The 55,756-nt window shown below is 61.6% G+C and carries 44 protein-coding genes and 1 tRNA gene; 24 read left to right on the forward strand and 21 right to left on the reverse strand.

The genetic code is table 11. The annotated features are described in order from the left end of the window. Positions 1–171 precede the first annotated feature (171 nt). A complete protein-coding gene (locus BLU35_RS30210; RefSeq protein ID WP_093235840.1) occupies positions 172–1,593 on the forward strand; it encodes an ISNCY family transposase in 1,422 nt (473 codons plus the stop codon). A gap of 339 nt (positions 1,594–1,932) precedes the next feature. On the opposite strand, the gene BLU35_RS30215 is transcribed toward BLU35_RS30210, so the two are convergent. After that, complete coding sequence (locus BLU35_RS30215) at positions 1,933–2,439, reverse strand: hypothetical protein (protein ID WP_286161672.1); 507 nt, start codon at positions 2,437–2,439, stop codon at positions 1,933–1,935. A gap of 418 nt (positions 2,440–2,857) precedes the next feature. Here BLU35_RS30215 and BLU35_RS30220 point away from each other — a divergent pair, with 418 nt between their 5' ends. After that, positions 2,858–3,280, forward strand: a complete 423-nt coding sequence (locus BLU35_RS30220) for a DUF4864 domain-containing protein (protein ID WP_057250316.1) — start codon at positions 2,858–2,860, stop codon at positions 3,278–3,280. A 33-nt stretch (positions 3,281–3,313) separates the two neighbouring features. Here BLU35_RS30220 and tgt read toward each other — a convergent pair whose 3' ends face one another. From tgt to coaD, 5 genes are all read right to left on the reverse strand, one after another. Then, entirely contained in the window at positions 3,314–4,444 is a 1,131-nt protein-coding gene (tgt, locus tag BLU35_RS30225) for a tRNA guanosine(34) transglycosylase Tgt (protein ID WP_093235841.1), read from the reverse strand. Continuing rightward, positions 4,445–5,527, reverse strand: coding sequence for a tRNA preQ1(34) S-adenosylmethionine ribosyltransferase-isomerase QueA (gene queA, locus BLU35_RS30230; RefSeq protein WP_093235842.1), 1,083 nt, complete (start codon positions 5,525–5,527; stop codon positions 4,445–4,447). 73 nt (positions 5,528–5,600) lie between these two features. Beyond that, positions 5,601–6,110, reverse strand: coding sequence for a peptidylprolyl isomerase (locus BLU35_RS30235; RefSeq protein WP_093235843.1), 510 nt, complete (start codon positions 6,108–6,110; stop codon positions 5,601–5,603). Positions 6,111–6,132: 22 nt separating this feature from the next. Further along, positions 6,133–6,705: a peptidylprolyl isomerase gene (locus tag BLU35_RS30240; RefSeq protein WP_065373673.1), complete on the reverse strand. Its 573-nt coding sequence runs from the start codon at positions 6,703–6,705 to the stop codon at positions 6,133–6,135. Between the two features lie 34 nt (positions 6,706–6,739). Further along, positions 6,740–7,234, reverse strand: coding sequence for a pantetheine-phosphate adenylyltransferase (gene coaD / locus BLU35_RS30245; RefSeq protein WP_093235845.1), 495 nt, complete (start codon positions 7,232–7,234; stop codon positions 6,740–6,742). A gap of 359 nt (positions 7,235–7,593) precedes the next feature. Here coaD and BLU35_RS36450 point away from each other — a divergent pair, with 359 nt between their 5' ends. Further along, the gene (locus tag BLU35_RS36450) at positions 7,594–7,722 is read left to right on the forward strand and encodes a hypothetical protein (protein ID WP_255571450.1); all 129 of its coding nucleotides are present in this window, start codon (positions 7,594–7,596) and stop codon (positions 7,720–7,722) included. A gap of 133 nt (positions 7,723–7,855) precedes the next feature. On the opposite strand, the gene BLU35_RS30250 is transcribed toward BLU35_RS36450, so the two are convergent. From BLU35_RS30250 to BLU35_RS30260, 3 genes are all read right to left on the reverse strand, one after another. Further along, positions 7,856–9,268: an MATE family efflux transporter gene (locus tag BLU35_RS30250; protein WP_058324185.1), complete on the reverse strand. Its 1,413-nt coding sequence runs from the start codon at positions 9,266–9,268 to the stop codon at positions 7,856–7,858. 142 nt (positions 9,269–9,410) lie between these two features. Next, a complete protein-coding gene (locus BLU35_RS30255; RefSeq protein WP_093235846.1) occupies positions 9,411–10,733 on the reverse strand; it encodes a TCR/Tet family MFS transporter in 1,323 nt (440 codons plus the stop codon). 165 nt (positions 10,734–10,898) lie between these two features. After that, the gene (locus BLU35_RS30260; RefSeq protein ID WP_093235848.1) at positions 10,899–11,807 is read right to left on the reverse strand and encodes a LysR family transcriptional regulator; all 909 of its coding nucleotides are present in this window, start codon (positions 11,805–11,807) and stop codon (positions 10,899–10,901) included. A 119-nt stretch (positions 11,808–11,926) separates the two neighbouring features. Between BLU35_RS30260 and BLU35_RS30265 the strand changes: the two genes are divergently transcribed. Then, positions 11,927–12,919, forward strand: a complete 993-nt coding sequence (locus tag BLU35_RS30265; protein WP_093235849.1) for an aldo/keto reductase — start codon at positions 11,927–11,929, stop codon at positions 12,917–12,919. Between the two features lie 61 nt (positions 12,920–12,980). Here the strand turns inward: BLU35_RS30265 and ypfJ are convergent, their stop codons facing one another. After that, positions 12,981–13,919, reverse strand: a complete 939-nt coding sequence (gene ypfJ / locus BLU35_RS30270; RefSeq protein WP_093235850.1) for a KPN_02809 family neutral zinc metallopeptidase — start codon at positions 13,917–13,919, stop codon at positions 12,981–12,983. A 592-nt stretch (positions 13,920–14,511) separates the two neighbouring features. Here ypfJ and carB point away from each other — a divergent pair. Then, a complete protein-coding gene (carB, locus tag BLU35_RS30275) occupies positions 14,512–18,003 on the forward strand; it encodes a carbamoyl-phosphate synthase large subunit (protein WP_093235852.1) in 3,492 nt (1,163 codons plus the stop codon). A 219-nt stretch (positions 18,004–18,222) separates the two neighbouring features. Continuing rightward, positions 18,223–18,498 (forward strand): DUF6894 family protein, encoded by a 276-nt coding sequence (locus BLU35_RS30280; protein ID WP_093235853.1) that lies wholly within the window; start codon positions 18,223–18,225, stop codon positions 18,496–18,498. A 9-nt stretch (positions 18,499–18,507) separates the two neighbouring features. Here the strand turns inward: BLU35_RS30280 and BLU35_RS30285 are convergent, their stop codons facing one another. Beyond that, the gene (locus BLU35_RS30285) at positions 18,508–20,007 is read right to left on the reverse strand and encodes an MFS transporter (protein ID WP_093235854.1); all 1,500 of its coding nucleotides are present in this window, start codon (positions 20,005–20,007) and stop codon (positions 18,508–18,510) included. A gap of 293 nt (positions 20,008–20,300) precedes the next feature. On the opposite strand from BLU35_RS30285, the gene greA reads away from it, so the two are divergent. Further along, positions 20,301–20,777, forward strand: coding sequence for a transcription elongation factor GreA (gene greA / locus BLU35_RS30290; RefSeq protein ID WP_058324180.1), 477 nt, complete (start codon positions 20,301–20,303; stop codon positions 20,775–20,777). A gap of 86 nt (positions 20,778–20,863) precedes the next feature. After that, on the forward strand, positions 20,864–21,922 hold the full coding sequence (locus BLU35_RS30295; protein WP_093235855.1) for a glycosyltransferase family 4 protein: 1,059 nt from the start codon (positions 20,864–20,866) through the stop codon (positions 21,920–21,922). A gap of 41 nt (positions 21,923–21,963) precedes the next feature. Here BLU35_RS30295 and BLU35_RS30300 read toward each other — a convergent pair whose 3' ends face one another. The 3 genes from BLU35_RS30300 to BLU35_RS30310 are packed head-to-tail and all read right to left on the reverse strand — an operon-like array spanning position 21,964 to position 24,295. Further along, positions 21,964–22,986 (reverse strand): glycosyltransferase, encoded by a 1,023-nt coding sequence (locus tag BLU35_RS30300; RefSeq protein ID WP_093235857.1) that lies wholly within the window; start codon positions 22,984–22,986, stop codon positions 21,964–21,966. A gap of 7 nt (positions 22,987–22,993) precedes the next feature. Next, a complete protein-coding gene (locus BLU35_RS30305; protein ID WP_057250288.1) occupies positions 22,994–23,815 on the reverse strand; it encodes a glycosyltransferase family 2 protein in 822 nt (273 codons plus the stop codon). 9 nt (positions 23,816–23,824) lie between these two features. After that, the gene (locus BLU35_RS30310; protein WP_093235858.1) at positions 23,825–24,295 is read right to left on the reverse strand and encodes an Lrp/AsnC family transcriptional regulator; all 471 of its coding nucleotides are present in this window, start codon (positions 24,293–24,295) and stop codon (positions 23,825–23,827) included. A gap of 656 nt (positions 24,296–24,951) precedes the next feature. Here BLU35_RS30310 and trxB point away from each other — a divergent pair. From trxB to BLU35_RS30335, 5 genes are all read left to right on the forward strand, one after another. After that, the gene (gene trxB / locus BLU35_RS30315) at positions 24,952–25,926 is read left to right on the forward strand and encodes a thioredoxin-disulfide reductase (RefSeq protein WP_093235859.1); all 975 of its coding nucleotides are present in this window, start codon (positions 24,952–24,954) and stop codon (positions 25,924–25,926) included. 117 nt (positions 25,927–26,043) lie between these two features. Beyond that, positions 26,044–26,940: a LysR family transcriptional regulator VtlR gene (locus tag BLU35_RS30320; RefSeq protein ID WP_034791460.1), complete on the forward strand. Its 897-nt coding sequence runs from the start codon at positions 26,044–26,046 to the stop codon at positions 26,938–26,940. Positions 26,941–27,557: 617 nt separating this feature from the next. Beyond that, positions 27,558–27,848: an ArsR/SmtB family transcription factor gene (locus BLU35_RS30325; RefSeq protein WP_058324177.1), complete on the forward strand. Its 291-nt coding sequence runs from the start codon at positions 27,558–27,560 to the stop codon at positions 27,846–27,848. A gap of 45 nt (positions 27,849–27,893) precedes the next feature. After that, complete coding sequence (locus tag BLU35_RS30330; protein WP_093235860.1) at positions 27,894–29,015, forward strand: alkene reductase; 1,122 nt, start codon at positions 27,894–27,896, stop codon at positions 29,013–29,015. Positions 29,016–29,080: 65 nt separating this feature from the next. Beyond that, positions 29,081–29,884, forward strand: a complete 804-nt coding sequence (locus BLU35_RS30335) for an aminoglycoside phosphotransferase family protein (RefSeq protein WP_093235861.1) — start codon at positions 29,081–29,083, stop codon at positions 29,882–29,884. A 2-nt stretch (positions 29,885–29,886) separates the two neighbouring features. Here BLU35_RS30335 and BLU35_RS30340 read toward each other — a convergent pair whose 3' ends face one another. Next, positions 29,887–30,456: a helix-turn-helix domain-containing protein gene (locus BLU35_RS30340; RefSeq protein ID WP_058328306.1), complete on the reverse strand. Its 570-nt coding sequence runs from the start codon at positions 30,454–30,456 to the stop codon at positions 29,887–29,889. Positions 30,457–30,493: 37 nt separating this feature from the next. On the opposite strand from BLU35_RS30340, the gene BLU35_RS30345 reads away from it, so the two are divergent. Next, positions 30,494–31,003: a GNAT family N-acetyltransferase gene (locus BLU35_RS30345; protein WP_093235862.1), complete on the forward strand. Its 510-nt coding sequence runs from the start codon at positions 30,494–30,496 to the stop codon at positions 31,001–31,003. An 80-nt stretch (positions 31,004–31,083) separates the two neighbouring features. Then, on the forward strand, positions 31,084–32,046 hold the full coding sequence (locus BLU35_RS30350; RefSeq protein WP_058324173.1) for a lytic transglycosylase domain-containing protein: 963 nt from the start codon (positions 31,084–31,086) through the stop codon (positions 32,044–32,046). A 55-nt stretch (positions 32,047–32,101) separates the two neighbouring features. Here the strand turns inward: BLU35_RS30350 and BLU35_RS30355 are convergent, their stop codons facing one another. Continuing rightward, positions 32,102–33,118 carry an NAD(P)H-binding protein gene (locus BLU35_RS30355; RefSeq protein ID WP_082615815.1) on the reverse strand — a complete coding sequence of 339 codons (1,017 nt, stop codon included), beginning with the start codon at positions 33,116–33,118 and terminating at the stop codon, positions 32,102–32,104. Between the two features lie 92 nt (positions 33,119–33,210). Between BLU35_RS30355 and BLU35_RS30360 the strand changes: the two genes are divergently transcribed. Next, positions 33,211–34,140 carry a LysR family transcriptional regulator gene (locus BLU35_RS30360; protein WP_093235863.1) on the forward strand — a complete coding sequence of 310 codons (930 nt, stop codon included), beginning with the start codon at positions 33,211–33,213 and terminating at the stop codon, positions 34,138–34,140. A 110-nt stretch (positions 34,141–34,250) separates the two neighbouring features. Here the strand turns inward: BLU35_RS30360 and BLU35_RS30365 are convergent, their stop codons facing one another. Both BLU35_RS30365 and gyrA read right to left on the reverse strand, forming a co-directional pair. Then, positions 34,251–34,646 carry a YybH family protein gene (locus BLU35_RS30365; protein ID WP_057250272.1) on the reverse strand — a complete coding sequence of 132 codons (396 nt, stop codon included), beginning with the start codon at positions 34,644–34,646 and terminating at the stop codon, positions 34,251–34,253. A 270-nt stretch (positions 34,647–34,916) separates the two neighbouring features. Then, positions 34,917–37,694 carry a DNA gyrase subunit A gene (gene gyrA / locus BLU35_RS30370; RefSeq protein WP_093235864.1) on the reverse strand — a complete coding sequence of 926 codons (2,778 nt, stop codon included), beginning with the start codon at positions 37,692–37,694 and terminating at the stop codon, positions 34,917–34,919. A 422-nt stretch (positions 37,695–38,116) separates the two neighbouring features. Between gyrA and BLU35_RS30375 the strand changes: the two genes are divergently transcribed. Further along, complete coding sequence (locus tag BLU35_RS30375; protein WP_057250268.1) at positions 38,117–38,746, forward strand: MarC family protein; 630 nt, start codon at positions 38,117–38,119, stop codon at positions 38,744–38,746. A 121-nt stretch (positions 38,747–38,867) separates the two neighbouring features. On the opposite strand, the gene BLU35_RS30380 is transcribed toward BLU35_RS30375, so the two are convergent. Further along, a complete protein-coding gene (locus tag BLU35_RS30380; RefSeq protein ID WP_093235865.1) occupies positions 38,868–39,413 on the reverse strand; it encodes a single-stranded DNA-binding protein in 546 nt (181 codons plus the stop codon). A gap of 279 nt (positions 39,414–39,692) precedes the next feature. Between BLU35_RS30380 and uvrA the strand changes: the two genes are divergently transcribed. The 4 genes from uvrA to BLU35_RS30400 all read left to right on the forward strand — a co-directional run bounded on the left by uvrA (position 39,693) and on the right by BLU35_RS30400 (position 48,542). Next, positions 39,693–42,614: an excinuclease ABC subunit UvrA gene (uvrA, locus tag BLU35_RS30385; RefSeq protein WP_057250264.1), complete on the forward strand. Its 2,922-nt coding sequence runs from the start codon at positions 39,693–39,695 to the stop codon at positions 42,612–42,614. Between the two features lie 45 nt (positions 42,615–42,659). Continuing rightward, on the forward strand, positions 42,660–43,112 hold the full coding sequence (locus BLU35_RS30390; RefSeq protein ID WP_057250263.1) for a GNAT family N-acetyltransferase: 453 nt from the start codon (positions 42,660–42,662) through the stop codon (positions 43,110–43,112). 41 nt (positions 43,113–43,153) lie between these two features. Then, positions 43,154–43,957 carry a DUF72 domain-containing protein gene (locus BLU35_RS30395; protein ID WP_057250261.1) on the forward strand — a complete coding sequence of 268 codons (804 nt, stop codon included), beginning with the start codon at positions 43,154–43,156 and terminating at the stop codon, positions 43,955–43,957. A gap of 781 nt (positions 43,958–44,738) precedes the next feature. Then, positions 44,739–48,542, forward strand: coding sequence for a vitamin B12-dependent ribonucleotide reductase (locus BLU35_RS30400; protein ID WP_093235866.1), 3,804 nt, complete (start codon positions 44,739–44,741; stop codon positions 48,540–48,542). A gap of 245 nt (positions 48,543–48,787) precedes the next feature. Here the strand turns inward: BLU35_RS30400 and BLU35_RS30405 are convergent, their stop codons facing one another. Beyond that, entirely contained in the window at positions 48,788–51,136 is a 2,349-nt protein-coding gene (locus BLU35_RS30405; protein ID WP_057250258.1) for an ethanolamine ammonia-lyase, read from the reverse strand. A 205-nt stretch (positions 51,137–51,341) separates the two neighbouring features. After that, on the reverse strand, positions 51,342–52,367 hold the full coding sequence (adhP, locus tag BLU35_RS30410; protein ID WP_057250256.1) for an alcohol dehydrogenase AdhP: 1,026 nt from the start codon (positions 52,365–52,367) through the stop codon (positions 51,342–51,344). Positions 52,368–52,831: 464 nt separating this feature from the next. Between adhP and BLU35_RS30415 the strand changes: the two genes are divergently transcribed. The 3 genes from BLU35_RS30415 to BLU35_RS30425 all read left to right on the forward strand — a co-directional run. Next, positions 52,832–52,907, forward strand: a tRNA-Ala gene (locus tag BLU35_RS30415). 209 nt (positions 52,908–53,116) lie between these two features. Next, positions 53,117–53,782 carry a CBS domain-containing protein gene (locus BLU35_RS30420; protein WP_093235868.1) on the forward strand — a complete coding sequence of 222 codons (666 nt, stop codon included), beginning with the start codon at positions 53,117–53,119 and terminating at the stop codon, positions 53,780–53,782. A gap of 211 nt (positions 53,783–53,993) precedes the next feature. Beyond that, a partial coding sequence (locus BLU35_RS30425) for a phosphoketolase family protein (protein ID WP_093235869.1) occupies positions 53,994–55,756 on the forward strand: 1,763 nt, incomplete at its 3' end.

A 55,756-nucleotide genomic window follows, 5' to 3' on the forward strand; every position in this document is an offset into this window, starting at 1 on the left:
CAGTTCAACTTGGCTGCCACATTGTGTGTAGCGGCATTTTAGAAATGCGACATATAGGCCAGTTAGAGATGCGACAGTCGTCGCCTCTTGGGATGCTGGTCGAACGTCAGCGTTGGGAAGCAAGATCAGCGACTTGCATCGTGGCCAAGGCCATCTGTGTTCGGAGTCGTCATGTCTTGTTTGATTGTCATGTCGCAGAAAGAATTGCATCGCCTTGAACTCATCCAGCGGATTCGCGGCAGCCTGAGCGTCGTCGAGGCGGCCGAGTTGCTTCGTCTCAGCCGCAGTCAGGTCCATCGGCTGTTGCAGGCCTATGATCTGGCCGGCGCCGACGGCCTGGTATCGAAGAAGCGCGGCCGTCCGAGCAATCGGCGTCACAGCGAGGATTTCCGCAATCTGGTGCTCGACCTGGTGCGTGAGCATTACGTGGATTTTGGACCAACGTTGGCGGCCGAGAAGCTGATCGAGCGCCATCGGATTGCCGTCAGCAAGGAGACGTTGCGTCAGTGGATGATGGAGGCCGGCCTCTGGCTGTCGCGACGCGAGCGCAAGAAGCGGGTTTTCCAGCCGCGCGGCCGGCGCGATTGTTTCGGCGAACTGGTTCAGATCGACGGTTCGCTTCACTGGTGGTTCGAGAACCGCGGTCCCAAATGCGCCCTGCTCGTCTATATTGACGATGCCACCGGCAAGCTGTTGCACTTACGCTTTGCGGCTTCAGAGAACACCTTCGACTATCTGCACGCGACAAAGGCGTATTTGCAGCAATGGGGCAAGCCGATCGCGTTCTACAGCGACAAGCATGGCGTCTTCCGCACCACGCATGCGTCGCAGAAGGACAGAACCAGTGGCCTGACGCAGTTCGGTCGAGCCCTTTACGAGCTCAACATCGACATCTGCGCCAACACCCCGCAGGCCAAAGGGCGCGTTGAACGCGCCAATCAGACGCTGCAGGACCGTCTGGTCAAGGAATTGCGGCTGCGTGGCATCGACACGATCGCGGCGGCGAATGCCTATGCGCCGGAGTTCATGGCCGACTTCAATCGTCGCTTTGGCAAGGCACCGCGTAATCCAAAGGACATGCATCGGCCGTTTGCCGCGCATGAGAACCTCGATGGCGCGATGTGCCGCAAGGAGATCCGCAAGCTGTCGCAGTCGCTGACGCTGCGCTATGACAAGGTGATGTTCATTCTCGATCCGACAGATCGCGCAGCTGCGCTGGCGGGTACGAAGGTTGTCGTTTGCGACTATCCCGACGGACGCCTGGAGATCACAGACGGGGAAGCCACCCTGCCCTACAGAACCTTTGACACGTTGCGCTCGGTGCACCGCTCCGAGGTGGTTGAGAACAAGCGGCTTGATGACATGCTGGCGCTGGTGGCGGAGATGCAGGCCGGCCGCGAGCAGCAGCGCAGCAAGGGCGGACCGCGCCGCACCGGACAGACGGTTCATATGTTCGGCATTCGCGATGGCAGCCTGGGCAATGGCTACCAGAAGCGCGGCACCAAACCTGGCCGGAAGACGGACTTTACGAAGGATCCCGTGGTTCTCGCAAAGCGGCAGCAAGCGCTTGCACGGCTGAAGGCGGCGGAGTGATCGGATTGTCAAAGCTAAAGTCTATTTTGTGGCAGGAGTCATCCGCCGCCGACCGGGCTGCGCAACCCTCACCAGCTCCACCCGGACGGCGGCTCACATCTGCGTATTGGTCAAATATGTTCGCTTGCAACTGCAGTAACAAACGATAGTATTGGTGTCGCGTTTCTAAATTTATTACTTTGTCTCATCTTTAAATAGCTGTGACATTGTGTGTGTGTGGGTACATTCTAATTTGAAGTGCAACATGCCAATCGATTCCACCCTCACCACTTTGTCGAACGCAATGAGCCGATGCAAATGAAGCAGTCTGGTGCGGGTCTCACCTTCGCCCCGTTCAGCTTATGCCGTTTCGACCTCGGCGCGATTCGCCATATAGGCCGACGGACTGGGCGCGCTTTTCATCATCGTTTTTCGCCAGGCTTCCTGCTCGGCATTGATCAGAGCCAGTTCCCAAACACAGGCAACAACAGGTCTCCGTACGGTGTCCAAGGGTTCAGCAGCCGAATAAAGCTTCCGATAGATATGCTGGCAAAGAACCGAACCCTGTATCCACCAATGGGCCGAGATGGAGATACCAAGGGTGCCGGCATGAACGATCACAAAGCCCATGCCGTTGCTATCACCTTCATCCGTGACACGCGGCAAGACGTCATGTCGGATGAAGGACTGCGCCAACGCCACCATCGGCCCATCGATTTCCTTGCCATCGGCAACGAGGCCATAGGCCTTGAGCTTGAGACCGCCGATGTCCCATTCACCCAAATTCAAAACAGGACGCGGCTGGTAGATTTCGATTGTCTTCGCGCTCATCGCAATCGCTCCATACGGGCATTTCGAGGCAATCATCACTGCAGGTTACAGGATCACCATATGTTCAGGTCGCCGCGCCCCACAACAGGCTCGCCCCCGAGCCAAGCAAGAGCGCGAGCCAAGGCGACGGCCGCGATGTGGCGGCAGGGTCCAACTCGGTCTTTGTGCTCGCCACACACCATGCCGCCGATACATGCGATCACAGTCGCGTTGAAGGCAATCCCGCGCCAACTCTCCCCGAAAACGTCGCTTGCCAGCAGGAGCGCCCCCGGCCAAATATCACCAATTTATGATATTTAAAGTAATATACATAAACTGTGATATAAGTGATTGAATTTGAACACATGTATTGTCTTGCGTGCGTTGCGAAGACGCCTAAAGAGACTGGCGCCTCCGTTTCCAAAGCGCACCGCTGTCCTATGCTCTTTGGAAGCTGGCTGCATGGAGATCGGCGATGTTCAGGACCTTTGCCATTGCCCTCGGACTGACGACCCAACTTTTCACTGCAAGTGCGGTCCGCGCCGATGAACCTGTCGATACCGCGCGCGCGATCATTCAGGAGCAGATCGCAGCCTTTCTGCATGATGATGCAGAAACCGCCTATTTCTTCGCCTCACCGGCGGTCCGCGGCAAGTTTCCCGACAAGACCACATTCTTCGACATGGTCAAACGCGGCTACCAGCCCGTCTACCGGCCCGGCAACTTCGCCTTTGGCCGGTCGAAGGTCGTCGGCGATCAGGTCCTGCAGGAGGTGTTGATCTCGGCCCCTGATGGCAAGGACTGGACGGCAATCTACCAACTGGTGAAGCAACCGGACGGGAGCTACAAGATCAACGGCGTCATGATGCTGCAGGCAGCACCGGGGCCGGCGATCTAGGCCCTGCACAAAGCGCCAAGCGTCCTCCAACCGTCAGACCGGCGGAAGGTCCCCTCGCCGCCAGGTTTCCTGGGTTTCCGCCATGAAGTCGGCGAAGCGACCTTCGTCGATCGCCAGACGGATGCCGGCCATGAGCTCCTGGTAATAGGCCAGGTTATTCCAGCTCAAGAGCATGCCGCCGAGCGACTCGTTCGAACGGATCAAGTGATGCAGATAGGCGCGCGAATAGTCGCGCGCCGCCGGGCACGAGGATTCTTCGTCGAGTGGGCGCATGTCTTCGGCGTGCCGCGCATTGCGCAGGTTGATGCGGCCATGACGCGTGAACGCGAGGCCATGGCGCCCCGAGCGGGTCGGCATCACGCAGTCGAACATGTCGATGCCCTCGGCCACCGACCGCAGGATATCATCGGGCGTGCCGACCCCCATGAGGTAACGCGGCTTGTCCACCGGCATGATCGGGCAGGTAATGTCGAGCATGCGCAGCATCACTTCCTGCGGCTCGCCGACGGCCAGACCGCCGACAGCGTAGCCCTTGAGATCGAGCCCCTTCAGCGCCTCGGCCGAGCGTCCGCGCAGCTTTGGAATGTCGCCGCCCTGCACGATACCGAACATCGCCTTGCCTGGCTGGTCGCCGAAGGCCACCTTGCAACGCTCTGCCCAGCGCAGCGACATTTCCATCGCGCGCTCGATTTCCTTGGGCTCGGCCGGCAGCGCCACGCATTCGTCGAGCTGCATCTGGATATCGCTGTCGAGCAGGCCCTGGATCTCGATCGAGCGTTCCGGCGACATGTGGAAGAGCGCGCCGTCGACATGGCTCTTGAAAGTGACGCCCTGCTCGTCGAGCTTGCGAAGGCCCGCAAGCGACATGACCTGGAAGCCGCCGCTGTCTGTGAGGATCGGTCCCTGCCAACGGATCAGGCCGTGCAGACCGCCGAGCCGTGCGACGCGCTCGGCGCCGGGGCGTAGCATCAGGTGGTAGGTATTGCCGAGAATGATGTCGGCGCCGAGATCCTTCACCTGGTCGAGATACATCGCCTTGACCGTGCCGACCGTGCCAACCGGCATGAAGGCCGGCGTGCGGATCGTGCCGCGCGGCATGGACACTTCGCCGCGACGGGCCTTGCCGTCGGTCTTGTGAAGCTTGAACTGGAAGGTCTCGGTCATCTAGTCTTTCCGGAAAAGCAGGCTGGCGTCGCCATAGGAATAGAAGCGGTAGCCGGTTTCGATCGCATGTGCGTAAGCCGCGCGCATAGTTTCCAGGCCTGAGAAGGCCGAAACCAGCATGAACAGCGTCGATTTCGGCAGATGGAAATTGGTCATCAGCATGTCGACGGCGCGAAAGCGGTAGCCGGGCGTGATGAAGATGCCGGTCGGCCCGGACCACGGCTTGACGATACCCTCTGCCGAGGTCGCGCTTTCGATCAGCCGGAGCGAAGTCGTGCCGACGCAGACGATGCGGCCACCCCTCGCCTTCACGGCGTTCAGCCGCTCGGCGGTGCGGGCGTCGACGTGGCCGATCTCCTGGTGCATCACATGGTCGTCGGTGTCGTCGGCCTTGACCGGCAGGAACGTGCCTGCCCCGACGTGCAAGGTCACGAAGTGCCGCTCGATGCCGGCCTCGTCGAGCTTGGTGAACAGACGGTCGGTGAAGTGCAGTCCGGCGGTGGGTGCGGCAACGGCGCCTTCCTCGCGGGCATACATCGTCTGGTAATCGGCGCGATCCTGTGCGTCTTCGGCGCGCTTCGAGGCGATGTAAGGTGGCAAGGGAATGTGGCCGACCGCCATGATCGCCTCGTCGAGCGACGGGCCCGAGAGGTCGAAGCGCAGCGTCACCTCGCCGGCATCGCCCTTCTCCTCGACCGTCGCGTCGAGCGCTCCGAGCAGGCAGCTCGTGCTGTCATGGCCGAAGGCGATGCGATCGCCGACCTTGAGGCGCCGCGCCGGGCGGGCAAAAGCCTTCCAGCAATCGGGTGCCGTGCGCATGTGCAGCGTGAGCGAAACCGGTGTGGTGATCTCCTCGCCGCGGCGGCGGATGCCTTCCAGTTGCGCCGGGATCACCTTGGTGTCGTTGAAGACCAGTGCGTCGCCTTCCCTCAGGAACGACGGCAGATCGAGCACACCCTTGTCGGACAGAACTTCCGCGCCATCAGGGCGAACGACAAGCATGCGGGCGCTGTCGCGCGGGCTTGCGGGCCGAAGCGCAATCGAGGTTTCCGGAAGGTCGAAGTCGAACAGGTCTACGCGCATTGTTATCTTCAGACAAAAGCAAACCCGCCCCGGCGCAGTTGGCGACCGGGGCGGGTCCGTGCATTAGCGCAAATCAGGCGTCTGCGGCAACCCGCATCGTGACGATCGAGTCGGGATCGCGCACCGGCTCGCCGCGCTTGATCTTGTCGACATTGTCCATGCCTTCGATGACCTGGCCCCAAACGGAGTACTGCTTGTTGAGCCAGGGGGCATCGGTGAAGCAGATGAAGAACTGCGAGTTTGCCGAGTTCGGCATCTGGCTGCGGGCCATCGAGCAGGTGCCGCGAACGTGGCTGACGTTCGAGAATTCGGCCTGAAGATCCGGCTTGGAGGAGCCGCCCATGCCGGCACGCGCCGGGTTGAAGTGCTCGCCGCCGGTCTTGCCGTACTGAACGTCGCCGGTCTGCGCCATGAAGTCCTCGATCACGCGGTGGAATACCACGCCGTCATAGGCACCTTCGCGAGCCAGTTCCTTGATGCGGGCGACATGACCCGGAGCGACGTCAGGCAGAAGCTCGATGACGATCTTGCCCTTGGTGGTCTCCATGATGATCGTGTTTTCCGGATCCTTGATCTCGGCCATGGGTTTTCTCCTTCTGTTGACTTTACTTGCCGACCTTGACGCTGATCATGCGGTCGGGATCGGTGACGGAGCCATTGTTGGCATCGTCGCCGAGCTTGATCTTGTCGACGTTCTCCATACCCGAAACGACCTTGCCGACGACCGTGTACTGGCCGTTCAGGAAGTCGCCCGGTGCGAACATGATGAAGAACTGCGAGTTGGCGCTGTTCGGATCCTGCGAGCGCGCCATGCCGACCGTGCCACGTTCGAACGGAACGTCGGAGAACTCGGCCGGCAGATCCGGCTTCGACGAGCCGCCGGTGCCGGCAGCCTGTGGCTGGTAGCCGTTTTCCATATCGCCATACTGCACGTCGCCGGTCTGGGCCATGAAGCCCTTGATCACGCGGTGGAAGGCAACGTTGTCATACTCGCCGGCGGCGGCAAGCGCCTTGATCTGCTCGACATGCTTCGGGGCAATGTCCGGACGCAGTTCAACGACGACTGGCCCATCCTTGAGCGTGATCGTGATGACGTTGTCGGCCGATTGTGCGATCGCCGTTCCCGTCCAGGAGGCAAGCGCAAGGGCGCCGGCAAAAGCGAGGTGGAGGATTTTCATGGTTTCTCCCTGCGTGGTGAAAGAGGGCCGCGCCTCAAGCGCGGCGTTTGGCCTGCAGTGCTTGATAAACTGCCGCGGGCACGAAGGCGCTGACGTCACCGCCCATGGCCGCGATCTGGCGGACCAATGTGGCCGTAATGGGCCGCGATGCCGTGCCTGCGGGCAAGAATAGCGTCTGGATGTCGGGGGCCATCTGCCGGTTCATGCCGGCCATCTGCATTTCGTAGTCGAGGTCCGTGCCGTCGCGAAGCCCGCGCACCAGCAGTTTCGCGCCGCGCTCGCGCGCCGCATCGACGACCAGATTGTCGAAGGCGACGACGTCGATGTCGCCGGCCCGGTCGGGCAGGAATTCCTGAAGCGACCGACGGATGAGCTCGGCGCGTTCGTCGAAGGTAAACAGCGGCGCCTTCCCCGGGTGGATGCCGATTGCGACGATGACCGTCGCCGCCACGTTCAGCGCCTGCACGAGTACGTCGAGGTGGCCGTTCGTCATCGGATCGAAGGAGCCGGGATAAAATGCCGTGGTCATCGCACCTGTTTCCGTTTGGTGAAGCCTTTTGTCACGGACGGCGACGGATCGCAAGAGTTGTGCCGATGGCTAGAGCTGTTCCCTGGGAAACAGCGGGACAGAAAGAATGAATGCTAAATGAATGCCATGTTCAACAGTGCTTCACACGCAGAACGCTAGTGTAGCGCAGTAAACAACGGAACTTTTCGAACGTACTGCCGTTTAGGATGCGAAAGGATTACGGCTATGGGACTTGCTCTGTTTTCGATGGCGATGTTTTTCGCGATGCTGTTTGCGACGATACATGGACTTCGCAATGAGTCCCGTGCCCGGCGCGAGCAATTCGTGACCCAGAAGATCTTCCGTTGATGGAGGGCGTCATGGCCACCCTGTTCATGATCGCGGCAGCGGTCATCAGTTTCGTTTTTTTGATCGATTTTGCCCGGACGATACGCGACCTCCAGCGCGATCGCCAGGGTTCGGAGCGGCTTGACGGTTTCAACGTCTAGCGGTTTGGCTTCGTAATCGAAGCTTGGTAGTAGGCGACGCCGTTCCCTTCCCCTGAGGCGGTCGCCATTGTAAGCCGGACGGCATCCCCCTGCCCGTCCGGCTTTTTCTTTGCCCGCAGCCTGGAGCCTATCGCTAAATCGCGGTGTGCCTCGGGGGCGTGGTCGAAATCGCGCCGATCATCCGGAAGAAGCGCCAGTTCAAAAGCACGGCGGCTGCCGCGAGCCCGAGGACGAAGCCGAACCAGACGCCCATGCCACCGAAGTTGAACGGAAAGGCGAAGGCCCAGGCGCAGACGAAGCCGATCGGCCAATAGGAGATCAACGCCAGCAGCATCGGCACCTTGGTGTCCTTCAGCCCGCGCAGCATGCCGGCGGCGATCGCCTGCATGCCGTCGACGAGCTGGAAGGCGCCGGCAATGACGATGAGCGGCGCGGCGAAGGCCAGTACTGCCGCGGCATCCGGGCGGTTTGTGTCGAGATAAAGGGCGGCGAGATGGCTCGGGAACAGGGCAAAGATCGCGCTCCCGACGACGGCAAAGCCCGCACCGAGCACCAGTGATGCAACCGCCGCACGCCGGACACCCAGCATGTCGTTTCGGCCGTAGGCAAGGCCGACACGCACTGTGGCGGCTTGCGCAAGCCCGAGCGGGATCATGAAGGCGAGCGAGGCGAACTGCAGGGCGATGCCGTGCGCGGCAAGTTCAATCGTCCCGATCGTGCCCATCAGCAGCGAAGCGACGGTGAAGAGGCTCACTTCGGCAAGGATCGTCAGCGAGATCGGAATGCCGAGAGACACGACCTCCCAGAACGCCGTCCAGTCAGGCCGCCAGAATCGGACGAACAGTTCGTACTGGTTGAGCTCAGGCTTGCTCTTGATGTAGCCGATCGTCAGCGCCGCGCCGAGCAACGCAACGCCGAGCGCCGCTACCGCTGCACCGAAGATGCCGAGCTGCGGGAAGCCGAAATGGCCGAAGATCAGCACGTAACAAAGAGCGGCATTGAGTACGAGAGTCGCCAGCGTCACGTAGAGAATGATTCCTGCCCGCTCGAGGCCGCTCAAGAAGGCTCTGAGCACCATGAAAATCAGGCCAGGAAAGATCGCCCACTGGGCGATGCGGATGTATTCCCCTGCAAGGGCTGCGACCTCGGGTTGCTGACCGGCGAAAAGCAGGATCGGTTCGGCCATCCAGAGCACCGGCGCCGTCAGCACCCCGTAGAGCAGCACGACCCACATGCCCATGCGCACGGAGCGGCGCACCGAAACCTTGTCGCCTCGACCAACGGCTTGGGCTGCCATCGGAACCACCGCGTTGGCAAAGCCGTTCCCGAAAACATAGACGGTGAAATACATCTGCGTCGCAAGAATGATCGCCGCGAGTTCGGTGGCGCCGAGCTTGCCCACCATCAGGACGTCCGTCGTGTTGATCGCGAGCTGGGCGAGCTGGGCGCCGATAAAGGGCACGCCGAGATAGAAGCTCGCGCGATAATGCATCCGCCAGGAGTTGTCGGTCGTCAACGGCTTCGGGCTCGCATTCGCGGTCAGCATGGCAGATTCCTGGCGGTCGATGCGGCCTCGGCCGCAACTAAAGGTCGGAGGGAGGAAAACCGGAGATAGAATACCCCCGGGCAAAGAGCCAGCCGCAAGGGCGAGGTTGCTCAAACTTTCATCGATAGATCACGAAAATTGATCAATTTCCATGCATTCTTGGCTGTTCGATCCCTTCAGCCTCTTCCGCTGCTGCAACCGCAGCCGCAGCCGGCTCGATAGCCTCCTCCAGCCCTTGCGGTCCTACCGCCCTGCTTCTGGGTATCTTCAACAGGAACACGACGAGCGCGCCGACGAGGAAGCAACTCGCGAGCGCATAGGGCGCACCGGCGAAGGCGACGGGAGCGCTAGGGCTGGTGAAATAGCCGAAAGCCTGGGTGAAGACCAGCGGGCCGATGATCGTGGTGATGCTGCCGATGCTGGTCAGCGCGCCCTGAAGTTCTCCCTGTGCCGATGGCGGCACGTGGGCGGCAGCGATACTGCGCAATGGCGGATCTACGAGGCTTTCGAGCGCGGTTGCGATGATCACCGCATAGATCATCCACCCCTGCCAGGCACCCGCATAGCCGATGGCGCCAAGGGTGGTGAAGGTCAGTCCCAGCACCGCCGTCCGCCACTCGCCAAGCCGTGGCACGACGCGCGGCAGTATGACGGCCATGACGAACGCGCCGCCGATGCCGAAGATACCGAGAGATAGCCCGATCTGCCCCTCGCTCCAGCCATAGCGGTAGTTGGATACGAAGGACCAGACCGCCGGATAGACGGAGTGGGCGAGCCAGAAGAGAAAGAAGACGAGCCCAACCCAGCCGATGCCTGGGTAGTTGCGCATCTGCTTGAGGGCGCCGAGCGGATTGGCGCGCTTCCACTCGAAGCGACGGCGATTGGCGCGATCCAGCGTCTCGGGCAGCAGAAATACGCCGAGAATGAAATTGACGAAGGAGAGCGCCGCGGCACCGTAGAACGGCACGCGTGGCCCCAATTCGCCGAGCAGACCGCCAAGCACCGGGCCGAGGGCGAAGCCGGTCCCGAAGGCGATGCCGATCAGCCCAAAATTCTTGGCGCGGTTTCCGTCATGGCTGATGTCGGCGATATAGGCCGATGCGGTGCCGAAACTTGCACCGCTGATGCCGGCGAGCACACGGCCGATGAACAGCATCCAATAGCTGGTGGCGAGCGCACAGATCAGATTGTCGAGTGCGAAGGTGAAGACCGATGCGAGCAGCACCGGACGGCGGCCGAATCGGTCGCTGAGGTTGCCGATCAGCGGCGCGAAGAGAAACTGCATCGCCGCATAAACGAGCAGCAGCCAACCACCGTCGATTGCCGCTTCGCTGATATCGGAGCCGGTCAGTTCCTCCAGATAGGTCGGCAGCACTGGAACGATGATCGCAATGCCGATGATATCCAGGAACAGGATGAGGAAGACGAGGAACAGGCCGCGTCGCACAAACTTCTCGTCGCGCATGCGACCCTCCCCCGAGCGGCCTGCCCCGGGATGCGGGACAGAACGTGAACAACGCTACCAATTTAGGTGTAACGGATCATTTCGCGCGAAACAATCCGTGAACGTCTCAAATTATCTGATGGGACTATCGCAATGGTTGATGTGACGGGTGACGTGCATCTGCCTTCACCCGTTGTCGCGCCGCTGTTCAAGCTTCAAGAAATCCACGAAGGCGCGCAGCGGCGTCGGCATATGCCTGCGGCTCGCATAGTAGAGAAACGGTCCGGAAAAACTCGTCGTCCAGTCTTCAAGAATGGGCCGGAGCCGTCCTGCCGCGATGGCCGGGGCGACGAACTCCTCGAAGGTCCGGATGATGCCAAGCCCGTCAAGGGCAGCGCCGAGTTCGAGGTCGATCGTATTGGCGGTCACGACGGCAGGAGGCGCGATCGTCAGCGCCGCCTCCCCTTCACCGAACTCCCAGGGAAGAGAAATGCCGCTGGCGAAACGGTGGCGAATACAGCCATGGTCAAGCAGATCGCGTGGATGTTGGGGCACGCCGTGCCTGGCGAGATAATCCGGTGCCGCCGCGGTGACGTAGCGTTGCCGGCTCGGCCCGATCGGTATGGCGATCATGTCGCGCTCGACCCGTTCCTCATAGCGAACGCCAGCGTCGAAACCCGCCGCCAGAACGTCGACGAACCCATCTTCCGCCGTCACTTCCAAGGAGATTGCCGGATGCTTGCTGAGGAAGCGGCCGACGATCGGTGGTAGGATTTCGCGGGCAACGATGGTCGGGACATTCAGTTTCAGCGTTCCCGCCGGACTGTCGCGCATCTCGTTGACCTGATCGAGCGCGCCGGCAATCTCGCCGAGCGCCGGCGTCAGCCGATCCAGCAACCGCATGCCCGCCTCCGTCAGTGTCACGCTGCGGGTCGTGCGGTTGAGCAGGCGCACTTGCAGCTTGGCTTCGAGCCGTCGCAGCGCCTCGCTCAACGAGGACGCGGAAACCCCGCGCTTCTTGGCAGCGGCGCGGAAGCTACGCGCGGCGGCAACGGCGGTAAAGGCATCGAGATCGGCAAGCGGCAGGTCGTTCATTGTGCGGAATTTCGTACAAGTTGTTCGATTGAGGTCGGATTATCGCACGACGTCAAAGGAAGTAAACAAGAGACCGATCAACGGCCGGCGGATTTCGGCCTTGTCGAAGGAGAACGACAATGGATTACGTTTCACTCGGAAAGACCGGCCCCTCGGTGTCGGCTCTCGGCCTCGGCTGCATGGGCATGTCCGGCATGTACGGCCCGGCCGACCGTGCCGAAAGCATCGCCACGATCCACGCCGCGCTAGAGGCCGGCATCACGCTGCTCGATACCGGCGACTTCTATGGCATGGGCCACAACGAGATGCTGATCGGCGAGGCGCTGAAGGGCGGTAGGCGCGACAAGGCGCTGTTGAGTGTGAAGTTCGGCGCATTGCGTGATGCTGCCGGCAACTGGGCTGGCTATGATTGCCGGCCGAAGGCGGTTCGCAACTTTCTCGCCTATACGCTGCAGCGGCTTGGCGTCGATCATGTCGACATCTATCGGCCCTCCAGGCTCGATCCCGACGTTCCGATCGAAGATACCGTTGGTGCGATCTCCGACATGGTGAAGGCTGGATATGTTCGCCATATCGGCCTCTCCGAAGTTGGGCCCGAGACCATCCGCCGCGCCGCCGCCGTCCATCCGATCTCGGATCTGCAGATCGAGTATTCGCTGATTTCACGCGGCATAGAGACCAAGATCCTGCCGACCTGCCGCGCTCTCGGTATCGGCGTCACCGCCTATGGCGTGCTGTCGCGCGGCCTGATCAGCGGCCACTGGCAGAAGGGCGCGGCCGGCAAGGGCGATTTCCGTGCCATGAGCCCGCGGTTCCAGGAGGGCAATATCGACAAGAACCTTGCCCTCGTCGAAGCGCTGAGGCAGGTCGCTGAAGAGAAGGGCGTTTCGGTGGCGCAGATCGCGATTGCCTGGGTGGCCGCCCAGGGCAAGGACATCGTGCCGTTGATCGGTGCACGCCGGCGCGACCGCTTGGCGGAAGCCCTTGCGTCGCGCGATGTCCATCTCAGTGCCGGCGATCTGGCGGTGATCGAACAGGCGGTTCCGAAAGACGCCGCCGCGGGCGCCCGCTATCCCGAGGCCCAACTCGCCCATATGGACAGCGAACGCTGACCCGACAAACGAAAGGGCCGGCAATCGTGTCGGCCCTGACAGTTTTCTTGTGTAGAAGCGGTTAGACGGCGCCCGAGAAAGTATCGCAGGCCGACATCTTGCCGCTGTCGAAGCCCCGCTTGAACCAACGCATGCGCTGCTCGGAGGTGCCGTGGTTGAAGCTCTCCGGAACGACGTAGCCCTGCATCCGCTTCTGCAGCGTGTCGTCGCCGATCTGGGTGGCGGCGTTCAGCGCCTCTTCGAGGTCGCCTTGCGAGAGCAGGCCCTTCTGCTCGGTAAATTTGCCCCAGACGCCGGCGAAACAATCGGCCTGCAGTTCGACACGCACCGACATCTGATTGGCTTCGGTTTCGCTCATCGACTGGCGCATCTGGTTGAATTTCGGCAAGACGCCGATCAGGTTCTGGACGTGGTGGCCGACCTCGTGCGCAACCACATAGGCCTGGGCGAAGTCGCCGGATGCATCGAACTTCTGGGCGAGTTCATCGAAGAAGCTCATGTCGAGATAGACCTTGTGGTCTCCCGGGCAATAGAACGGTCCGGAGGCGGCAGACGCGAAGCCGCAGGCGGAGCGCACCTGGCCGCGGAAGAGCACCATCTTGGGCTCTTCGTACTGTTTGCCGCTCGCCTGGAAAATGCCGTTCCAGGTATCCTCGGTCTCGGCGAGCACGGTCGCCATGAAAGACTTCATTTCCTCTTCCTGGGCCGAACCGCGCGGTGCCGGCGAGCCGTCACTCTGCTCGAAACCGGGCAACTGTACCTGACCGCCGCCACCTTCCAGCACCTGCAGCATGTCGATGCCCATGGCCTTGAGGATAAAGTAGAGGATGACGAGGAAGATGATCGTTCCGAAGCTCATGCCGCCGCCAGCGCGCCGCATACCGCCTCCGCCGCCCGGCATGCGGAAACCACCGCCGCGCCCGAACGGATTGCCGCCACCCGGGCTCGCGCCGCGCTGGTCTTCGATGTTTTCGGATTGGCGGCGGCCTTTCCATTCCATGATCTGTCCTCCCAGCCTCTGTAAAAAGGGCGTTGTCGGTTTGCTCTTTTATAAGATGCGCCCAACGTCGTTGTAAAACGCAATCGCCGCCCGTAAGTTCGCGATCTGGCCAAACTTTTTGCTGCGGCTGCTAGCTCCCGCTACGGATATCGGCAGCGAAAACTCCGCCGGCTGAAGTCTGCTCCGCTCTCCTTGACGTAAAGCCGCTTTGCCGCTCCTAAGCCACCCGCAGAGAGGGACGAGGCGGAGCCTTCGTGAAGGCGTTGCGGCTTGAAGGAATCGGTCGCCTCGGCGTGGAAGAAGTGCACAAGCCCCTGCCCGATCCGCACGACCGCTCGTCCGGGTCGAAGCCGCCGGCGCGCGCCGGCGGCGCCTGACGCCTTGGCGCGGTTTTAGTGCCGCCGAGCGAGCGATAAAGCAGAGGACGCGCAAATATGCCGGCTTCTTGTCGATTCCGGTATTTTCGGGGTTTCGCTTGCAGATACATTTGCCTATAAGCCGCTTCTAGCCTGAAAAGACCATCAATGCGTACCCGGCCGGTGACCTCCCACTTTGGCCGGTTTTTCGCGCAGCTAGAAACGGATGACCGACCATGCCGAAGCGCCAAGATATCAAGTCCATTCTTATCATCGGCGCGGGGCCGATCGTCATCGGTCAGGCATGCGAATTCGACTATTCCGGCACCCAGGCCTGTAAGGCGCTGAAGGAGGAAGGCTACCGCGTCATCCTCGTCAACTCCAACCCGGCGACGATCATGACCGATCCGGGCCTCGCCGATGCGACCTATGTCGAGCCGATCACCCCGGAAGTCGTCGCCAAGATCATCGCCAAGGAGCGCCCGGACGCGCTGCTCCCGACCATGGGCGGCCAGACCGCGCTCAACACCGCACTGTCGCTGCGCCGTATGGGCGTTCTCGACCGCTACAATGTCGAGATGATCGGTGCCAAGCCCGACGCGATCGACAAGGCCGAAGACCGTGCCCTCTTCCGCGAGGCGATGGCGAAGATCGGCCTGGAGACGCCGAAGTCGCGGCTGGCGAACGCCACCGACATCAAGGACCATGACCGCAAGGTGCATGAGGCCGAGCGTGCCGAACTGAAGAGCCGCCTGTCTGGCCCGGACCTCGACAAGGCGCTCGACGAGCTGGAGAACCAGTGGAACCTCGGCGAAGGCGACCGCAAGCAGCGCTATCTGAACCATGCCATGGCGATCGCCGCGCAGGCGCTCGACGATGTTGGCCTGCCCGCGATCATCCGCCCGTCCTTCACGCTCGGCGGCACCGGTGGCGGCATCGCCTATAACCGCACGGAATTCTTCGACATCGTCGGCAGTGGCCTCGACGCGTCGCCAACCACCGAAGTGCTGATCGAAGAATCGGTGCTCGGCTGGAAGGAGTACGAGATGGAAGTGGTCCGCGACACCGCGGACAACTGCATCATCATCTGCTCGATCGAAAACATCGATCCGATGGGCGTGCATACAGGTGATTCGATCACCGTCGCGCCGGCGCTGACGCTGACCGACAAGGAATACCAGATCATGCGCAACGCCTCGATCGCGGTTCTGCGCGAGATCGGCGTCGAGACCGGCGGCTCGAACGTGCAGTTTGCCGTCAACCCGAAGGACGGCCGTCTCGTCGTCATCGAAATGAACCCGCGCGTATCGCGCTCCTCGGCGCTCGCCTCCAAGGCGACCGGCTTCCCGATCGCAAAGATCGCGGCGAAGCTCGCCATCGGCTACACGCTGGACGAACTCGACAACGACATCACCGGCGGCGCGACGCCGGCCTCCTTCGAGCCCTCGATCGACTACGTCGTCACAAAAATCCCGCGCTTCGCCTTCGAGAAGTTCCCGGGTGCCTCGCCGGTCCTGACCACCGCGATGAAGTCGGTCGGCGAAGTCATGGCGATCGGCCGCACCTTTGCCGAATCGCTGCAGAAGGCGCTGCGTGGCCTTGAGACCGGCCTCACCGGCCTCGACGAAATCGAAATCCCCGACATGGACGACAACGGCGATGGCCGCAACGCCATCCGCGCCGCGATCGGCACGCCGACGCCGGACCGGCTGCGTATGGTCGCCCAGGCGCTCCGCCTCGGCATGAGCGAGGCGGATGTTCACGAGGCGAGCAAGATCGATCCGTGGTTCATCGCCCAGTTCAAGGCGATCGTCGACATGGAGGCACGCATCCGCGAGCACGGCCTGCCCCAGGATGCCGAGAACCTGCGCATGCTGAAGGCCATGGGCTTCTCCGATGCCCGCCTCGCCACGCTCGGCGGCAAGCGCCCGAAGGAAGTGGCCGAACTGCGCAACGCGCTGAATGTTCGCCCGGTCTACAAGCGCATCGATACCTGCGCCGCCGAGTTCGCCTCGCCGACCGCGTACATGTACTCGACCTACGAAACGCCCTTCGTCGGTGCCGCCCGGTCGGAAGCCGGCGTTTCCGACCGCAAGAAGGTCGTCATCCTTGGTGGTGGTCCGAACCGTATCGGCCAGGGCATCGAGTTCGACTACTGCTGCTGCCACGCGGCCTTCGCGCTGAAGGATGCCGGCTACGAAGCGATCATGATCAACTGCAACCCGGAGACGGTTTCGACCGACTACGACACCTCCGATCGCCTCTATTTCGAGCCGCTGACGGCCGAAGACGTGATCGAGATCATGCGCGCCGAACAGGAAAAGGGCGAACTTGTCGGCGTCATCGTGCAGTTCGGCGGCCAGACGCCGCTGAAGCTGGCCGAAGCGCTGGAAAAGAACGGCATCCCGATCCTCGGCACGGCACCCGACATGATCGACCTTGCCGAGGACCGCGACCGCTTCCAGAAGCTGCTGATGAAGCTCGACCTCAACCAGCCGCGCAACGGCATCGCCTACTCGGTCGAGCAGGCCCGCCTGGTCGCTGCCGAGATCGGCTTCCCGCTGGTCGTGCGCCCGTCCTACGTTCTTGGCGGCCGCGCCATGCAGATCATTCATTCGGAAAGCATGCTGCAGACCTATCTGCTCGACACGGTTCCGGGCCTGGTTCCGGAAGACATCAAGCAGCGCTACCCGAACGACAAGACCGGCCAGATCAACACGCTGCTCGGCAAGAACCCGCTGCTCTTCGACAGCTACCTGACGAATGCCACGGAAGTGGACGTCGACTGCCTCTGCGACGGCAAGGACGTCTTCGTCTCGGGCATCATGGAACACATCGAGGAAGCCGGTATCCACTCGGGCGACAGCGCCTGCTCGCTGCCGGTGCATACGCTCGACACGGCCATGGTCGACGAACTCGAACGCCAGACGGCAGCGCTTGCCAAGGCGCTCAATGTCGGCGGCCTGATGAACGTGCAGTTCGCCATCAAGGACGGCACGATCTACGTGCTTGAAGTCAACCCGCGCGCATCGCGTACCGTGCCCTTCGTCGCGAAGACGATCGGCGCGCCGATCGCCAAGATCGCAGCCCGCGTGATGGCCGGCGAAACGCTCGACGTCGCGATCGCCGCCTATGGCGAGAAGCCGGATCCGCGCAACCTGAAGCACATTGCGGTGAAGGAAGCGGTCTTCCCCTTCGCCCGCTTCCCCGGCGTCGACACGCTGCTCGGTCCGGAAATGCGCTCGACCGGCGAAGTCATCGGTCTCGACACCGACTATGCGCTGGCCTTCGCCAAGTCGCAGCTCGGCGCCGGCGTCGACCTGCCGCGCGATGGAACGGTGTTCGTTTCGGTGCGCGACGAGGACAAGACCCGGGTTCTTCCGGCGATCCGCATTCTCGTCGATATCGGCTTCAAGGTCATGGCCACGGCCGGCACCGCGCGTTTCCTCGGTGAAAACGGCATTGCCGCCACCAAGGTCAACAAGGTCCAGGAAGGCCGGCCGCACGTCGAAGACGCGATCCGCAACCGTCACGTCCAGCTCGTCATCAACACGACCGACGGCAACAAGGCGATCTCGGACTCCAAGTCGCTTCGCCGCGCGACGCTGATGCAGAAGGTGCCCTACTACACCACCATGGCCGGCGCGGAAGCGGCAGCCCATGCGATCAAGGCGCTGAAGGCCGGCAGCCTCGAAGTGCGTCCGCTGCAGAGCTATTTCAAGGCCTGATACGACGAGCGGCGCGCGACAATCTCGCGCGCCGTTTTCGCTCCCCGCGAAACGATCGTCCGTGTGGGATGCCGTATGGCGCGACCTTTGTCCGGCACCTCCGGCTGAATGCCCGATGAACGAGCGGTTCAGCCTGCATTCTTCCGCACCATGCTCTTATACGCCTGCGCACTTCGGGATCGGAGAAACCTCCGGCATGGCGCGATATGGGGCAAGATCGTGCAACTCTATTTCTTCGATCTGCATTGCGGCGACGAGCACTTCGTCGACGAGGACGGCATCATCCATTTCGACGAGGGTTCGGCCCTCTATTATGGTCAGCGCATCGCCGACAAGATCGGCCGCGGCGCGGACTATGGATCGCTGAAGGTCGAAGTTTTCTCCAGCAATCGCAGGCCGCTGGCGACGATCGTTCCGTCGATCGGGCGCGGCGGCGAGCAACGGGCGCTGCTTGGGCGCCGCCACGTCGGTACGCCACTCCACGCGGCTGCCTAGGCTAGAACGTCATCTGTCTGAACGCACGGCGAGCGCCCCGAGCGCTGCTCCTCCTTGAGCGTGCCGCGATCGTTTGGCTGCAAGCCGCACGGTTCTGACGCCGAAATAGAGCGATGCCGTCGATATCACGGATGCGACCACGAAGACGGTGAACAGCGCCCCATGCATCGTCGCGACGCTTGCCTTCTCGTCAAAGCCGCGGAGATTTGCGGTAAGCCCGCAGATTGCAGCACCGATGGCGTAGCCGGCCGATTGCAGCGTCGGCAAAAAGGCTGACGTCTTGTCGCGTTCCTTATGCGGCGACACATCCATCATCAACTGGCTGAGCGTGCCCCAGGAGATGCCGAAGCCGGCGCCAATCGCGATCTGGCTCGGAAAGACCAGGCGGAATTCGTCGATGGCGACCGCGATCGTCAGGCCGGCCAGTCCGAGGCTGAGAAGTGCCGGCCCGGCCTGGATCAGCTTCACGCGCACATCATGTGAGCGCAGGCTCGCAACGAGAATTGCGGTCAGGCTCCAGGAGATCGCCATAAGCGCGCCGGAAAAGCCGGCAGCCGTCGGGCTGAAGTTCCATACATGCTGCAGGCCATAGATGAGGTAGATCGAGCCGGATGCCTGCGCTAGCGGCATCAGCAGCACCACCCAAAGGCCGGTGCCGAGCGGCTTCGCGAGCGCGAAAGCGCCGGCAGGCAGGATCGCATGTTCTGCGCGCCGGTCGGTCTGGACCACCGCCCAGAGGATCGTCAGCGCTGTCGCCAGCGCCGCGACCATCAAGGGGACGCTTCTGGCCGTGGTCGATACCGATATCAGCAGGATGCCGGTTCCGACGATGACCAACCGCAGGAGCGGAATCGGACGTGATTTCGTGGCTGGTATCTTCTGTGCAGGGACGATGGCGAGGACGAGCACCACGAAGATTGCTGCTGCCGGTATATTGACGCCGAAGGCCGCCCGCCAGGACCAATGTTCCGTCAGGAATCCGGAGACGAGCGGACCGCCGAAGGCAGCCATTGCCCAGACGATGGCTTCGGCTCCGAAGACCTTCGGCACCAGCCGCGGCGGGAAGAGTTCCGGGATCAGTGCGTAGCAGACCGCGGCGATGATACCTTCGCCGAATCCCTGGAACACCCGTCCGGCAAGCACCTGCGGCATGCTGCTCGCGGTCGTCGCGATCATGGTTCCGGCGACAAATACGACGGCGGCAGCAATCAGCGTGCCACGTGCGCCGAACCTCGCCTTCAGATTGGCAGCAAGCGCGCCGCCGAGAATCGCAAAGACGAGATAGAGCGTAACCGCCCAGGAAAGCAGCGTGGCGCCGCCGATCTGCGCGACAGCCGTCGGTAGCGCCGTCGAAATGAAAAATTCATTGAACGCAAAGAGTGCGACCCCAAGGCAAAGTGTGACCGTTGCCGCCAGATAGTCGGGCCGGAGCAGTTCGCTCCAGCGGCCATCCGCTTGCGGCTCCGCGTTCGGGCCTGTCTTGATGTGGTGATCCTTGGCAAGATCCATGCGCCATGCTTCCTCGTGATATTCTGCAGGAGCAGTTCTGATACGACCTCAACCGCAGTTGAGGTAAAGCTGTTTCTGCAAAACTTGCCACCGGTTTCCTTCGTCTACAAGTTGCGGATGGTTTGTTGGCTTCGGTGGATGGTGGCGAAATATCTGGCTTTCGCGCTTCCGTTTCTGCTATAACGAAGGTTCGAAGTTTCGGACGGTTCCGGTGTTTACGCGCCGGAGACCGTTTTCTTTTGCGTTGGCGCCGCCCAAAGGGCGGCGCCTCGTGCTTGATGAAGGACAATGAAATGGTCGAAAAAGTGCCGATGACACAGGGTGGATTCGTCAACCTGCAGGAGGAGCTGCGCTGGCGCCAGCAGGAAGAACGACCACGAATCATCGAGGCGATTGCCGAAGCCCGTGCACATGGCGACCTGTCGGAAAATGCCGAATACCATGCCGCCAAGGAGGCGCAGAGCCATAACGAAGGCCGCGTCACTGAGCTCGAAGACTTGATCGCCCGCGCGGAAGTCATTGATCTCTCGAAGATGTCCGGCTCCAAGATCAAATTCGGCGCCAAGGTCAAGCTGGTCGACGAGGACACCGAAGAGGAAAAGACCTATCAGATCGTCGGCGACCAGGAAGCCGACGTGAAGGCTGGCCGCATCTCGATCTCGTCGCCGATCGCGCGCGCCCTGATCGGCAAGGAAGTCGGCGATTCCATCGAAGTGAACGCCCCCGGCGGCTCCAAGGCCTACGAAATTCTCGCGGTCAACTGGGGCTGATCAGCCCCGGCAGGGGCGAAGCCTCCCTTCGCCCCATTTCTCTCTTTCCAAAAGACGATCGTTGCTCGCGCAAGGAGTGCGCTTTCGTGGCCGATATCCGGAACGTCGAGGTCATCGCTCCCAATTTCAAGCGCCGCCTCTCGGGCGTGACGTCCACCATTATCCAGTTGGTTCCGATCCAGCGCGCGCTTGGCGAAAAGGTCGCCGTGCTTGGCCCGGGGCTGCCGGACACCCTGCCCTCGATCCGATTCCGCGATCTCCTGCGCTTGTGGAGCGCACCGGATGGTCGGCCCTGCCGGGTCTGGCATGCACGCCGTAACGTCGAGATGCTGCCGGCGATCGTGCTGCGCGATCTGCTCGGCATGAAGCTGAAGATCGTCTTCACCTCGGCTTCGCAGCGGCGCCACACTGGCTGGAGCAAGTTCCTGATCTCCAGGATGGATGCGGTGATCGCGACGAGCGGCAAGACCGCCGCCTATCTCGAAGTACCGAACACGGTCATCCTGCACGGCATCGACACAAAACGCTTCCAGCCGCCGGCGGATACAGTCGCCGCCAAGTCTGCGCTCGGGCTCGATCCGGCGCAGAAATATGTCGGCTGCTTCGGACGGGTGCGTAAGCAGAAGGGAACCGACCTCTTCGTTGATAGCATGATCGCGTTGCTCCCCTGCCGGCCGGGCTGGAGTGCCATCGTCGCGGGGCGCGCGACCGGCCCGCATGTGGCGTTCGAGAACGAGTTGAAGGAACGGGTCGCAAAAGCCGGTCTGACGAACCGCATCCGTTTCGTCGGCGAGCACACCAACATTCCCGATTGGTATCGCGCGCTCGACCTCTTCATCGCGCCGCAGCGCTGGGAAGGTTTTGGTCTGACGCCGCTCGAAGCCATGGCAACCGGTGTGCCGGTTATTGCGACCGATGTCGGTGCGTTTTCGGAACTGGTCGTCGTCGGCGAGCAGGAAACCGGCACGGTCATTGCGGCAAACGATCTGCAGGCGATGGTTGAGGCGACTGCCGGCTTCATGGACAATGATCGCCGTCGTACGATGGCAGGCGCCAACGGCCTGGGGCTGACCTGCGCCTCCTTCGCCATCGAGGGCGAGGCCCGTGCGATCAACGCCGTCTATGAACGGCTGATGCGTTCCTGATCGGCTGCCATTCGTGTGGCAGCCGCGCGAGCGAAATTAGCTCAGCGTTTTGAAGCGAAGAGCTTCAAGTAGGCGTCAGTGATCGCCTGTTTTGAGAACTGGTTCATCAAGGTCTCGTGGCCGCGTTCGGCGAGGCGTTCGCCCAGTGACGCGTCGCTCGCGATGCGGTCGATCGCCTGGGCGAAACCGTCGGCGTCGCCGATATCGACCATCAAGCCGTTCTCGCCATCGCGCATGAACCATTGCGGCCCTTCCGAACGGCTGGAGACAACAGGCGTGCCCTGGGCCCAAGCCTCGAGGATGACATTGCCGAGCGGTTCATGGCTCGATGCCATGACGAAAATGTCCGAAGCAGCGAGAAACGGCCGCGTATCTTTCTGCCAGCCGGCAAAGCGCACACGCTTTGCCACCCCGAGGTCGGCCGCAAGTTTCTCGAGGTTTTCCCGCTCCTCGCCGTCGCCGACCAGCCAGAGATAGGCGTCCGGTACCTTGGCAATCGCCTGGATCAGCGTGTGGAAGCCCTTGCGCGGCACGAACCGCCCCATGGACATGACGACCGGCACATTCTCCGGCGTGTCGAGCGTGGCACGACTGACTGGCGCGACGCGTTCCGTCCCGGTGAAGTTGGAGATCACTTCGACGTCGCGTTTCCAGCCGATCTTGCGCACATGCTCGGCAATTCCGGGCGTGTTGCAGACGAGACAATCGGTATTGCGGAAATAGTCGAGACGCAGCGGATAGTCGCCGAGGCGGGAAATCTTGATGCAGCCCTTGTAGTTCGGCATGAGGCGGCTGGCGCGCGGCATCCAGGCAAAGAGCGCGTCCGGCTTCTCGCGGCGCGCCATGCTGCTGACCTTCATCGGCAAAAGGATCCGGTCGAGCGACAGGTTGCGGAAATTGCTTTCGATGATGCGCGTTGCACCTTCGATATCCTTCCGCCAGATGCGTCCGGGCCGGATGACCGAGGTCTGCTCGACGCCGCGCTCGCCAAGCGCATTCACCAGATGAACGAAGAAGCGCTCTGCGCCGCCGTCCTTGCCGAAATGAAAGTGCATGATTTTCATGGGAACCTCACGGGCTGGTCTGGCGCCGATCCATGTCGTCATGGTTCGGACGGCGCTTCAGCGCGTGCCTCTGATAGATCTTGGCTGCGGTCAGGAAGGCGTAGACCGCCCCCGTCGTCGCTTCGATGAAACCCGGAAAGCCGCAGCGCCAAAGGCCATTGCGGAAATAGAGCCGGTAGAAATAGAGCGGTGGGCTGAACAGCATCTTGTAGGGTCGCGCGGACTTTCCGGCCGCAAACTGCTGGTCTGCCTTCAGCGTCGAATATTTGTTTTCCTTGAGGATCTGCTCGTCGATGATCAGCGGCCGGTAATGCAGCAGGCTTCCCTTGCGTGCGGCACTGACGGCACCGTCCGGAACGATCCCCTCATGGACCTTCTGATTGAGGTCGTAGCGTCCCCTGCCCTGGCGGATCAGTCTGAGGTTCCGCCTTTCGTGGACGCGCTCGGGCGTGTAGCCGTAACCGATCAGATAGGGCCTGCGGGCGACGCGCCAGCCGACCGTCTCCGCCGGTGCATCGAGCAGCGATGGCAGCAGCGCCTTCAGTGGCTCGTCCAGGCGCTCGTCGGAATCGATGTTGAGGCACCACGGCTGCGTGCACTGGTCGAGCGCAAACTGCTTCTGACCGGCATACCCTCGCCACGGCTCATGCAGGAAACGGATCGGCCAGCCCTCGTCGATATAGGACTGCACGAGTGCCGGCGTGCCGTCGGTCGAGCCGGAATCGACGATGACGATTTCCGCGCATTGCTCGAGGCTCTCGATGCAATTGCCGAGGTAGGCTTCTTCGTTCTGGCAGATGATGAAGGCGGAAAGCGGAAGCTTGTTCATGGGCGGGCCTTAGATCTGAACGAGGCCGATATCCTTGACCTGGCGAATGGTCAGCATCGTGCGCACCGTGTCTACCCGTTCGTTGGCCGTCAGCACTTCGATGACGAAATCCTGGAAAGCCGTCAGATTCTCGGCGACACAATGCAGCAAAAAGTCGCTTTCGCCGGAAACTGTCCAGGCTTGGCGGACGATCTGCCATTCGGCCGTTGCCGCGGCAAAAGCCTTCAGGTCAGCTTCCGACTGGCGCTTCAGACCCACCATACAGAAGGCGACGAGATCGAAGCCGAGTGCCGGTGCATTCAGCAGCGCGTGATAGCCCTTGATGACGCCTGTTTCCTCGAGCTTGCGCACGCGCCTGAGGCACGGCGGCGCAGAGATGCCGACCCTTTGGGCTAGATCGACATTGGTCATCCGGCCATCACACTGGAGCTCGCGAAGGATCTTGAGATCGATTGCGTCGAGCTCGACTTGTTTCGTCATGAACGTTCGTCCTTTTTGCGTGGTGACTTTTTGCGCGAGGGCAAAGTCAAAAACTTTGTATTTGCTGATGGTTGAGCTGGCCCCGATGGCCGGCGATATTGACTGGTGCGTCCCCTATCCCGGCGCAGCCGCGATCATCTCGGTCGAGATTCTCGGCAAGGCGCGCCCCAAAAGGGCGAGGTCGTCTCGAGTCGGTGCGTGGCCGAGCGCAGCGCGATGGAACCAAGCACGGCCGGCATTCAACCCCATATGCTTCTCCAGCAAAGTGAATCCGCGTGAAATATCGCCAAACCCGCTGGACAACAAGCAGTCCCGCCGACTATTCGCGGGAAAATGGCATGGCTGACACCGGTCTTACCGCAAAAATGGGCCGCCACCGTCAGAAGCGGCATCGGCTTGGCCCGATGCGGCATTCATTCCGCTGTCGCACTGTTCCCGGCGCATGGCTCGGTAAAGACGGATCAGATGGCCGAACCTGGTGCACAAACGCGTCATCTGGTGGCAAAACTAGGCTTGGCGCTCAAGCACTTGTGTGTATCAGGGCCGACGCCCTTGAAAGTCATGGTAGGGAATACCTAAACTATGGAACTATTTCCCATTGACGCAATGGAATCGGACGAGAGCGTTCCCTCTCCCCGTGAACGAAGGACAAGACTATGACTGCCCGTCACGTGAAAGTGCTGATCATCGGCTCCGGCCCCGCCGGTTATACGGCCGCCATCTATACGGCGCGCGCCCTGCTCGAGCCGGTGCTGATCGCCGGCCTGGAACAGGGCGGCCAGTTGATGATCACCACCGACGTGGAGAATTATCCGGGCTATGCCGATCCGGTCCAGGGCCCGTGGATGATGGAGCAGATGCTGAAGCAGGCGACCCATGTCGGCGCCGAGATCGTCAACGATCTCGTGACCGACGTCGATCTGGCCGTGCGCCCGTTCCGCATCAAGACCGATAGCGGCACCGACTGGACGGCGGACGCCCTGATCATCGCCACCGGCGCCAAGGCGAAGTGGCTCGGGATCGAGACCGAGCCGACCTTCATGGGCTTCGGCGTCTCGGCCTGCGCCACCTGCGACGGTTTCTTCTATCGCAACAAGGATGTCATCGTCGTCGGCGGCGGCAACTCGGCCGTCGAAGAAGCGCTTTACCTGTCGAACCTTGCCAAGACCGTCACCGTTGTGCACCGCCGCGATTCCTTCCGCGCCGAGAAAATCCTGCAGGAGCGCCTGTTCGCCAAGCCGAATGTCAAGGTGATCTGGGACCACGAGGTCGTCGAATATCTGGGCGCACCGGCCAAGCCGCCGATGCCCGCCTCGGTCGACGGCGTGAAGCTGCGCAACACCAAGACCGGCGAAACCTCCGGCATGGTCACCGACGGGGTGTTCGTCGCGATTGGTCACGCCCCGGCGGTCGAACTTTTCAAAGGCAAGCTTCGGCAAAAGTCCAACGGTTATCTGTGGACTGCGGCCGATTCGACGGCGACGGATGTGCCCGGCGTTTTTGCCGCAGGCGACGTGACGGACGACATCTATCGTCAGGCGGTGACGGCGGCCGGCATGGGCTGCATGGCAGCGCTCGAGACCGAGAAATACCTGGCGGGTCATATGCCCGTCGCAATTGCAGCCGAATAGAAGCTGCGAATCGGGGTGGTGCCGCTGAGGCACCTAGCCCCGTGTGGGAACAGACGCATCAGCCACATCCGGAAGACAGGACCCCGTCTTCCGGAGTGGTTTCTTATGGGGGACTTCATGTCGCTGGACTGGGACAAACTGCGCATTTTTCACGCGGCGGCCGAGGCTGGGTCGTTCACGCATGCGGCAGACAAGCTCCATCTTTCGCAATCGGCGATCAGCCGGCAGGTGAGCTCGCTTGAGCAGGACGTCGGCATCAAGCTGTTCCACCGCCATGCGCGCGGCCTGATCCTCACCGAACAGGGCGAGATCCTCTACCGGACGGCGCACGAAGTGCTGATGAAGCTCGAAAGCGTCAAGGTCCAGCTGAGCGAAACCACGGACAAGCCAAGCGGCAAGCTGCGCATCACCACGACCGTCGGCCTCGGCCAGGGCTGGCTCACCGACAAGATCCAGGAGTTCATGTCGCTGCACCCGGACGTGCAAGTCCAGCTCATCCTCGACAATGAAGAGCTCGACGTGAACATGCGCCATGCGGACTGCGCCATCCGCCTGCGCCAGCCGCAGCAGTCGGACCTCATTCAGCGCAAGCTGTTCACGGTGCACATGCACGTCTATGCAGCACCCTCCTATATCAACAAATACGGCGAGCCGCAGTCGGTCGAGGATCTCGACAATCACCGCATCATCACCTTCGGTGAGCCGGCGCCGAACTATCTGCTCGACGTCAACTGGCTCGAAATCGCCGGCCGCGATTCCGACAATCCGCGCGTGTCGCACCTGCAGATCAACAGCCAGACCTCGATCAAGCGGGCCTGCCTCCTGGGCATCGGCGTTGCGATGCTGCCTGACTATATCGTTGGCCGCGATCCGGGCCTCATACAGCTTCCGATCAGCGCCGACATCCCCTCGTTCGATACCTATTTCTGCTATCCGGACGAGATGAAGAATGCCGCCAAGCTCAAGGTCTTCCGCGATTACATCGTCGCCAAGGCCCGGAACTGGAACTTCTGACGTTCAATCGGCAAATGCTCTTTTTGTGAGCATTTCTTGGCTGTTCCCGTAACTATATGTTTTTAATTTGATATTTTGAATGCGCCCTCTATTTTATGCGGCGCATTTTCTTTGTGCGATGCAGAAATGGGCAGGGATGCGCACATGACATGGCTGTCATGCATATTAAATGATTGCTGCCCGCCCAAAAAAGCAGCATACCAAACTCAGCTGATGCATCTTTGGTGGCTTCTCCTCCCAGTGCCACCGCAGCAGCTGTTCCCCTCTGGAGGTTTAATTACCTTCACAACTTATAAGGGCCCAAGTCATCTTGTGGCCCTCTTTTTTTGTCTACTGTTTGAAGACGAGCGAGCCGTGACGAAAATCACAGTCGGCTATTGAAAGCCGATACTTCGCTTCCCATATCAAAATGCAGTTGATGCATTCTTGGTGGCTCCTCCTCCCCCGCCACCGCATTAGCTGTTCCCCTCTGGAGGTTCTTATTACCTTCACAACTACAAGGGCCCAAGTTTTCTTGAGGCCCTCTTTTTTTGCCGTCATGGTGTTCACGGTCTTGTGATTTGAATATCGAGTTTTGGCGATACATCTATCGATAAAACACGATATGGCGATATACAATGGATCGAGACGAGATATTGAAGGCGCTTGCCCATCCAGTGCGGGTGAACATCCTCGCCTGGCTGAAGGAGCCTCAGCTCCATTTCCCAACGCAGGAACATCCGCTCGATCTCGGCGTATGCGCCGGTCAGTTCGAACGCTGCGGCCTGTCGCAGTCGACCGTTTCCTCGCATCTCGCAGTGCTTCAGCGCGCCGGCCTCGTGACAACGCGCCGGGTTGGCCAGTGGATCTTCTACCGCCGCGATGAAGAGACGATTGCCGCCTTCCTCAAAAGCATCGGCGATCTCTAAAAGCAAACAGCTCCTCCCAAGCAGACCTCCATGAAAGGACCTCCCATGGCCTCGCTTTTCGACCCCATCACCATTGGCGACATCGCGCTGAAGAACCGCATCGTCATGGCGCCGTTGACACGCAATCGTTCTCCCGGCGCCGTTCCGAACACACTGAACGTCACCTATTACGAGCAGCGCGCGACGGCCGGCTTGCTGATCACCGAGGGAACGGCGATCACCCAGCAGGGCCAGGGCTATGCCGACGTGCCCGGTCTCTATACGCCGGAGGCACTGGAAGGCTGGCGCAAGGTGACGGATGCGGTGCATGCGAAGGGTGGCCGGATCGTCGTCCAGATGTGGCATGTCGGCCGTATCTCGCACAATTCGTTGCAGCCGGATGGTCTGAAGCCGGTTGCGCCCTCTGCAATCCGTGCCAAGTCCAAGACCTATCTGATCAATCCTGACGGTACCGGTTCCTTTGCCGAAACCTCCGAACCGCACGCGCTCGATGTCACCGAGATCGAAGGAATCATCGAGGACTACCGCAAGGCTGCGCGCGCCGCGATCGACGCCGGCTTCGATGGCATCGAGATCCATGCGGCCAACGGCTATCTCATCGACCAGTTCCTGCGTTCCGGTTCGAACCACCGCACGGATGCCTACGGCGGTTCGATCGACAACCGAGCCCGCTTCCTGTTTGAGGTCATGGATGCCGTGACGAAGGAAATTGGCGCCGGACGTGTCGGCATCCGCCTTTCGCCCGTGACGCCGGCCAACGACGTTTTCGATCCGGAGCCGCAAACGCTCTTCGGCTATGTGGTCAAGAATCTCGCTCGCTATCCCCTCGCCTACATCCACATCATCGAAGGCGCGACGGGCGGCCCACGTGACCACCAGCAGGGCGACCGGCCTTTCGATTATGACGCTCTGCGTTCCGCCTATGTCGCGGCTGGCGGCAAGGCTGCCTGGATGACCAACAACGGCTATGACAGAGCGCTGGCGGTGAAGACGATCAAGGACGGCGAAGCCGATCTCGTCGCTTTCGGCAAATCGTTCATCGCCAATCCGGATCTCGTCGAGCGGCTGAAGCTCGACGCGCCGCTCAACCCGCCGGATCAGACGACCTTCTATGGTGGTGGCGCCAGGGGCTACACCGACTATCCGGCCCTTGAACAGGTTGCCTGACGCTCCCACATAGCCGATGCCCCGTCACCCGACGGGGCATTTGTCCATTGGGAAATTAACTCCTTATGTTTTCTAGATATTTTGAAAAATGGTCATTGCAGCCTGACGGCGAAATTATCGTCACGCCTTCCAGCCATCTTCAACCCGTCCGCTACCGCAACCAGTCGGCGATGCTGAAAGTCGCGCAGGATCCCGAGGAAAAGTTCGGTCGCCTGCCGATGCTCTACTGGAACGGGCACGGTGCGGCAAAAGTCTATGAGTCCGATGGCGATGCCGTCCTGATGGAGCGCACGGACAGCCAGCGCAACCTCTTTCACATGGCGATGACGGGAAGCGATGAAGACGTGACGCGCATCATCTGTGGCACGGTTGCCGAGCTTCATGCGCCGCGTTCGACACCCGTTCCGCAGGATCTCGTGCCGCTCGACAAATGGTTCGCTTCACTGGAGGCGGCCGCGCCTGCTCAAGGCGGCCTTTTTGCGCGCGCACTTGCGGCGGCGAAGGGCCTGTTTGCCGATCCGGAGCCGCTTGTCGTGCTGCATGGCGACGTGCATCACGCCAACATCCTCGATTTCGGCGACCGCGGCTGGCTGGCAATCGACCCGAAGCGCGTCCTTGGCGATCGCGGCTACGACTATGCCAACCTGTTCTGCAATCCGGAGCTGCCCCTGGTCACCGCGCCGGGCCGGCTGCAGCGGCACCTGCCCATCGTCGCCGAGGAGACCGGCCTTCACCCGCGCCGCATCCTGAATTGGGTGTTGGCCTATGCCGGGCTTTCCGCCGCCTGGTTCCTGGAGGATGGTGACGACTTCGGCGTGGAGAGCGACCTGGCGATGGCGCAGATCGCAATCGCCGAGCTCGACCGTTAAGTTCAGCCGGTCCTCAACAGGACGACGGCGTAGATACAGGTCTCGCCGCTGGCGTTGCGGAAAACGCAATCCTGCGGCGGGCCAAGCTCCAGGCAATCCCCCTCGCCGAGAACATGGGTATCGAGGCCTTCCACAAAGGTCAGGCTGCCCTGCTTCACCCATATCCATCGACGATGAAGCGCATAGGCGGATGCCGGGATCGACACGTCGGCGCCTGCCGGAAGCTCGATCTCGACCAGTTCGAGCGGCAGCTCCGACATCGGTGACACGTGGCGCCGGAGATATCCTGTTTGTGGATCGCGCCAGACCGATTGGTCCCGGCGTCGCGACAGCCTGCCCTGGCTCATTTCTGCGCGCGCGATCAGGCTGGACATGGTGAGCCCGAACGCGCCCGCAAGCTTGGCGAGCAATGTTGCCGTCGGGCTGCTGTCGCCCCGCTCGACCTTGTGGATCATTGCGCGCGAGACACCCGAGCGCTCCGAAAGCTCGCTCAGCGACCAGCCGCGCGCTTCTCTTTCGAGCCGAATTCGTTCACTGAGCCGTTGATCCAGGCTGTCTACTTTAGTATCCATATCGTAGTCATATAGTGAACGAATGTGAGGAGCAAGCATGCTGATCCGAGCGGCCATCCAAGACGATCTGCCAGTCATCTGCGAGATCTACAACGACGCCGTGGCAAACACGACGGCGATCTGGAACGAGACCTTGGTCGACGTCGCCAATCGGACGGCCTGGCTGAAGGCGCGCGTGGACGCGGGCTATCCGGTGCTGGTGGCCGTCTCCGATGAAGGCGACGTCGTCGGTTATGCGTCCTTTGGCGATTGGCGCGCCTTCGACGGTTATCGCCACACGGTCGAGCACTCCGTCTATGTTCACAAGGATCGGCGCGGCGGTGGCATTGGCCGGGAACTCATGGTCGCGCTGATCGCCGAGGCCGAACGGCTGGGCAAACATGTGATGATCGCGGGCATCGAATCGGAGAACACGGCCTCGATCCGTCTTCACGCCCAACTGGGCTTCATCGACACCGGCCGCATGCGCGAAGTCGGCACGAAATTCGGCCGCTGGCTCGATCTGACATTCATGCAATTGGTGCTCCCGACAGGTTCGCCGCGCTAGACCGTCTCGACAATGACCGTTTGTCGAGGCGGTCGGAGATGCTATGAACGCGCAAGGACTGTTACTGGAAACACTTTAACGTGGGTCTTCGGCGGAAGGTGAGAGCGGGCGCTTGGGCACGGGTCGCGAGAGCGGCGCTGGCGCTGCTTGTCAGCCTTCCGGCATACAGAGCGGTCCCCGCGGCCGCTCGTATCGATGAGCTCCTCCCCCAACCGAAATGCGTCTATTCAGGGCAGTCTGTCATCGATCCCGCGAAGGCGCTCTGCATCAGCAAGGAGAACTTCGCCCGCGATGTTTGCGGCGTGATCGACCATTACGCGACGGTGAACGACCTGCCCGCGGCCTTCTTCGCCCGCCTGATCTGGCGTGAAAGCCTGTTCCGGCCGAATGCGGTCAGCCCCAAGGGGGCCGAAGGGATCGCGCAGTTCATGCCTGGAACGGCGAAGATGCGGGGGCTCAACAACAGCTTCGATGTCGTCGAGGCGCTGGGCAAGTCCGCGGAATATCTGAACGAGCTCAAGTCGCGCTATGGCAATCTCGGCTTTGCCGCCGCCGCCTACAATGCCGGAGAAAACGGGCTGGAGCGTTTTCTCGAGGTCGATTGGCTGCCGACTGAGACGCGCAACTACGTCCTGGCGATCACCGCCTACAGCGTCGAGGACTGGCGCGACAATCCACCGAAGACGCTCGACCTGACGCTCGACAAGGGCAAGACCTTTCTCGATGGTTGCGTGGCGCTCGCCAGCACCCGCAACCTTCGCGATATCGAGGTGATCGACGAAGCCGAATGGGCGCCCTGGGGCGTGCAACTCGCCGCGCACTTCCAGAAGTCGGTGGCGCAGCGATTGTTTGTGCGTGCTGCCAAGCGCCTGCCGGAACCGATCCGCAGCGAGAAGGCCCTCCTGCTCAGGGAGCGCAATGCCAGCTTTGGCCTCAGGATCCGCTACGCCGCGCGCATCGGCCGCGAGACCCAGGCGGAAGCAAACAAGCTCTGCGCCACCATTCGCAAGAGCGGTGGCGCCTGCCTTGTCTTCAGGAACTGACGGTTCGACGCGCCATCCGTGCCGCTAGCCGTAGCGGCTTCGCCGGGCAATTCCACTACGCGAGAACGCGGTCACCGGTGACCGTGCTGCCCTCTGCCTCTATCGGCATGCAACCAAGTCCCCTGAGCGTCGTCGCGACCGCCTCGTCGATCGGTGTATGCGGCTCTTCGCCGAGAACCGCCAGGAGTCGCTCGTTCGGCATTCTCAGAGGTTCGCGCCAAACGTAGCGCATCTTGCGCAGTTCCCTGAACAGCGGGACGAAAGGCGAGACAAGGCCGATCAGCCACCAGGGAAAAGCCCTGACGGGTAGCTCCGGCTTGCCGACGACGCGGCGGATCGCCGCCACCATCTCCGTTCCGTTCCGGTCGAGGAAGCCGCGCATATGATAGACGGCAAAGCGCGGCAGGCTTTCGGCACGCTCCACGAGGCGGAGCATGGTTTCCGCGACATCGGGCAGATAGGCCCACTGGTGGGAGGTGCCTTCACGGCCGGGATAGGAAATCGCCGTCACCGGTTTTCCGGGCTTTACCAGCCCTTGCGAAAACCAGTTGTTGGCGGCTCCCGGGCCGAAGAAGTCTCCTGCCCGAACGATGATGACGCCGATGCCTGCCTCGGACGCGCCCTTCAGGCGACGCTCCATCTCCTTGCGGATCAGGCCCTTGTCGGTGTCAGGGTTCTGCGGGGCGTCCTCGGTCAGAATGGGAAAGGCATCCCGGCCGAAATTATAGATCGTTCCCGGCAGGAGGATGCGCGCGCCTGAGGCTTTCGCAGCCGCGATGGTGTTGTCGAGCATCGGCAGCACCAGGGTTCCCCAGTTGCGGTAGCCGGGCGGATTGACGGCATGCACGATCAGATCGACCCCTTCCGCCGCAGCGCGAACGTCGCGTGCGTCCATGGCATCGCCTTGCCGCCAGTCGAACGCCGGCTCCGCCTGCGCTGCCTTCTCGGCGTTTCGGTTCAAGGCGCGCACCTGCCAGGCGCGCCTGCTGAGCCCGCGTGCCACGGCGCTGCCAATACCGCCCGTCGCGCCGAGCACCAGCGCGCTCTTTGTTCTTTCCTGCATCTCGGCCATGTCTCGCTCCATCCGTTTCGATGAAGACAGGATCACGCAAAGCAGAGCTAAACGGAATTGCCGAAAAATCTTGATCAGATATACTGAAATATATGAGCAGAATAGATTTGAGCTGGGATTTCTACAGAACGTTTCTCGCTGTGCTGCGGGAGGGGTCGCTATCGGCGGCCGCCCGCGAGCTTGGCTTGACGCAGCCGACCGTCGGCCGGCACGTGGACGCCATGGAAGCGGCACTTGGCTATCCGCTCTTCGTGCGCTCCCCGCATGGCCTGCTGCCGACCGATGCCGCGCTGGCGCTCCGGCCCTATGCCGAGACGCTCTCCGCGACATCTGCGGCACTCTTGCGTGCCGCGTCCAGCCAGCGTGATGCCGTCAGCGGTACTGTGCGCATCAGCGCCAGCGAGGTCATCGGCATCGAGGTCCTGCCGCCGATCCTGGCGAAGCTGCACGAGGCCTATCCGGAGCTGATGATCGAACTCTCCGCCTCCGATGCGGTCGAAGACCTGTTGCGCCAGGAGGCCGATATCGCGGTGCGTATGGTCGCGCCCGCGCAGGATGCATTGATCGCCCGCCACCTCGGCGTCGTCCCCATCAGTTTTCACGCCCACCGCCGCTACATCGCGCGGCGCGGCATGCCTCGGGCACTGACCGACCTCGCGGATCACAGCCTGATCGGCTACGACCGGGAAACCGCGGCGATCCGGGCGATCATCGCACGTTCGCCAGAACTGCCGACGGCACGGTTTGCGCTCAAGGCCGACAGCAACCTTGCCCAGTTCGCAGCGATCCGCGCCGGCTTCGGCATCGGCATCTGCCAGAACGGACTGGCGGCGCGCGACCCCGACCTTCTGCCGGTGCTGCCTGGCCTCTTCGAGATGAAGCTCGACACCTGGCTGGTGATGCACGAGAACCTGAAGACGGCGCCGCGCTGCCGCGTCACTTTCGATGCGCTCGCCAAGGGGCTGCGCGACTACATTCGCGGTGTCGCACCCGCGGCCCAGGACGGGGATGCTTCCACTTAGAGCAACTCCAGGAAAAGTGCGAAACGGTTTTCCGTCCGGAATTGCGTAATTTCAAAGACTTAGGTCATTTCAGTGTTTCAATGAAACACTGAAATGATCTAGCGCGGCGACTACCCATCAAGCAGCGTTGTGCCGTAGGAATTGTCGATGACGCAAAGCCATTTGCCGGCATCCGTCTTGCGGAAGACATAGGTCGCCCGTCTCACGATGGAGACATCGGCGCCCTCCGCGTCCACCGTATCGAGCACCGTTTCCATGATGACGAGCGCGGTGTCGCCACCTTCGATCACTTTCATCTCGCCCTGGGGGACTTTCATCTGGTTCTTGAAATGGGCGGCGATCGCCACGAACGCTTTTTGGATCTGGGACTTTCCGGTCGCGTTGAGACCGGGTTTGACGACCAGTGTCGCGTCGTCGGCGTAGAAATCCATCAAGCTCTCAAAATCTTCCCCCGTGATTGCACGGTCGGCAGCTTGGATAACCTGTTTCAGTTCGTGATCTGACATGTCCGTCTCTTGGGTTTGCGCAAGACGGATAAACAAAACCCGCCTTGCGGCGGGTTGCTGCTTTTGGAAAAGGAGCGCGCGTCAACCCACCATTCGAAGAATGGTGCGAATAATCGAAGCGTTGACGACATTTTCCATGGTTCGCGTGTAACGCGCTTCGAGCTCGTGGGCAAGTTGCGTCGCTCGCAAAGGGACGCGTGCGCCGCCAATAGAAAAGCCCGCCAAGATGGCGGGCTTTCAAAATCCTTGGCGCTTCTATCGCGTGGGCAGTTAGCCCTCGGATTCAGCTGGCGTTTCCGGCGCTCCGTTCTCGACAGCCGCCTCCTCGCCTTCCTCGTCGCCGTCAGGCTCGCTGATGCGCTCGACCGAAACGACCTTCTCATCCTTGGCGGTCGAGAAGATGGTGACGCCCTTGGTCGCGCGGCTCGCGAACCGGACGCCATTGATCGGCACGCGGATCAATTGGCCACCATCGGAGACGAGCATGATCTGGTCGTTGTCTTCGATCGGGAAGGCTGCAACGAGTACGCCGATTTCCGTCGTCTTCGAGGTATCGGTGGCGCGGATGCCCTTGCCGCCGCGGCCCGAGGTGCGGAAATCGTAGGACGACGAGCGCTTGCCGAAGCCCTTCTCCGAGACCGTCAGCACGAACTGTTCGCGTGCCTTTAGTTCTTCGAAGCGTTCGTTGCTGAGTTCGCCACCGTCGGTGACTTCCTCGCCGACCAGAGCGATTTCTTCCTCTTCGCCGTTCGTCGTGCGCCGCTCGGCGGCTGCACGCTTCAGATAGGCTGCCCGTTCCCACGGCTCAGCATCGACATGGCCAAGGATCGCCATCGAGATGATGCGGTCGCCGTCGCCGAGGTTGATGCCGCGAACGCCGATCGAGTTGCGGCCGGCAAAGACGCGCACGTCGTCGACCGGGAAGCGGATGCACTGGCCGAGCGCCGTCGTCAGCATGACGTCGTCATGCTCCGTGCAGGTGTCGACAGAGAGGATCTCGTCGCCCTCCTCCTCGAGCTTCATCGCGATCTTGCCGTTGCGGTTGACCTGGACGAAGTCCGACAGCTTGTTGCGGCGAACCGTGCCGCGGGTCGTCGAGAACATGACGTCGAGGTTTTCCCAGGTCGCCTCGTCCTCGGGCAGCGGCATGATGGTGGTGATGCGCTCGCCGGGCTCCAGCGGCAGCATGTTGATCAGCGCCTTGCCGCGCGATTGCGGGGTGCCGATCGGCAGGCGCCAGACCTTCTCCTTGTAGACGATGCCACGCGAGGAGAAAAACAGAACGGGCGTATGGGTATTGGCGACGAATAGCCGGGTAACGAAATCCTCGTCCCTGGTCGCCATGCCCGAGCGGCCCTTGCCGCCGCGGCGCTGCGCCCGGTAGGTCGTCAGCGGCACGCGCTTGATGTAGCCGAGATGCGAGACGGTCACGACCATATCTTCACGGGCGATGAGGTCCTCATCGTCCATGTCAGGGCCGCCTTCCATGATCTCGCTTCGGCGCGGGGTGCCGAATTCGTCACGGATAGCGATGAGCTCGTCCTTGACGATGGTCATGATGCGCAGGCGCGAGGACAGGATGTCGAGGTAATCCTTGATTTCCTCGCCGATCTTGTTGAGTTCGTCGCCGATTTCGTCGCGGCCGAGCGCAGTCAGGCGCTGGAGGCGCAGGTCGAGGATGGCGCGGGCCTGCTCTTCCGACAGGTTGTAGGTGTTGTCTTCATTGATCCGGTGGCGCGGATCGTCGATCAGCCGGATGAGGCTGTCGACGTCATGGGCGGGCCAGCGGCGTTCCATCAACTGTTCGCGTGCGGTCTGCGGATCGGGCGCATGCCGGATCAGCTTGATCACTTCGTCGATGTTGGCAACGGCAATTGCGAGACCGACCAGGACGTGGGCGCGGTCACGCGCCTTGCGCAGCAGGTACTTCGTTCTCCGGCTAACGACTTCCTCGCGGAAGGAGACGAAAGCACGCAGCATATCGAGCAGCGTCATCTGTTCCGGCTTGCCGCCGTTCAGCGCCACCATGTTGCAGCCGAACGAGGTCTGCAATGGCGTGTAGCGGTAGAGCTGGTTCAGGATGACGTCGGCATTGGCGTCGCGCTTCAGTTCGATGACGACGCGATAGCCTTGACGGTCCGATTCGTCGCGCAGATCCGAGATGCCCTCGATGCGCTTCTCGCGCACGAGTTCGGCCATCTTCTCGATCATCGTTGCCTTGTTCACCTGGAAGGGGATCTCGGTGATGATGATCTGCTCGCGGTCGCCGCGCATCGGCTCGACATGCGCACGGCCACGCATGATGACCGAACCGCGGCCGGTCTCGTAGGCCGAACGGATGCCGGAGCGGCCGAGGATCAATGCGCCGGTCGGGAAGTCCGGGCCCGGGATGATCTCCATCAATTCCGGCAGTTCGATCGCCGGATTGTCGATCAGCGCCATGCAGCCGTCGATGACTTCGACCAGGTTATGCGGCGGGATGTTCGTCGCCATGCCGACGGCGATACCGCCGGCGCCATTGACGAGCAGGTTGGGGAACTTCGCCGGAACGACGGACGGCTCGCTCAGCGTGCCATCATAGTTGTCGCGGAAATCGACGGTTTCCTTGTCGAGATCATCGAGCAGCGTATGGGCCGCCTTCTGCAGGCGGCATTCGGTGTAGCGCTCGGCTGCCGGCGGGTCGCCGTCGACCGAACCGAAGTTGCCCTGGCCGTCGATCAGCGGCAGGCGGAGAGACCAGTCCTGCGCCATACGCGCCAGCGCATCGTAGATCGCTGCGTTGCCGTGCGGGTGATACTTACCCATCACGTCCCCGGTGACGCGGGCGCATTTGACGTATTTTTTGTTCCAGTCGATGCCGAGCTCGCTCATCCCGTAGAGGATGCGGCGGTGCACGGGTTTCAGACCGTCACGCACGTCGGGAAGCGCGCGGCTGACGATGACGCTCATCGCGTAATCGAGATAGGACCGCTGCATTTCCTCGATGATGGAAATCGGCTCGATGCCTGGCGGAGTTTTTCCGCCGCCGGGAGTGCTTTGCTCAGTCAATGGTGATCACGATCTTTGTTCAGAATCAGTCGGATATTTATAGCGGATTGCCACGGGAAGCGCCAATTTGCGGCCCTTCGCGCCGTTCACCCGCCAACCTGTGAAGATGTCACTGTAACGCTTTGATTCGCTGCATGATTCGTTCGACAGTCCAGATCAGGAGCCGAAGAGCCATGCGGCAGTTGTGAACAGTCTTTTGCCGCCGGAGCAGGCTTTTCTAGGGCATCGCGCGGGAAATCGGAAGACCCCTGCCGCCAATCGCCGCGACGCCGCGCATTTGCGGTCCGATTGCCGCAAGGGATTGCTCATTAAGTCATTGCTGAGACTTTGTTTGCCGCCCTCTTCCCAAGCCCGTGCCGCTTGCCTAACAATGCCTTCATGCCACCGGGAAAACCCGGGGCGAAATCCGGAAGGGGAAACGGATGTTCAATGTCGACCTCCTGGTCAATGCACTCACCACGCTTCTCGTCACGCTCGATCCGCCCGGCCTCGCGCCGATCTTCCTAAGTCTGACGGTCGGTCTCAGCCGACAGGAGCGCTTTCAGGTGGCCACGCGCGGCTCGCTGATCGCCTTCTTCATCCTTGCCGCCTTCGCCGTGTTCGGCAACGGCATCCTCGGGCTGCTCGGCATCTCGATCGGCGCCTTCCGCATCGCCGGCGGTCTTCTACTGTTCTGGATCTCTTTCGAGATGATTTTCGAGAAGCGGCAGGAACGCAAGGAAAAGACCGGCGAGAACGCGACCACCAAGGATCACATCCATAACATCGCGGTCTTTCCCCTCGCGCTTCCCCTGATTGCCGGGCCAGGCGCGATCTCCGCGACGATCCTGCTCGCCGGCTCGTTCCCGACGGCGGTCGAGCGCACGCAACTCTTGATCGTCATCGCGCTGTCTATGCTCAGCCTGTTCCTTGCGCTCGTCATCGCCGAGCGCATCGACCGGTTTCTCGGTGTCACCGGCCGCGCCATCCTGACGCGCCTGCTCGGCGTCATCCTGGCGGCGCTGGCGGTGCAGTTCGTTGTCGACGGCGTCAAATCGGCAATGGCGCTTTAGAGCCGCGGCTGATCGCCTTTGTCGCCGAACGAGCGACAAAGAGAACGGACAACAAAAAACGCCATGTCCCAGAGGACATGGCGTTTTGCGTCAATACTGATCGACACTGATCGATGGGCGATCAGAACGGAATGTCGTCGTCCATGTCGCGCGAGAAGCCACCGCCCTGGCCGCCTTGACCGCCCTGGCCACCGCCCGAACGGCCGCCACCGGAAGACTGGCGCGACTGGTCGTAGTCGTCGTAACCACCGCCGTAGTTGCTGCCGCCAAAGTCGCCGCCGCCACCGCGGCTGACGCCGGAGCCGCCGCCCTCGCCGCGACCGTCCAGCATCGTCAGCGTCGAGTTGAAGCCCTGCAGCACGATTTCGGTCGAATAACGGTCGTTGCCGTTCTGGTCCTGCCACTTGCGCGTCTGCAGCGCGCCTTCGATATAGAGCTTGGCGCCCTTCTTCACATATTGTTCGACGACCTTGCAGAGGCCCTCGTTGAAGACGACGACCGTGTGCCATTCGGTCTTTTCCTTGCGCTCGCCGCTGTTGCGGTCGCGCCAGGATTCCGAGGTTGCGATGCGCAGGTTGGCAATCGGCCGGCCGTCCTGCGTGCGCCGGATTTCCGGGTCTGCCCCGACATTTCCGATCAAGATTACCTTGTTGACGCTTCCAGCCATGTTGCTTTTCCCGTGGTTTCACCGGGCCGCCGGCCCAGCTTGGAATTTCAAGAGCGCGCATCTTAGCGGTCCGATGCCGCCGATACGCCCCGCCTCGCACATAATCCACAACAGATTTGGTCGATTTATGGGCGATTTGTTCTTTCTTTGTTCTAGTATTTGGCTATGATCCTGTCAACCGACTCGAATTGGCCGCCTGTTTTGCCGATTGCGCCTCGACATGGGCGTTAGCGTCATTACATAGGGGGCTTTCAACCGACATGCAAAAGCTGGCTTCCGATGAGTGAACTCAAGACCATCTCCATTCGTGGTGCGCGCGAGCACAATCTGAAAGGCATCGACCTCGATCTGCCGCGCAACAAGCTGATCGTGATGACCGGACTTTCCGGCTCCGGCAAGTCCTCGCTCGCCTTCGATACGATCTATGCCGAAGGGCAGCGCCGCTATGTCGAGAGCCTGTCTGCCTATGCGCGTCAGTTCCTCGAGATGATGCAGAAGCCGGATGTCGACCAGATCGACGGCCTGTCGCCGGCGATCTCGATCGAACAGAAGACGACCTCGCGTAACCCGCGCTCGACGGTCGGCACGGTCACCGAAATCTACGACTATATGCGCCTGCTCTTCGCGCGCGTCGGCGTGCCCTATTCGCCGGCGACGGGCCTTCCGATCGAAAGCCAGACGGTCAGCCAGATGGTCGACCGCGTGCTGGAATTCGGCGAAGGCACGCGCCTGTACATTCTTGCGCCGCTCGTTCGCGGCCGCAAGGGCGAATACAAGAAGGAACTCGCCGAGCTGATGAAGAAGGGCTTTCAGCGCGTCAAGGTCGACGGCACCTTCTACGAGATCGCCGAAGTACCGGCGCTCGACAAGAAATACAAGCACGACATCGATGTGGTGGTGGACCGTGTCGTCGTCCGGCCGGACCTTGCCTCGCGCCTCGCCGACAGCCTGGAGACCTGTCTGACGCTGGCCGATGGGCTTGCCGTGGCCGAGTTTGCCGACAAGCCGCTGCCGCCGGAAGAAACGGCCGCCGGCGGCTCGGCCAACAAGTCGCTCAACGAGACTCATGAGCGCGTGCTGTTTTCGGAAAAATTCGCCTGCCCGGTCTCCGGCTTCACGATCTCCGAGATCGAGCCGCGTCTGTTCTCCTTCAACAATCCCTTTGGCGCCTGCCCGACCTGTGACGGTCTCGGCAGCCAGCAGAAGATCGACGTGGCGTTGATCGTGCCCGAGGAGCACCGGACGCTGCGCGACGGCGCGATTGCGCCCTGGGCCAAGTCCTCCTCGCCTTACTACAACCAGACGCTCGAAGCGCTCGGCAAGGCCTTCGGTTTCAAGCTCGGCAATCGCTGGAACGAACTGTCCTCCGCAGCGCAGAATGCGATCCTGCACGGGACGGAAGAGAAGATCGTCTTCCACTACGAGGACGGCGCCCGTTCCTACAACACCACCAAGAATTTCGAGGGCATCGTGCCCAATCTGGAGCGTCGCTGGAAGGAGACCGACAGCGCCTGGGCGCGCGAGGAAATCGAGCGCTACATGTCGGCGGCGCCCTGCCCGGCCTGCGCCGGCTTCCGGCTGAAGCCTGAGGCGCTTGCGGTCAAGATCGACAAGCTGCACATCGGCCAGGTCACCGAGATGTCGATCCGCATCGCGCGCGACTGGTTCGAAGCGCTGCCGGCGCATCTTAACACCAAGCAGAATGAGATTGCGGTTCGCATCCTCAAGGAAATCCGCGACCGCCTGCGCTTCCTCAACGATGTCGGCCTCGAATATCTCAGCCTTTCGCGCAACTCCGGCACGCTCTCGGGCGGTGAAAGCCAGCGCATCCGGCTTGCGTCGCAGATCGGCTCGGGCCTCACGGGCGTGCTCTACGTGCTCGACGAGCCGTCGATTGGCCTGCACCAGCGCGACAACGCCCGCCTGCTCGAGACCCTTCGCCACCTGCGCGACATCGGCAACACCGTGATCGTCGTCGAACATGACGAGGATGCGATCCTGACGGCCGACTATGTCGTCGATATCGGTCCGGCCGCTGGCATCCATGGCGGTGAGGTCATTGCGCAAGGGGCGCCCGCCGACGTCATGGCCAATCCGAAGTCGCTGACCGGCAAGTATCTGTCCGGCGAGCTTGCGGTCGCGGTTCCGAGCGAGCGCCGCAAGCCCAAGAAGAAAAAGGAAATCACCGTCGTCGGCGCGCGCGCCAACAACCTGAAGAACGTCACCGCCTCGATCCCGCTCGGCGTCTTCACCGCCGTGACCGGCGTTTCCGGAGGCGGCAAGTCGACCTTCCTGATCGAAACGCTCTACAAGGCCGCCGCCCGCCGCATCATGGGGGCGCGTGAGAACCCGGCCGAGCATGACCGTATCGACGGCTTCGAGCATATCGACAAGGTGATCGACATCGACCAGTCGCCGATCGGCCGCACGCCGCGTTCGAACCCGGCGACCTATACCGGCGCCTTCACGCCGATCCGCGACTGGTTCGCCGGTCTGCCGGAGGCAAAGACGCGCGGCTACCAGCCGGGCCGCTTCTCCTTCAACGTCAAGGGCGGCCGCTGCGAGGCCTGCCAGGGCGACGGCGTCATCAAGATCGAGATGCACTTCCTGCCGGATGTCTACGTCACTTGCGACGTCTGCCACGGCAAGCGCTACAACCGCGAAACGCTCGATGTGCACTTCAAGGGCAAGTCGATCGCCGACGTGCTCGACATGACGGTCGAGGAAGGCGTCGAGTTCTTTGCCGCCGTCCCGGCCGTGCGCGACAAGCTGGTGACGCTCAACCAGGTCGGCCTCGGCTACATCAAGGTGGGTCAGCAGGCAAACACGCTCTCGGGCGGCGAAGCCCAGCGCGTTAAGCTCGCCAAGGAACTGTCGAAACGTTCGACAGGCCGTACGCTTTATATCCTCGACGAGCCGACGACCGGGCTGCATTTCCATGACGTAGCCAAGCTTCTTGAAGTTCTGCATGAGCTCGTCAACCAGGGCAATTCCGTCGTCGTCATCGAGCACAATCTCGAAGTCATCAAGACCGCCGACTGGGTCATCGACTTCGGTCCCGAGGGCGGCGATGGTGGCGGCGAGGTCATCGCCAAGGGCACACCTGAGGAGGTGGTCAAGGAGAAGCGTTCCTATACCGGCCAGTTCCTGAAGGAACTTCTCGATCGCCGGCCGATGAAAAAGGTCGAGGCGGCGGAGTGAACGCCTCGGCGCCTATCAGCGACCGGAAGAGGTGAGCGCGTTGTGATGCGGCCTGCGCGTTTGGAAGATCTGGCTGCGATGCAAAGCGTCACGGAGGCGGCCTACGAGCCCTATCGGGCGCTGCTTGGCGGGCCGCCGCTCCCGGTAACCGAAGACTACGCGCCCCGCATTCTTCGCAGCGAGATTTGGCTTCGGGAGCAGGATGACGTTGTCGCGGCCCTTGCCGTTTTCGAGCGGCACGCCGATCACCTGCTGATTTTCAGCATTGCAGTTGCGCCAGCCTGTCAGGGTCAGGGGCTGGGCATTGAACTGTTGAAATTCCTGGACAGCAAGGCGGTCGAGTGGGGCTTGCCGGAGGTGCGGCTCTACACCAATTCACGAATGGAGCGAAACATCGCGCTCTATCGCGCCTATGGATTTCAAGAAACGGGTCGCCGACCCAATCCCTATCGTCCAGGGTGGACACTCGTGGACATGACGAAATCGATCAAAGACTGAAAGCACGCGGTCAAGCGACGACCGTTGTTGAGGAGGATGGCATGGCAAAATCCGGAAAGATCCGCGTTGGCATCGGCGGCTGGACCTTCGAGCCCTGGGAGGGCACCTTCTATCCGAGCACGCTGGCAAAGAAGCGCCAGCTCGAATACGCCGGCAAGCAGCTTCGCGCGATCGAGGTGAACGGCACCTATTATTCGTCGCAGAAGCCCGAGACCTTCGCCAAGTGGGCCTCCGAAGTGCCCGAGGATTTCATCTTTTCGTTGAAGGCGAGCCGCTTCGTCACCAACCGCAAGGTTCTCTCGGAAGCCGGTGAATCCATGGAGCGATTCCTGACGCAGGGCTTGACCGAGCTTGGGCCTCATCTCGGACCGATCCTCTGGCAGTTCGCGCCGACGAAGAAGTTTGAACCTGACGACTTCGAGGGTTTTCTGAAACTTCTGCCGGCAAAACAGGATGGGCTGCCGCTCCGCCATGTGGTCGAGGTCCGCAATCCCACCTTCCAGGTTCTGGAGTTCGTGGCGCTGCTGGAGAAATACGGCGTTGCCGTGGTGCTCGCCGAACATGCGGATTATCCGATGATCGCCGATGTCACCGCCGACTTCGTCTATCTGCGTCTGCAGAAGGGCAGCGACGATATCGAGACCTGCTATGCGGCCGACAAGCTCGACCTCTGGGCCGAGCGCGCCAAGAGCTTTGCCAGTGGCGACGAACCGAGTGGGCTTGAGAAGAGCGCCCCGGACCGCAAGGCCAAGAAAGAGCCGCGCGATGTGTTTGCCTACTTCATCACCGAGGGCAAGGTGAATGCGCCGAATGGTGCCCGCGAGTTGCAGAAGCGCGTCGATTGAGTTCCAAGGCGGGATCAGTGCGTGCCGCTGATCCCGCTCACCCCTCACGAACCTGCCAGTCTTTGCACCTGCGCCAGTATCGTCGGCCGGGAGCGGGATGGTGTAGAGCACTATAGGTAGTGCCGATACTCCGTTCGCGACCCAAAAGGCGAGCGGCCTCAAGGCGTAAGGCGCGAATCACCACGGCCACCCCATATCGTTTTCCTAAGCGCAACCGAGGGTACCGTTGGGGATGGTTTTTATGCGGTTTTTTACCCGTCAATTTTTTGATCTGGCGCTGACCGTTGCGTTAGTCTCACAGGCAACCTCTGGAAGTGCCTGATTTTCATGGGGTTGGCCGATGTCCCCGTTTTCCACAGTCGGTCCACACAACATCTAGCGCTCAAACTTCCGTCACAAACCACCCCTTGACGCCCCCGGACGATTCACGGTTAATGGATTTCACGTTGCGACGGCGGCGGACCGGATTGTTTAGCGCCCGGTTCATCTCACCAAATCGTCGGTTCTGACAGGCGGCAGTCATGGATTTCACCATGCGGTCGCCGTGAGGATTTCTGTGCGATTTTTTGGGCCTGCTGGGGCAATATTTGGCTGGCATAAAGATGCTGTTAACACTATATTTAGTGCTTGCAGCCAGCCTACCTCACAAGATACAGGGTCACCCAGTTATGGGTTTCTCTCCAAGGACGGAAGCTGAGACTGGCTGCGGGATGACCCTCGCGGCCGGGCGGGGACAATTGCGCCTGTGGCGGGCGCTAGGCAACACGAAGGACCAGGGACAATGAAGATCGAACGTCGTTTCACCAAGGCCGGGCAATCCGCCTATGCGGAGATCGAATTCCGCAAGGCTACGAGTGAGATCAAGAACCCTGATGGTTCGATCGTCTTCCGCCTAGCCGATATCGACGTTCCGGCTCAGTTCAGCCAGGTCGCGGCCGACATTCTCGCCCAGAAGTATTTCCGCAAGGCCGGCGTTCCGGCCAAGATGAAGCGCGTCGAGGAGAACGACGTCCCCTCCTTCCTCTGGCGGTCGGTCCCTGACACGGATGCGCTGAAGGCTCTGCCCAAGGAAGAACACTACGGTTCCGAGACCGATGCCCGCCAGGTTTTCGATCGCCTGGCCGGCACCTGGGCCTATTGGGGCTGGAAGGGCGGCTACTTCGACACGGAAGAAGACGCCTCCGCCTTCCAGGACGAACTCGCCTACATGCTCGCCACCCAGCGCGTCGCGCCGAACTCGCCGCAATGGTTCAACACCGGCCTGCACTGGGCCTATGGCATCGATGGCCCCGGCCAGGGCCACTTCTATGTCGATCCCTTCACCGGCAAGCTGACCAAGTCGAAGTCGGCCTACGAGCATCCGCAGCCGCATGCCTGCTTTATCCAGTCGGTCGCTGACGATCTCGTCAACGAAGGCGGCATCATGGACCTCTGGGTGCGTGAAGCGCGCCTGTTCAAGTATGGCTCGGGCACCGGCTCCAACTTCTCGCATCTGCGCAGCGAAGGCGAAAAGCTCTCGGGCGGCGGCAAGTCCTCCGGCCTGATGTCGTTCCTGAAGATCGGCGACCGCGCCGCCGGCGCCATCAAGTCGGGTGGCACCACCCGCCGCGCCGCCAAGATGGTCGTTGTCGATATCGACCATCCGGATATCGAGGAATACATCAACTGGAAGGTCAAGGAAGAGCAGAAGGTCGCTGCGCTTGTCACCGGTTCCAAGGTCGTCGCCAAGCATCTGAAGGCGATCATGAAGGCCTGCGTCAACTGCGACGGCACCGACGACGCCTGCTACGACCCGAAGCAGAACCCGGCGCTGAAGCGCGAGATCCGCGCCGCCAAGCAGGCGCTGGTTCCGGAAAACTACGTCCAGCGCGTCATCCAGTTCGCCAAGCAGGGCTACAAGGACCTCGAATTCAAGACCTATGACACCGACTGGGATTCGGAAGCCTATCTCACGGTTTCCGGCCAGAACTCCAACAACTCGGTCTCGATCAAGGACGACTTCCTGCGCGCCGTCGAAGCCGATGGCGACTGGCAGCTGACCGCCCGCAAGGACGGCCGCGTGATGAAGACGCTGAAGGCCCGTGACCTCTGGGAGTCGATCTCCTACGCCGCCTGGGCGTCCGCCGATCCGGGCCTGCACTTCAACACGACGATGAACGACTGGCACACGAGCCCGGCCGCCGGCCCGATCCGCGCGTCGAACCCGTGCTCGGAGTACATGTTCCTCGACGACACCGCCTGCAACCTCGCCTCGCTGAACCTGATGATGTTCAAGGATGCGGCGACCAAGCGCATCAACATCGCCGACTACGAGCACGCCGTCCGCCTGTGGACCGTCGTCCTTGAAGTCTCGGTCATGATGGCGCAGTTCCCGTCCCGCGAGATTGCCGAACTCTCCTACGAATACCGCACGCTCGGCCTCGGTTATGCCAACATCGGCGGCCTGCTGATGTCCTCGGGCATTCCCTATGACAGCGCCGAAGGCCGCGCCATCGCCGGCGCGCTGACGGCGATCATGACTGGTGTTTCCTACGCCACCTCGGCCGAAATGGCCGAGAAGCTGGGTCCGTTCCCGGGCTTTGCCCCGAACCGCGACAACATGCTGCGCGTCATCCGCAACCATCGCCGCGCCGCCTATGGCGAGACGACCGGCTACGAGGCGCTCTCGGTCAACCCGGTCGCCCTCATCCATGGCGACAATCCGGACCAGGACCTCGTCATCCACGCCATGAGCGCCTGGGACAAGGCGCTGGAACTCGGCGAAAAGCACGGCTACCGCAACGCCCAGGCAACCGTCATCGCGCCGACCGGCACGATCGGCCTCGTCATGGACTGCGATACGACCGGCATCGAGCCCGACTTCGCGCTGGTGAAATTCAAGAAGCTCGCCGGCGGCGGCTACTTCAAGATCATCAACCGTGCCGTACCGGAAGCGCTGCGCTCGCTCGGTTATAGCGAAAGCCAGATCGCCGAGATCGAGGCTTACGCCGTCGGCCATGGCAACCTGAACCAGGCGCCGGCAATCAACCCGTCAACGCTGAAGGCCAAGGGCTTCACCGACGAGAAGGTCGAAGCGGTCAACGCCGCGTTGAAGAGTGCCTTCGACATCAAGTTCGTCTTCAACCAGTGGACGCTGGGCGCCGACTTCCTCAAGGGCACGCTGAAGGTCACCGACGAGCAGCTCGGCGCGATGGACTTCAACCTCCTCGACCATATGGGCTTCTCGAAGAAGGACATCGAAGCAGCCAACATCCACGTTTGCGGCGCGATGACGCTTGAAGGCGCGCCGTTCCTGACGAACGAGCACCTGCCGGTCTTCGATTGCGCTAACCCCTGCGGCAAGATCGGCAAGCGCTACCTCTCGGTCGAAAGCCACATCCGCATGATGGCGGCTGCCCAGCCGTTCATCTCGGGCGCCATCTCCAAGACGATCAACATGCCGAACGAGGCGACCGTCGAGGACTGCAAGAACGCCTACATGCTTTCCTGGAAGCTGGCGCTGAAGGCGAACGCCCTTTACCGCGATGGTTCCAAGCTGTCGCAGCCGCTGAACGCCTCGCTGATCGAGGACGACAAGGACGAGGATGCGCTGGAGGATCTGATCCAGGCGCCGGCCGCCGCCCAGGCCGTGACCATCACCGAAAAGATCGTCGAGCGCGTCATCGAAAAGGTGATCCGCGCCCGCGAAAAGCTGCCGAACCGCCGCCAGGGCTACACCCAGAAGGCCGTTGTCGGTGGTCACAAGGTGTATCTGCGCACCGGCGAATTCGGTGATGGCCGCCTCGGCGAGATCTTCATCGACATGCACAAGGAAGGCGCTGCCTTCCGTGCGATGATGAACAACTTCGCCATCGCCATCTCGCTCGGCCTGCAATATGGCGTGCCGCTCGAAGAATATGTGGAGGCCTTCACCTTCACCAAGTTCGAGCCGGCCGGCATGGTCCAGGGCAACGATGCGATCAAGAACGCGACGTCGATCCTCGACTACGTCTTCCGCGAACTCGCCGTCTCCTATCTCGGCCGCCACGACCTCGCCCATGTCGACACGTCCGATTTCAGCAACACGGCGCTCGGCAAGGGGATCCAGGAAGGCAAGACCAACCTGATTTCGACAGGCTGGACCCGTGGCTACAAGCCGACCATCGTCGGTGGCACGGCCGAACGCGCCGGCGAGCCGAAGGGCTCGGCAACGGCTGCTCCTGCCCGCGCCTCTTCTGGCGCAACCGTAACGGCGATCGCCGGCAACACGGTGCGCAAGATCGAGACGACAACCGCCATCGCGACCTCCGAAATCGTCGCCTTCAAGCGCGATTACGAAGAACGTGCGGCGGAATTGGCCGAAGAGATTGCCGAGGAAACGGCTGAGACGGTTACGGAAGTGACGGCTCTCTTCTCCGACAAGGCAGCCGCCGAAGCGGCATCGGCCAAGACGGACGCCAAAAAGGTGGAGGCCGAGCGCCGCGCCCGCTCGATCATGCAGGGCTACACCGGCAACATGTGCACCGAGTGCCAGAACTTCACGATGGTGCGCAACGGCACCTGCGAGAAGTGCGACACCTGCGGTGCGACGAGCGGCTGCAGCTAACCTGCTCCACCGAGATGGTGGTTGTGGTGACGTATCAATCAGTCACGCGGTTTTCATGGAACGCGTGACTGTCCCCCGACCAGAATTTTGCCCAGGGGCGTTTGAGCCGTGCCCCTGGGTTTTTTCGTGGATGGGACGTGACTCGGTCAGTCAGCGCGTCCTGTCGTGCTTGTGTGCAAAGCTGACGCCGCTGTTGCCGCTCCCACGGCAGATACCGCTCTGCTGTCCTGCAGCACGATGCGCGATCATCCATATCGTCGGCTGCCGTTCACATCCTTGCCGATGATCTCCCGGATGATGGTCAGGGTCTCCCTCGCCGCCTCTTTAGGTGCAAGCGCGGTATCGGCGACGTTGCTGACCAGTTTCGTCATGTCGTGATCGATGTCCTTCTCAGCCCAACGCTTGCCTTTGGCGACGGTGATATAGACCGAGTAGGCGTGGTGCATGGTTCCGGGCCGCTCGCCGATGATGTGGAGAATTCCGCGGAAACTGTTGGGGTCGGCATCCTTAAAGAGCATCTCGCCGATCCTGTAGCCGGCCCGCACCCTGCCGCTGGTCACCAGGATGTTCTTGTCGCTCACCGTGACACCGGCGTCTCCAAGCAACCTTCGCATCTCTTCGAGGTAAGGCGCTAGATGCCCGTCATCCATGATGGCCTTGGCATTGAGACCGTCCGATATGACGATCTGACCTTTGGGCATGTCGGCCTTCCACGAAGCCCTTACCCGCTCAATCTCCTTGATGGAATCCGGGCTCAGCGTTTCACCGGTGGTCGGGTGCGCAATGTAGTCGTTTCGGTCCTTGGACAGGGTGCGAACCGGGACGACGCCGGGCACGGCAGCGATAAACTCCGGCGTAAGTTCGGCCCAAAGAGATTGTTTGGCGTCGTCATATAGACCCCTTACTTTCGTCGCGAGCGCAGGGTTGAGATCCCAGATCTTCTCTCCGTGGCCCGTCGCCAGGTCGACGCCTCTCGCTTCGACCTCCATCATCATCTGCCTGCCTTCGGCGTAGACAGTTTCCTTTGGCCGCTTGTCACCCTTGGCGAGGCGGTACTGATAGTAGACCCAGAGGGGATCCCCGTAGTTTGACGTGTAGCTGTTGTCGTTGCCGACGATCCCGATGCGTTTGTAGAAATCCCACATCGCATCGTTGACCTTGAAGCCAAATTTCTCCCGTACGCGCACGTGATCCTGAAACGCGGTCGTGAGATAGCTCAACATCGGGTCATTTTTGGTGGGCAGAGCAATTAGGTAGGCCGGATTGGCCGGCATGATCTGGTCCTGGCACCAATCCAGATCGTCCAGGCTGACAGTCATATGCAGGGTGGTGCAGATATCGAGGCCGATGGTCAGCCCATGGAGCTTGCCCATGACCATGTCTTCGAGGCAGCACCGTACGAGTTGTTCGCGACTCTTGAAGACCTCCGGCCCGATGAAGCCGGCAACATCGTTGACATGGAGCCATGCGCCCTTGGGCTGCACCTTCGCAAGCTCCATGCTGACCGCTCTGCTGAAGCCATACTTTCGAGACTCAAGCACCATCATGTCGACGCCGTTTGCCACGCCGTTGGTGAATTCCGAGCCCTGCCCGGTCTCGAAGTAGAGGCCATATCTTTCCCCTGCCTTCGCGCTTGCATATTTCAGGATCTTCTCATTGGTGATGTCGAAGATCTTGTTGCAATCATCCGTTCCTGCGAGGCTCTGGAACACCGTGGAAACCGTTCCGGGGAAGCTCTCGCTCACCTCGGCCTGAACGTCGATGTGGGCGAGCACGCACCAGGGAATGACGTCAACAAGCTTGAAGGTATCGACGATATCCTTGAGGGCACGTTCCACCGTGACGACGCTGTTGACGGTACTGTCCACCGGGTTGGTGCCGATGACGATGTCGCCAGTCGCATAGGAGAATGCGTCGAAGACCTGCCACATGATGTCGTCGGGGTGGTCGGTTGGCGAATTCGGCTGAATACGCGCGCCCATATACCCCTTGGCCCCCAACTTGGTGCCGGGCATGACGTTGAAGATCTTTTGGCTGACGGAGATAAGCTCTTCGTTGCTCATCAGTTTCGGCACGCAACCGATCGTATCGCTGGTCAGCCCATTCATGATGCCTTTGATCTCTTCTTCCGATGCAGTCAGGAGAAACTCCTTCAGCTGGCCCATGGTCCAGTCTTTGACCTTTTCGTGCTGGGCCTGGTCCGTTGTCTGCCAGATCAGCCTTTGCAGATCGTCCTCAAGCAGCGGGCGCTGGTGAAGGTCTCCGATCTTCGTGCTTGCCAGAAGGGTCCGGGCGTTCGTTCGCGATGTGTCATTTTCCGCCACCACCCCGATCGTCTGATCTCCTTCCTTGAACGCGTTCGCACACCCCAGCACCTGCCGATAGGTCGTCTCGTCAAAACCGCCCTTGATCCTGCTGATATAGGCAAAGACGTCCTCGCCCTGCTTCACCTCATCGATCACAAGGGTGCCTCCGCCCGGTGCTGCCCGGGCAGCCTGGCTGTATGTGGCGAGCGTGGCCGCCGCAGTCCCTGCCACCAGCAGGAGATCTCGTCTGGACAGACCGTGCTGATCCGAGAACATGCCCTTGCTCATTGCCATTTCCTTTCTGCAAAAGGTCTCCGGGCATTTCGCCAAACGGCCCTGGTGAGGACGGCGATTTGAGGAGGCGCGCAGTTTGGGTGCGCAATACATTCTCCACTCCGGGCATGGGCCCGCTATTCCCATCGATCGATGCGGCACCGTTCCTTTGGCGGAAACGAAGCGGGGCCTCTCGACCGGACGGGCACGGCTGGGCCAGCTACTGCAGGCTCATGACGATGCGCCCGTCGATCTTGCCGGCCTCCATCCGGTGGAAGATCTCATTGATGTTCTCGAGGCTGTCCCATGAGAAATGCGGCGCGACCTTGCCTTCAGCGGCAAACTGCAGCGATTCCTCCAGATCCTGGCGGGTGCCGACGATCGATCCGCGCAGCGTTATGCGCTTGAGCACCGTTTCAAATACCGGCACGGAGATCATCCCAGGGGGAAGGCCGACGAGCGCCATCGTGCCGCGTGATCGCAGGAATCCGAACGCCTGTTCCATTGCAGCAGGTGAAACCGCAGTTACGAGCGCCCCATGCACGCCGCCGGTCGCCTTGATTACCTGCTCTACGGCATCCTTCGCCTTGCCGTTGACTGTAATGTCGGCGCCTAGCTGCTTTGCAAGTGCCAGCTTGTCGTCGAAGATGTCCGCGGCGACGACATGCATGCCCATCGCCTTTGCGTACTGCACAGCCATGTGGCCAAGGCCACCGATGCCGGAGACGGCGACCCATTCGCCGGGGCGGACTTCCGTTTCCTTCAATCCCTTGTAAACGGTCACTCCGGCGCAAAGAACCGGCGCAGCAGGGCCGAACTCGAGCCCGGTGGGCAGGCTGCCGACGAAGTCGGGATCCGCCAGTCCATACTCGGCAAATGTTCCGTCGACGGAATATCCGGTGTTCGACTGTGATGCGCACAGTGTTTCCCAACCGGTGCGGCAATGCGGGCAGTATCCACATGCGCTGTGAAGCCAGGGAACGCCGACCCTGTCCCCCTCTTTCACTCTTTTGACACCGGCACCCACTGCCGAAACATAGCCGACGCCCTCGTGTCCCGGAATAAACGGCGGGCTAGGCTTTACCGGCCAGTCTCCATTTGCTGCATGGAGGTCGGTGTGGCAGACGCCCGTTGCTTCATATTTGACGAGGATCTGCCCAGGTTGCGGCGTCGGCACCGCCACCTCCTCGATCACAAGGGGCGTGCGGAACTGCCGAACGACGGCGGCCTTCATCGTCTGGGCCATTGCTAATCCTCCTCCAAATCGCCGGGCCTACGGAGAGGCCCATTAAGGGAAGTGCGGAGCCGGCAGGCGCCCATGTCGGATACAGAAGAATTCCACATTCATCCGGGCGCCATGGACGTTCGCGGCCGGGATTCGGGCGTCATCTCATCGTTGACACGCACCGCCAGAATTTCAGCGAGGTTCGGGCGGTGCTTTCGTTACGCATCAGCGTAAACCCGCGAGCATAGTTCGACAATGGCTCCCCGCGCTTGGGGGCGTGACCTACTGTAACATACAGCGGCGCGCGTCGATGAGGGCCCCGAGCGGAAATGGCGCGTCTGCCCGCTACTTTCGAAGAAACGGTTTTGAAACGGATCGCCCGACGAACCGATCGAGCGCGTCGCTTCGCGCAATGATGTCCAACCAGGCGCGTCGTCTCAAGTGTATTGACATGCTCGGCGCGTGTCGTGTTGACTGGATGTAATGGGGCCGTAGCTCAGTTGGGAGAGCGCCGCAATCGCACTGCGGAGGTCGAGGGTTCGACTCCCTTCGGCTCCACCAGAACACAACCGCGCGCGCCGAGAGCTAGTTAAATCCAATCGGGCTGTGCACGAGTGTTTGCGCTCGACTAGAAGCTGCAGCATGGGTTCTGCCAGCGCCAGCGCCCAACTCGAACATCTCCCCCACGAACAGGTTGTCGAACCGCCGCGATAGGTTTACCTTACGCCCGCTAATGACGGTACCAAGGTCCTTTTCGGAGTTGGATCGACATGCGCGTCAAAGATGTGATGACGACAAAGATCGTCAGGCTTTCGCCTGACAACAGCGTCAGACAGGCAGCCCGGATTATGTTCGACAATCACGTCAGCGGCCTTCCGGTCGTTGACGATGAAGGCCATCTCATTGGGTTGATCAGCGAGGGCGACTTGATCCGGCGGACGGAACTCGGTGGCGGCGGACCGCTGGCGGACGTGACGCTTGCGGCCGATGACAGGGCCCACGCCTATATACGCCGATCCTCCTGGAGGGTGGGCGACGCCATGACAGCCGATCCCGTTACCATCGACGAGGATGCGCCGCTCGCGCGGGTGGCGGCGCTGATGCAGGAACGTGGCATCAAGCGCCTTCCCGTTCTCAGGAACGGCGTGCTGGTCGGTATCGTCAGCCGCGCCGATCTGTTGCAGGCGGTGTTGTCAGCAAAGCAGGACGAGACGGCCGCGGGTGATGAAGCGATCCGGCGCAGCATTCTTGTGCGCCTCGGCGAGAACACCGGCCTCGAAGGTCTGGATGTGAAGGTCGCCGTGACCGATGGCATCGTTCATCTCTGGGGCAACGTGGAGACGGCCGAGTGCCGGAGGGCCGCACGGATCGTTGCCGAAAATGTCCGCGGCGTTCGGGGCGTGGTCGAGCATTTCTCGGAACCATATCCGCAATAGCGCCCCTTTTAATTGTGCCGCGACACGCAGGTGTTCGCGACACCGAGTTGGCAAGACGATCCCAGCCGCTGTCGTCCGAAGACAGGTGTTCCATCATTCTGCCCGTCGCCGGCAAACAGCAACGACCGTAGCGAATTCAAGAGACTGCAGTGGCTTGCACGACTGCAAGTCGGAGAAATCCAGGCAATGTCCTAATGATCGGGAGGTTCAGATGGTTTCGCCTGAAACGGTATCGATGAAAGAGACGGCATCCGGGAGCTCGCATTCAACAACGCCATTGTCGGCAGACGAACTCCGCCTGATGGACGCCTATTGGCGCGCCTCGAACTACCTTTCTGTCGGCCAGATCTATCTGCTCGACAATCCGCTCCTGCGCGAGCCGCTGAAACGCGAACACATCAAGCCGCGCCTGCTCGGCCACTGGGGCACGTCGCCCGGCCTCAACATGCTCTATGTGCATCTCAACCGCGTGATCAAGCGCGACGACCTCAACATGATCTATATCATCGGGCCGGGGCACGGCGGGCCGTCGCTGGTGGCGCATGCCTATCTCGAAGGGACCTACACCGAGTTCTATCCGAACATCGGTGAAGATGCCGAGGGCATGCAGCGGCTCTTCAAGCAGTTCAGCTTTCCAGGTGGCATCCCGAGCCATGTGGCGCCGGAAACGCCCGGCAGCATCCATGAGGGCGGCGAACTCGGTTACGCGTTGAGCCATGCCTACGGTGCCGCCTTCGATAACCCGGACCTCGTCGTCGCCTGCGTGGTCGGCGACGGTGAGGCCGAGACCGGGCCGCTTGCGACAGGCTGGCAGAGCAACAAGTTCCTGAACCCTGCCCGCGACGGCTGCGTGCTGCCGATCCTGCACCTGAACGGCTACAAGATTGCCAATCCGTGCTTCCTCGCCCGCATTCCGCGCGACGAGTTGCAGAAGTTCTTCGAGGGCATGGGCTACAAGCCCTACTTCGTCGAAGGGCATGATCCGGCAAGCGTGCATCAGCAACTCGCCGCTGTGCTCGATACGGCGATGGCCGAGATCCGGCGGATCTGGGACGATGCCCGCGTGAGGGGCAATCTGAAGCGGCCGGCCTGGCCGATGATCGTCTTCCGCACGCCGAAGGGCTGGACCTGCCCCCCCGAGATCGACGGCAAGAAATGCGAGGACTACTGGCGGGCGCACCAGGTGCCGATGGGCGAGATGGACAAGCCCGAGCACATCCGCATCCTCGAGCAATGGATGAAGAGCTATCGCCCCGAGGAGCTTTTCAGCGATCAAGGCCGGCTGAAGCCGGAGATCGCAGCGCTCGCGCCAACGGGGCATCGCCGCATGAGCGACAATCCGCACGCCAATGGCGGCCTGTTGCTGCGTGACCTGAAGATGCCGGCGTTCCGGGACTATGCCGTCGAGGTTCCCCGTCCCGGCGGGACCAATGTGGAAGCGGCCCGCGTCATGGGCAAGTTCCTGCGCGACGTGATGAAATCCAACATGGACGCCAGGAACTTCCGCCTGTTCAGTCCGGATGAAAACAACTCGAACCGCTGGCAGGACGTGCTGGAGGTCACCAATCGCTGCTACATGGCCGAAATCTATCCGGAGGACGACCACCTCTCACCGGACGGCCGCATCATGGAGGTGCTCAGCGAACACCAGTGCCAGGGCTGGCTCGAAGGCTATCTGCTGACCGGCCGCCACGGCTTCTTCTCCTGCTACGAAGCCTTCATCCACATCATCGATTCGATGTTCAACCAGCATGCCAAGTGGCTGAAAGTCTGCAACGAAATTCCCTGGCGCCGGCCCGTCGGGTCGCTGAACTACTTCCTGAGTTCCCATGTCTGGCGGCAGGACCACAACGGCTTCAGCCATCAGGATCCCGGCTTCATCGATCACGTCGTCAACAAGAAGGCTGACGTCATCCGCGTCTACCTGCCGCCGGATGCCAACACGCTGCTGTCTGTCACCGACCATTGCCTGCG

Source organism: Sinorhizobium sp. NFACC03, from assembly GCF_900103435.1.
Taxonomy (GTDB): domain Bacteria; phylum Pseudomonadota; class Alphaproteobacteria; order Rhizobiales; family Rhizobiaceae; genus Ensifer.

Bases quoted from the DNA above. Each gene is read 5' to 3' on its own strand.
- BLU35_RS30305 (WP_057250288.1), bottom strand. From the start codon at position 23,815: ATGAACAAGCTTCCGCTTTCCGCCTTCATCATCTGCCAGAACGAAGAA.
- BLU35_RS30265 (WP_093235849.1), top strand. From the start codon at position 11,927: ATGGATTACGTTTCACTCGGAAAGACCGGCCCCTCGGTGTCGGCTCTC.
- uvrA (WP_057250264.1), top strand. From the start codon at position 39,693: ATGAGTGAACTCAAGACCATCTCCATTCGTGGTGCGCGCGAGCACAAT.
- trxB (WP_093235859.1), top strand. From the start codon at position 24,952: ATGACTGCCCGTCACGTGAAAGTGCTGATCATCGGCTCCGGCCCCGCC.
- BLU35_RS30400 (WP_093235866.1), top strand. From the start codon at position 44,739: ATGAAGATCGAACGTCGTTTCACCAAGGCCGGGCAATCCGCCTATGCG.
- BLU35_RS30330 (WP_093235860.1), top strand. From the start codon at position 27,894: ATGGCCTCGCTTTTCGACCCCATCACCATTGGCGACATCGCGCTGAAG.
- BLU35_RS30255 (WP_093235846.1), bottom strand. From the start codon at position 10,733: ATGCGCGACGAGAAGTTTGTGCGACGCGGCCTGTTCCTCGTCTTCCTC.
- BLU35_RS30355 (WP_082615815.1), bottom strand. From the start codon at position 33,118: ATGGCCGAGATGCAGGAAAGAACAAAGAGCGCGCTGGTGCTCGGCGCG.
- BLU35_RS30405 (WP_057250258.1), bottom strand. From the start codon at position 51,136: ATGAGCAAGGGCATGTTCTCGGATCAGCACGGTCTGTCCAGACGAGAT.
- BLU35_RS30310 (WP_093235858.1), bottom strand. From the start codon at position 24,295: ATGACGAAACAAGTCGAGCTCGACGCAATCGATCTCAAGATCCTTCGC.
- greA (WP_058324180.1), top strand. From the start codon at position 20,301: ATGGTCGAAAAAGTGCCGATGACACAGGGTGGATTCGTCAACCTGCAG.
- BLU35_RS30210 (WP_093235840.1), top strand. From the start codon at position 172: ATGTCTTGTTTGATTGTCATGTCGCAGAAAGAATTGCATCGCCTTGAA.
- carB (WP_093235852.1), top strand. From the start codon at position 14,512: ATGCCGAAGCGCCAAGATATCAAGTCCATTCTTATCATCGGCGCGGGG.
- BLU35_RS30235 (WP_093235843.1), bottom strand. From the start codon at position 6,110: ATGGCCGAGATCAAGGATCCGGAAAACACGATCATCATGGAGACCACC.
- ypfJ (WP_093235850.1), bottom strand. From the start codon at position 13,919: ATGGAATGGAAAGGCCGCCGCCAATCCGAAAACATCGAAGACCAGCGC.
- coaD (WP_093235845.1), bottom strand. From the start codon at position 7,234: ATGACCACGGCATTTTATCCCGGCTCCTTCGATCCGATGACGAACGGC.
- BLU35_RS30260 (WP_093235848.1), bottom strand. From the start codon at position 11,807: ATGAACGACCTGCCGCTTGCCGATCTCGATGCCTTTACCGCCGTTGCC.
- BLU35_RS30325 (WP_058324177.1), top strand. From the start codon at position 27,558: ATGGATCGAGACGAGATATTGAAGGCGCTTGCCCATCCAGTGCGGGTG.
- BLU35_RS30240 (WP_065373673.1), bottom strand. From the start codon at position 6,705: ATGAAAATCCTCCACCTCGCTTTTGCCGGCGCCCTTGCGCTTGCCTCC.
- BLU35_RS30375 (WP_057250268.1), top strand. From the start codon at position 38,117: ATGTTCAATGTCGACCTCCTGGTCAATGCACTCACCACGCTTCTCGTC.
- BLU35_RS30420 (WP_093235868.1), top strand. From the start codon at position 53,117: ATGCGCGTCAAAGATGTGATGACGACAAAGATCGTCAGGCTTTCGCCT.
- adhP (WP_057250256.1), bottom strand. From the start codon at position 52,367: ATGGCCCAGACGATGAAGGCCGCCGTCGTTCGGCAGTTCCGCACGCCC.
- BLU35_RS30250 (WP_058324185.1), bottom strand. From the start codon at position 9,268: ATGCTGACCGCGAATGCGAGCCCGAAGCCGTTGACGACCGACAACTCC.
- tgt (WP_093235841.1), bottom strand. From the start codon at position 4,444: ATGACCGAGACCTTCCAGTTCAAGCTTCACAAGACCGACGGCAAGGCC.
- BLU35_RS30390 (WP_057250263.1), top strand. From the start codon at position 42,660: ATGCGGCCTGCGCGTTTGGAAGATCTGGCTGCGATGCAAAGCGTCACG.
- BLU35_RS30340 (WP_058328306.1), bottom strand. From the start codon at position 30,456: ATGGATACTAAAGTAGACAGCCTGGATCAACGGCTCAGTGAACGAATT.
- BLU35_RS30285 (WP_093235854.1), bottom strand. From the start codon at position 20,007: ATGGATCTTGCCAAGGATCACCACATCAAGACAGGCCCGAACGCGGAG.
- BLU35_RS30365 (WP_057250272.1), bottom strand. From the start codon at position 34,646: ATGTCAGATCACGAACTGAAACAGGTTATCCAAGCTGCCGACCGTGCA.
- BLU35_RS30220 (WP_057250316.1), top strand. From the start codon at position 2,858: ATGTTCAGGACCTTTGCCATTGCCCTCGGACTGACGACCCAACTTTTC.
- BLU35_RS30380 (WP_093235865.1), bottom strand. From the start codon at position 39,413: ATGGCTGGAAGCGTCAACAAGGTAATCTTGATCGGAAATGTCGGGGCA.
- BLU35_RS36450 (WP_255571450.1), top strand. From the start codon at position 7,594: ATGGCCACCCTGTTCATGATCGCGGCAGCGGTCATCAGTTTCGTTTTT.
- BLU35_RS30215 (WP_286161672.1), bottom strand. From the start codon at position 2,439: ATGATTGCCTCGAAATGCCCGTATGGAGCGATTGCGATGAGCGCGAAG.
- BLU35_RS30345 (WP_093235862.1), top strand. From the start codon at position 30,494: ATGCTGATCCGAGCGGCCATCCAAGACGATCTGCCAGTCATCTGCGAG.
- queA (WP_093235842.1), bottom strand. From the start codon at position 5,527: ATGCGCGTAGACCTGTTCGACTTCGACCTTCCGGAAACCTCGATTGCG.
- BLU35_RS30395 (WP_057250261.1), top strand. From the start codon at position 43,154: ATGGCAAAATCCGGAAAGATCCGCGTTGGCATCGGCGGCTGGACCTTC.
- BLU35_RS30320 (WP_034791460.1), top strand. From the start codon at position 26,044: ATGTCGCTGGACTGGGACAAACTGCGCATTTTTCACGCGGCGGCCGAG.
- BLU35_RS30360 (WP_093235863.1), top strand. From the start codon at position 33,211: ATGAGCAGAATAGATTTGAGCTGGGATTTCTACAGAACGTTTCTCGCT.
- BLU35_RS30335 (WP_093235861.1), top strand. From the start codon at position 29,081: ATGTTTTCTAGATATTTTGAAAAATGGTCATTGCAGCCTGACGGCGAA.
- BLU35_RS30300 (WP_093235857.1), bottom strand. From the start codon at position 22,986: ATGAAAATCATGCACTTTCATTTCGGCAAGGACGGCGGCGCAGAGCGC.